Raw genomic sequence first — 57,671 nt, 5'->3', positions numbered from 1 at the left:
CGGCTGGTCCGGGTCGCCCTCAAGGAACGTCACCAGCACTTCCATGCCCACCCGCGGGATCATCGTTGCGCCAAACCCGTCTCCGGCCCAACCAGATGCCACCCGCACCCAACAACTGCTTTTGTCATCGCTCTTGTCCAGTCGGTCCCAGTGAAACCGTACCTTCACCCGGCCGTATGCATCGCAATGCACCTCCTCACCGGCAGGCCCGGTCACCGTTGCGGTCTGGGTGCCGTGGATGGTCGCCTTGGGGTGCTTGAGAGGGGGTCGATACGGTGCACTCCAGGGTGTCGCAGTGAAACGGTTGCGATACCCCTGGAATCCATCCACCTCACCTGCCGCGTCCTCCAGCACCTGCGGTTGATAACCCTCGTGACGGACCGAAGTGATCAACCATAAATCATTGCAGGCCGGATCCGGATGGTCGTGCAGCTCAAGAAAATACCCACTGCGCAGCACCGCCTGGTCGCTCTTGCCCAACGCTCGATATCGGCCGATCTGAAGGCGCTCCAACCCCCTGCGAGCCAGGCGCGCACCCCGTGCATGGCCGGTAAACCCAGCCGGGTAGTGGTAGTCCTCAAGAGGTTGCGCTGAGGCAGAACCCGCGGTGTCTTGCAGGCATAAGGACGGATGCTCGAAGTCATGATCACGACGCACCGTTTGCTGGCTGCGGGTAGCCAGGCGTACGTCGAAACGCTGGATAACTCGCGTTTCGGCCAGCGGCCCGCCGGCAGGCGAATAACGCTGCGCAGGCAGGCGGCGAAATACGGTCTGGTCGTCGCCAAACACAAGCACATGCTGGTTCTCGCTGTGACGGAAGTGGTAATGAATGCCCTCCTCTTCACACAGCCGCTGGATGAAATGCAGGTCGGTTTCCGCGTATTGCACGCAGAACGTACGCGGTGGGTAGACCACCGGCCCCAGTTCAAAGGCATAGCGGTCGGCCAGGATGCCGTGGTGTTCGAGGACTGCCGCGATGATCTGCGGAACGCTGCGCTGCTGGAAAATCCGCTGGTCGCGTCGATGGGCAAGGTAGGCGAGATGCGGCGCCAACGTCAGGTGATAACGGGTGAGCCGCCGCCCGGGGTCATCGCGGCCAATTGCGTAAATCTGCCCGTTCAGGCCTTCATTGGCGTCGCCAAAAGCCAGGTAGGCGGGCTGGTGGAGCAGTGACTCCAGATCCAGTGAAGGGTTTTCGCTGACCACCTGCACCTGGATGAAAAACGGCTGATCAAGCACCTCCTGGCCTTTGAACGCCAGTACTTGAAAGTCAGTCTTTATGCCTGGAAGGATTAATTTGAAACGTGACGAAACAAACGCGTTAACCATCCGTTGTTACCCGCCAATATCGATATTTATTACCGGACTGAAATACTTCCCCCGCCAAACATTGAATAAGTTGCCGAGAAAAAGCGCCTGAACACCTTGAAGCGTAGCGATCTCAGAAAAAAACCGGTCCCCAAAAAAATAAAAAAGAAGTTTCGTACAACTGAGATTGAAGTGTCTTTTACGAAATAACAACCCAAGCCAATGTGCCACTTCTTAAAGTATAAGAAATGCCCTACACCAACTTTTATCTAATCAATTAATTAATAGCGAAACAGCTGACACCCACTCAGGGCGTCAACTGTTCAAAAGACTTCATGTCTGAGGCCGTGCAGTCCCGAACAGACTGACGCTCAGCAGCGTATCAACCTGGGTATGCAAGCGTACTGGCGCAGTGCCGCCCGGCATCACCACCGCGACATCATCGCCCTCAACCCAACCCGCTCGCCACGCCGCACATGCCACGGCACTGGCGCTGGTGCCGGAGGACGCCGTGGGGCCCTCTCCCCGCTCGAACACCCGGGCAACAACACGGTTGCCGGATTGCCTGGCGACCCATTGCAAATTGACTCCGGCCAAACATGGCTCGCCGCTTCCTGCCGGGGGGGCGAAGGCAATCGCCTGCAACGGTTCGAACAGCGCCGGCTGTTGCATCAGCAGATTGTTCGGCAAGGCTGACACGTGTTCGACCAAGGTCACACAATGAGGATTGCCCACACGCACAAACTGACTGTATGCCCACTGTGGGTTGATCACCGCCAACGCCTTCACATGGCTCAGTTCAATGCCGCCTAGGAACACCTGCTCCACCCCTTGCGCACCCACGGCAGATGGCCCGAATCCGGGCAAACCCAATGCCAGCCAGAATCCAGAGCGGTGTTCATAGACAGCAGGCTCGACCCGAGTCACCACCGGCGACACCACGTCAGGCTTGTCATGGTGCACGCGCAAATCACAGGCCTCGGTCATCAAGCCCTGGTCAGTAAGCGCCTGGGCGAAAATCGTCAACCCATTGCCACTGCGCTCGGCCAGGGAGCCGTCGGTGTTCACGATCAACAGGTCAAACGGCGGCTCGGCCTGGAACGGGCCAACCAGCAAGCCATCACAGCGGTGGGCCTTGGCATTGGCCGGGCGCGGCGTCGAACCCCACTCGCATTCGGAGCTTACGGCCGACGCAGTCCAAGCCTCGCGAGTCCTCGCGGCATGCGCCGCGCTGTTGGGCACCTCGATGCCCTGCTGTCGTAAAAACGCCGGGCTGGCGACCCCGTAAATGTTGCCCCGTGCGTCATAGAACTGGGTCATGGCGCCACTTGCCTTGCAATCTTCATCGATGCGTCCGCTCGGTTGTCTACAGGATTGGGCGAGCAGCGTATTACACAACGCAGGGTGTGTGGGAGGCGGTCCGGAAGGTGGTAATCCACCGTGAGAAACCCGGGGTTCACCAGTTCCCACAGGAATTACACACCTTCCGGAACGCCAACCCATGCGTGGTTGCCAACGCCTATAACGTTCCCGAATTGTAAAAAAAATCATCGGCGCTTATCTCGAGGGGAACCCGGCTCGCCCCCCAAGGCCTGATGTGCAAGGATGTCGCGCCGGACATCGTTCGTTGAACGCTAAACCAAGGATTTTTCATGACTGCCATCCCCACCTCTGCGCCCGTGGTTCCCGGGCGTCTGGAGCAAATGTCGACCCGCATCGCTTTCTTCATCGCCGGCTTCGGTATCGCCGCCTGGGCTCCCTTGGTGCCCTATGCCAAGGCGCGCGCAGACCTGAGTGAAGGCACGCTGGGTCTGTTGCTGTTGTGCCTGGGGGTGGGCTCGATCATCGCCATGCCGGCGGCGGGCGCATTGGCGTCGCGCTTTGGCTGCCGACGGGTGCTGACGGCCGGTACGATCATGATCTGCCTGGCCTTGCCGATGCTGGCCACGGTCAGTTCGATTCCGTTGCTGATGGCCGGTTTGTTCCTGTTCGGTGCCGGCCTGGGCACAGTAGATTCCACGGTCAACTTGCAGGCGGTGATTGTCGAACGAGCCAGCGGAAAAACCATGATGTCGGGGTTTCACGGATTGTTCAGCCTGGGGGGGATTGTCGGCGCGGCGGGTGTCGCCGGGCTCCTGGGGCTGGGCCTGTCGCCACTGCAGGCGACCTTGGTGGTGATCGCTGTCATGGTGGTGGCGCTGCTCAAGGCCGGCCCACACCTGTTGCCTTATGGCAGTGAAAGCTCAGGGCCTGCCTTTGCGGTGCCCCATGGCGTGGTGCTGTTTATCGGCTGCCTGTGTTTTATTGTGTTTTTGGCCGAAGGCGCGGTGCTCGATTGGAGCGCGGTGTTCCTCAGCGCCGAGCGCGACCTGGATGAAGCCTACGCCGGGCTGGGCTACGCGGCGTTCGCCTTGACCATGACGGCGGGGCGATTGACCGGTGATGCCATCGTACGGCGCCTGGGCGCTACCTGGGTAATCGTGGCCGGTGGCTCGCTGGCTGCGGCCGGTATCTTCCTCGCCACGCTATCACCCGCCTGGGAAATGGCGCTGTTGGGCTACGCCCTCGTAGGGGCCGGCTGCTCAAATATTGTTCCGGTGCTTTACACCGCCGTCGGCAAGCAAAACGTCATGCCGGAACACATTGCCGTCCCGGCCATTACTACCCTCGGGTATGCCGGCATTCTGACCGGGCCTGCCGTAATCGGGTTCATTGCCCATGGCAGCAGCCTGGCAACCGCCTTCCTGTTGATCGGGGTACTGCTGGTAGCGGTGGCGGTCAGCGGAAAAATACTGCGGGTATGAACGAAGAAAAACATGAGCCTCTTGAGTCTTTCAAGAAGCTCATGCACGCCTGAGCGATTTATCTCCCCTTCTCTTCCTTATCGTTTTTCAACCAGCGATCAATGCTGTAGTTCTTCAACCAGCCATCATCGTTGTGGCTGCCGAAAATGTTGGTTCCGTTAGCCTTCGTGCTGTCCAGCGAAGCCAACAGCCCGGGTCGTTCGACCAGATTCTTGGCCATGTATACCTGCTGCTCGCTGTATTTCTTCTTGGGGAACCCAGTGGCCATATCCCGCACAACCTGACCATTTTTGTCTGTTTCGTCAGGATCCTTGCTCATCTCGATAATCGTCTCTTTCTTCACATACCGGTGCTTCTCGAAAAAAAAGGTGCGGTCTTCCGACGTGTCCCGCAAGTCATCAAACATGCCCCTGAACGCCTGGACGACCTGTGCGTCGGTTTTCGCATGGTAGGGGTCGGCGCTCTGAGTGTTGGGATTGGTATTGCCAATCATCAAACTGGCGGCTTTTTCGAGGCTGTCCGGGGTGATTTCATTGCCCTTGCCAACAATCGACTCGCCCAGTCGTGGGCGATTGAGTATCTCCCGGGCAAGCATGATCGTACGTTCGGGGACCTTGCTCTCGCCAGGTTTCGCGTTGGCTATGTTCGTCAATGATTTCAGGGTCAGGCGGCCACCTTCCTTGAAATCACCCAGCATAGGAAAGACGTTGTTCAGTTGAGTCGCCAGCAGGTGGTCGTCCGAACTGACATAGGGGTTCCCCACATTCGACATGCCCCCGTAGAGGTTTTGACCGTCGAAATGCCGCTGGGCACCGTTCGCGAACTTACTATCGAATGAAGGCTGCTGCGTGGGGAGCGATTTGCCAAGCGCGCGTGCATCTACCCCGTATCGGGCATGGCCGTTCCCCGTCGCTGTATTCAACCCAGGCGGGACACCCCCTGGATTATTGATCATGAAAGACATAGTTCATCTCCAGCATAGTTAGATTCCGTGGACCGGCCCCTGGTTGTTCGATCGTCAAAAACGCCTCGAAATCAACAACCAGCGATTAAGTGGTTCTCGGAAAACAGTGGTTCCGGAGAGAGGCCAAATGGACTCCAGTAAAATTTGAGTGTTTGTAACCGCAGGGCAGCATCAACCTAGTTTCTGCTTGCGCCACCAAGCGGTCAGGCCATTGAGCAGGCCGGCGTTTTTCGGCGCAGTAGTATCGTCATGGGCGCTTTTTTCCTCCACCCGCATGCCCCGGAAAAAGTCACCCGCAACAGGTGCCTGGAATTTGTGCTGGCCGACAAAAGCCTTCATCCGCTGGGCTTCGGCCGCATGTACATTCGAAGGGGCAAAGGTATCGCGCGATGCGGCATCCCTCTCCAACAGCGTGGTGTCCTCTGCATGGGGGTTGCGAAAAAGCTCTTGGCAGCTGGGCTGGGATGAACGAAACGAGGTTGAAGTCATTGGTTAGCCCTCACTCAGAATCTGAAAACCGCCGGAGTTGATTGGTGCCGGTGGATAAAGTCTGTGTGGCGAATTGGCGTAAACAGTTCCTGAAAGGATGGATGCAGGCGCCGCATCCGATTCGCGGCGCCTGGGTGTCGCTCAGCGAGCCAGAAAGTAAAGCCCAGCCCAACTGATCTTATGGTCACCCGGCCTGCTGAGCAGGTCATCCATCTGCCTCAGCACATCACTGCGCTTTAGAATTTCCTGGGACAACTGGATCAGGTGATCCCTGGGAGAGTCACCCGTCAGGTTTTCGGCAGCCAGCTTTCTCAGATCGTTGACGTTCAGTTCTCGGTTCCAGGGGCTGCCTTTCAACTCGTTGAAATGCTCGAGCATCTCACCGGCCAGTTCCTTGTCAGTCTTGTATTTGAAGTAGTTTTGTCCGTAGATAACTGCGTTCACATTATTCCGGTCGATCAGACCATCGAGCGCACCGGTAGAGGTGTGCCGGTCAAGCGCACTCATCAGTTCCGGACGTCGCAGCAGTTCTTTGGCCAGGCGAATGTTCTCGTTGACGCTGGGAAACGGAGACCAACCTTTATTCGCCATCGCTCGAATGCTGTCGGCACTGATATACCCAGGGTTCCTGGGGTCCCTGAAGGCATTGAAGTTGTCACGCAGCTGCATTGCCAAGTCTTCATTGTTCTTGAGGGAGTACTGCGGGTCAGGCATGCCTGGCAAGGTAGGGAATGGGCGTGGCGGTGGGTTGCTGATGACAGGCATGGGTCGGGGTGGAGGGTTGCTCCAACCTGGATGGTGCGGTGGTCGCCCCCAACCCAACCATGGGTTCACCCAATGCCTGATCTGATCCAGTAAACCCGACTGCGCAGAAGCGCTTTTTTGATGGGCCGCGGGATCTGCAACACTATTACGCGCTGTCGCCTGCGATTGACCGCCGAACACTGGCCCGGCCGCGCTTTCCCGGGACTGGAAGCTGACGTTTGCAGCGTTTTGACCGCTGAAGGATGGTGCGGCCGGTGCCGCACGGCTGTTGTTTGCCGCAGGGCTGGATTTGACCTGCGAAGAATCAGGGTTTGATGAGGTGGGTACGGGTGTATCGAGCATCGATACCGACATAAGTTTCTCCAATACGGTGAGCGCAATCTTCAGCCGGGCGCTCCAACCATGAAGTCGAAGCTTGTCAGCTAGCCCATGTGTGGCTTTTTGTCGGAATCGGTTCCTGATCAAGCAGCAAGATGCGCCGAAACAGTGTAGGAAAGGAGCAGAAGAATCGCAGCCCGGCCAAGGACTGCGATATTTCCAAACCGGGACGGATCAGAACCCGACGCTGGCCTGAACGAAGAACGTACGCGGTTCGCCCAGGTACAAGCCGGCATTGTTATCACTGGAACGGGTGTAGTGCTGCTGGTCGAAGATGTTTTTCACGCCGACGCCCAACTTCAGGTTCGACAACTGTTCGCCGAAGTCATAACCGCTGCGCACATTGACTGAAACATAACCTGGGATATCGCCGAACCGCCCGTCCGCCGTGCCTTGGGTGATGTAAGTGCTGGTGGTACCCGGTGCGCGTTGGCCGGACTGGGCGTACACATCCAGGTTGTGGGTCCAGTGATTGATGTCGTAACGCAGGCCCAGGGTGGCCACCTCACGGGAGTAAAGCGGCAGGTCACGGCCCTTGAACGGTACGTCGCCTTCGGAGGTGGCTTTGGTGTAGGTGAAGCCGGCATTCGCCGTGAGGCCGTCGAGGCGCGAGTCCAGGTTCGACAGGTCGTAGTGGGCCGAGGCTTCGATACCCGTGTGTTGGGTAGCGCCGAGGTTGGTCCAGCCCACATCGTTGCTGACGTATTGCAGCTCATCCGAGAAGTCGATGTAGAAGAATGTCAGCTCGCCCCCCCACACGCTGTCGTTGTAGCGTGTCCCCACCTCGTAGGTCTTGGCTTTTTCCGGGTTCAGGCCGTTGGCGGTCTGGTCGCCGGTGCCGCCCTGCCCGAGTTGGAAGTATTGCAGGCTGCCAAACGAAGTCTCGTAGTTGGCGAACAGTTTCCAGGCATCGGACACGTGGTACATCACGCTCAGTGCCGGCAGCGGTTCAGTGTTGTGGATTTCGCGGCGTTTTTCCTGAGTGCGAGTGCCGTTCAGCGCAACCACCGGGCGGTCGTGCCATTCGGTACGGATGTCTTCGAAGCGAATACCCGGGGTGATGGTCCACTTGCCGATATCGACTTTGTTATCGATATAAAAGGCGCTGGCCTCGGTGCCACCGGTGCGGTCCTGGTAGACATGACCATCACTCTGCCCGCCCGGTGTCGGTACGTTATTGACCAGGTTGAGGCTGGTGGCCTGCTCGTGCATGCCTTCTTTGAGGTAGCGATAGCCGACGCTGACTTCCTGGGTGCTGGGGCCCACGTCGAACACATGGGACACCCGTGGTTCGATGCCGAAGGTGTAGTAGGTGCGCGGGTAGGAGCCAAGGGTTTTCAGGTCGCGGTTGGCGATGTTGCTGCCACGGAAGCTGTCGGAATAGTAGGTCAGCACTTCAGCCTGGGTGCGGTCGTCGATCTGCCGGATGTACTTGAAGGACACGTCCTTGCGGCGGCCGCTGAAGTTGTCCCAGTCACGCACCGATTGGTAGGGGTTGGCGTCGAACTGCTTCTGGGTCAGTTTTCGGTCAGCGGCAACATATCTCGATCAGATCGCCATCCTGAACACCCGAAGGATCACCTTGACGGAGGCCTTAGCAAAAACGGCGTCTGGAGCATTCTCGCACGCGCAGATCTCGCAAGCTCGCTCACCCCACGCCTCGCAAGTGTAGGAGACCCTCACAGGGGACGCCCGGCCACAGCATCAAGGAGTCCTGGCCGTGGCTATCTCCGCGTGACCTACCACACTCTCGTAATCGAGCTAATCCGAAACTCTCACCGCTTAAATATTAACGCCGGCGCCGCCTGTGCCAACCGTCCGGCCCTTTCGGAATTTGATCGACGACGAGCCTCGCGAGTATCAGAGGTTCTCGGTGTTTCCCTCCCTCCGCGCGAGCGAGAATATTTGTAGCCCAATCCCCTGTCCACAAACCGATAACATCTTCCACGAACCAGGTCCCTATACCCTTACCCAAATCTGATGCTCGCTGAGGAGCTAGCTGTGTAGCTCGCTCACCCCGCGCAATGAGATCGAGCATCAGCCGTGCTGGAATAATCGGAATACTCACTCCATTGCATTCAGGCCCTAGCAGCATCAGAAAGCTAGCCATAGTCTGTGCTGATAGATCTTGGAGCTGCTTCAGCTTAATAGGGTAGTGGGGGCGCTTAGCGGGGGAGAACATCCGTTTCGCTTGAATGAGCGAAGCACGGCGGGAAAATTGCGTTCCTGCATTACGGAGCTCTATGAGCAAACACACATCTGTTGAGAAAGTTTTACTGCCTACCCCTTTGCCCCCCTCCTCTTTTTTTCCAACGACGCGATAATCAACATCCAGTTCAAAGCTAAGTCGGTGTTGCGCATCAGCATCAGCAGCTAGATCTTCCAGCAACTCAGTGATGGAGCAAAAGGCCGTTTTAAGCTCGCCCAATAGCACCATCACATGAGTTTCCTCACCGCTGTCGAGGTTTTTAAGAATCTGTTTGCCCGCGGTCTTAGCGGCATCCTCCAGAGTATCCTCGATCAGTGTCTCAATACGCGCATCGGCAATCCAGGTTCGTGGCTTGCGCAGGCTACGCACGACGCCTGAATTCCTACTTCCTATCTGCAAAGCGCCTGTCTGGGAAAACATCGAGATATCTGGCTCGAGACGAACCATATCAATCGCAGCCCGCGATCGACGTCTCACCAATTCATTTGGATGGGTCAAAAAGGAAGAAACCTTACTCTCAAGATCATCGTCATACAGTTCCAAAACCGTGAACAGAACCGCCCGGTCATCCGCAGGGCTACCTAGGCCAAGAAGAGTTTCTGCTGTTGCCTCAAGAAGGTCCTCATCACCCTCTACCGCGGCCTTCAGTTCACGCCGCCAAGAAGCTCTAGACTCGGCCGAAAGATCAGAAAGTCTATAGTTGTTCGGTGACGACAAAACCCCAAACTCCTTGAGTAAGCGGGCAACCCTTTCTACGTCAGTCACAGGCACTAACTGACTGTCACTTTTCTGCGAAGTACTCCAAAGCAGCACTTGTAGCATTCCCCAGCAGCTATCCCCCGCCCATTGCTTGACGACCTCGGCTAATTCATCTCTATTCCGAACCGAATAGGGGGCGTCCATGACTACCGCCATCACACGCTGAGCCGCCGTTTTACCGTGTTGCAGGTCCACTAGCCGCGTCACGGACGTATTAAGTTCAACTAGGTTGTTTCTCATGAATTCAATCACGCGATCTAGCAGTTCTGTGTCCGCTTTCAGAAGCGGCCATGCAGTAACAAAGGGGGAAAATTCAGTACCATGTCCTTTAGCAAAGAGCCTCATCGCCTCTTGAGCAAAGACATCTCTCACGGAATCCCAGTTTTTGCTCCCCCAACGGTCCAAAAACTCGTAAAAACACCGTGCGCTATAGGGAGTTGCTTTCTTTACCAGCGCTAAAAAAGTCTCTGCGTCAAAAGAAATTCCTTGAGCCGACTTGATAGCGATCGTAGCCGCATCCCAATTCACATGTGATGAAGAATAATAATTATGCGGATCTTTTCTAAGGATCTCGTTGATTGCTTCATCAACAGAGTTATAGGCTGCTGGTATATTTTCTTCGTCCTGCCCCATCGTCAATTCATCCTTGTTAATATGTAGCTTGGACATTGTAAAACTATCTGAATATCTTTGTTAGACAGACGGCATCATACCAATATCTAACCGTCTGTAGATGACATGGCGCATGGACGTACTAATTTACAATGGGATGGCGAAATATCCGCGGGCCTCAAAGAGAACTCCAGTCAACCCGTTCGTGATGAGCAATAACAGAGACAAGAAAGCCGAACGCAAAAGGTCTGCTGGATCGAAGGGCCGGGAGATCAACGTTTCCAACCTCTTCTTCGTCAATTGCGGCCCTGCAGAGAGCTGCGAACTCAAAGCAAAACGAACCAGGCGATAATTTCGAAAGAAGGTGCATTGATAGACCAATGTCGATTGAAGCACCGTCGTCCCTATCGGAGGGACCAGGTCCATCACAGGCCGAAATGTTTGCTGCCCTAGCGTGTTTGAGTTTTTTGCAGCCACAAAAAAACCCACCAGATGATGGGCTTTTCTTTCAAGTGTCTCCGAGAGGAGGTTTTCACCCACGAACCTCAGAGCAAGCCACGCAAGGATATAACCTCGGGAGGTTCCAGTCAATTTTTGGCTGAATCAACCATTCACTCCTAGGCGCTTCCGACTGAGTCTTTTTGGCCGAAATAGTTTCTGTAAAGCAGTACTGGCCCTGGCTATCAAGAAGTATGAGCGCCTAGCAGTATGTCAGTCCAAGCCAACCCATCTTCTGGAGCGGGATGACGCGGTTCGTCGTTGGGGCGGACAGTTTCTCGGCGCATGCATTCCAGTGAAGCAAGTAGACGCTTGCAGGTATCGGCAATCTGCCCAGTACCTTTTGCCCGAGCGTAAAGTTCCATCCTCAGCTCGTTACTTGCTTTCGGCATGATTTCGTACTGCGTGTTGTTCATCGGCTCTTTGAGCGTGAATGCGTCTCCCAACATCCTGTACACCGGCATGTTCGAATTAACAGCCCTTCCAGCATCAAGCACCTCTAAGAGAAAGAGACGGCGAGTAGCCTCGCTTCCTTTGATGTGTGAGAGAACTGCGACGGCAAGTACATCAGCGAGCGGCGTCTTTGGCTTCCGGCATGCATCCAGCAAGGCCTCGATCTGTATAGCCCCCTCGCCCACCGTGGTCGCAATGCTTGCAGCAAGTTGTTCCAACGTCCAAGCACTTCTACACCATTCAAACAGTTTCCCATTGGCTACAAGGGCAAGAAATTCGGCAAGATGCCTGGGCGCCAGAGAGGAAATCAAAGCGCGTGCGAGCTCCTCGCTTTCATCAAGCTCACTGCCAAGCTCCAGTAGTACGGGCCAGGCAGACTCCGAGCACGTGGCACCTAAACGACGGATGATTTCAGCGGGGTGCGAGAATCGACGCCATAGCTGAAGATAGTGCACCACCGTTTTACTCAAAAGCGTTGGGGAGACTGCGATTAGCAGTAGCTCACTCAGGTCGGACATAACATAGCTCGATTGTTCGTCGAGCCACGTTGAATCGACTGCTTGCTCGTACAGCGCCTCGAGCGGTTCCACAATTGCCGTATCGGAGATGTAAAAACCCTGGCGCACGAGGCCACGTAACGCTTCAACCGTACCGTGAATATCCATCAGAGCACTAGCCAAGGCGCAATGCATTGGCTCGATAACGCTAGAACTTGGAAATCTCGCCACGATTCCCGCGAGGTATCCTACGCGATACTGTGCCTCACGTACGTTCCACTTCTCGTCAGTGGATTTCTTCTCCTTGTAGCGCGTCACAAGCTCTCTCAGCTCCTGCCCAAGAATATTGGCGGCCTCATCTGTCCAGTATTGAAAAGTATCGTCAGGCTGCCGGTGCACTCTCCCAAGCTTCCTACGCCGCGCACCTTCCTTGATATCAGCACTAACACTGCTGAATGGCCGCTCCTTCTCGCGGGCCCAAGGTGAGCTGGCGATGCGAGCAAGCACGTCCGGAATGAATTCCATTGCACTAGAATGGGCCATTAGTTCCAGCAGGCTCGGCATCGCCTCAGGCCCCCACTTAACCATGGCCGCCAGCAGGTAGTTGCCAAACTGGGGGTTATGCGGTCGTGGTGATGAGGGCCTCTCCGACCACTGATCGATTCTCTTCCTGAAAGTACTCCAAGCATCTAGATGGCGGCGACAGGTCTCTAATAAAAGAGGCCCGAACTCCGCCGGTGCTACATGACTTGCGATGCAAGAGAGGTATATCCAAATCCTGTCCTGTGGAATCTCTGCTATCTCTTCCTTCTGACAAAACTGGGCTACCAGCTGTCGGACTTCATCAACTGTTGGCAGCCATCGATTGGCGGCACTAGAGCTGCCCTCGTCACGCCAAACTCTCCGCCACACCAGCTCAATCAATTGAGCAGCCTCATAGTAGGAGGATGTCTGTGCTCGCCTCATTACAACACTCAGCAGATCACATCCAGGTGCATGTGCAAGCAAGTTGGTCAGCGTCCTATTTTTTTCGCGGTCTAATTCAGTCACTGACCCACGATTAACTTCAGGGGAACGCAAAAAGTAGGCTACGCTGCGCTCGGTTTGAACACGGCCAGCAAGGGGGCCTAGGATCTCGCCGCTCAGACTATTGAAATCTTGCCCCTGGAGAACGAGCCATGCTTGCTCGAAGGTCCTAGTTTGTACCTCAGTTGAGGCACGGTGCAGAAATTCACCAACCCATTCAGGCACGACTCGCGCGTGCAGGGCGAGCTCCGAAGCAAGGTCCAATAAGCGTTCGGGTGCATTGGTCAGTGCAATCTCGACCAGGGGGTCATCGTCTCCGAGGTGTTTACTGCTACGCAAGTGCTCGAAGATCACATCCATCGCACCCGCCCCAACTACGCGAGGAAAGCCCTTCGCAAGCTTAAGCCATGTGCTCCCGGATATATCGTTTTCATAGATGCTATGTAGACGCTCTCGTACAGCGTCGCCAACGAACCCTTCCTCCAAAGCGTACTGGATGTAATTCAGAACGTTGTGTTCAGTTTGAACCTCAGCTGGAGCATCCAGCCAGGCTAAAAAGGGCACGTCCGAAGCGGGAAAATGCCAGAATAAAGCGCAAATCGCTGCTGCCCTTACAGCAGGTTCAGGCTCACTTCGAGCCAGCTTCACGAGATACTCGTAGTTGTCTGCACTATCAGCGATCTCATGTACAAACTCGACTCGGCGGTCTGATGTCCATGAGGCAACTCTAACCTCAGCCCCGGCTCCGAGCTGAACTAAGGATATACCGTGACCTTTCAATCGATACGTTTGCAAGCGGGTCTGTTGATCTTCACTTTCCAGGAGTGGCCACAACCTCTCAGCGAAAGCCGGTAAACCAGACGCAATTTGATAGGCGATCCCAAGATCGCGAACTTCGCCCAAGGAGGATGAGGCTAGCTCATTGACACTAGCGACCACGTGGCGATGAAGCTCAGAGTCGTCTGCATAACCAAAACCACAGATTCCTATCAAATCGCAAGCCCGCCCCAGATCTATCGCTGAGCCAACCTTGACTATCCGAACTCGAGCGGCAGCCGAGCCCTCGTCACCTTTGAGCTTTTCCGCGATAAGTGCGAGCGCTTCGTCCCAGGCCGGTTGGTTGATCGCTGTATACAGAGTCTCGGCCGAGGCACCATCATCGCTGCATATCCGTAGCAGCCGCGTGGCTGCGAAATACTCCTGGAAGCGCTGGTGCGCGAAGCGAACCACGCCTTCGTCGAGGTGCAATAAATGATGAGTGACCAGCAGATCTAAGATCGAAGCCAGTTGTGGGGGAGCCCCTATTAGCCTGCGTTCGGCCAGTTGAGTGGCAGCGGAGTGAATAGCTTGAAGCGCGACGTTTCTGGAGCAATCGATAGTTCGCCTCTGCGTAAGTCGGTAGGCAAGCTCTTCGAGATATTCGCGAGAATGGCCATTTACAGGAGCGTCAGACAGTAAAAGAGTGCGAAGGTCATCTTCCTCAAAGGCCTGGACGCTGGAACCGAGGAGGTCGAACACACTCAAATACGATGCAGCACCTTTCCCAGCTTGTGCAATAAAGCCTCGAAGTATGAGCGGGCTCCTCGTAACTTGGCGAAGGCGCGTGTTTTTGGCAAGTAGGTTGAGTAGTGGTTCCGATCCGGCATCACCAAGCTCAGCGCGGAGCACCGCCGTCTGGCCATCCCATGTAAGGCCTCGAACCTCCACTCGCCTCGTGTTTAATAACCTGGGCGCATCACTTGAACTCCGAGATACGACCACAATGACGAGTGATTCTGCAGCGGCTGACAACTGGTTAAGCTCCTCCAGACAGGCCAGCTTCAACGAGACGGGCACCTCGTTCCAGCCATTAAGCATGACGACCAGGCGATCAGCTTCGGCCAATCTGGTTAGCTCATCGATAGTTACACGATTTGCTATTGCTGAGGGGCGTTTGGAGAGGTATTCCAGAAGGCTCAAACCGGTTCGCCCCCAAAGTGCTGCGTCCACGAACAGCGGTATACGACCACCCGCTCCAAAACAAGACGAACAGAGCTCTAGCAAAAACGTAGTCTTGCCTATACCGCCCTCACCGAACAAAACTAGACTGAATCCCCTCTCGATGACTGTCACAAGCTCAGAGGTGCTAATTGACCGCGAACTCAAGTCGGATTCACCTTGTATCTCGTGAGCCTCTAGAATGAGCGGCGCAATGAATTGAGGCATCTTCCAACTGCGCTTGCCTGCCTCGAGCAATTTTGCTGCCATGGTTCGTACACGCTCTAAATCGGCGTGACTTGGAAATTGGAGTTCCTCAGGATGAAGCAGCGTTTGCAGCTGTGCAGATGACCGAAACGCAATAGCCGACTGCAATTCCTGCTGGCCCTTTTCTGTTGCTTGGAGTTGCCCCAATACATACGAAACGACTTGTGTCACCAAGTTGTCAGGTAGCGAATCTGTATTCCGAGCGAAAACCTCGTAATTTGCAGCGAGCTCTTTCTCTGCCCGTTCTGACGTTTCTGGATCACCACCTGCCCGGGCTATCAGCGCTTCGATAAATAGCTTGACGTTAGCTTCTTGCTGCAACCAGTTTCGGAAGGCGTAAGGCCGAATTCCTGAAAATGACTTGCCACTGGCTACAAGTTTTTTAAGTTCTTCCCCTGTGAGGTGATGAAGGCTGGTTTGGCTGGCTAAGTCTTCACCTTGCACGGCTCTCTCGCTTGCTTTATGTCGAGCGTACGCGTCACCCGAAACCGTCAGGATTTTTTTAAAGACCCACGCAGCTGGAGTCTTGAGTGCCGTAAGCCAATCTAAAGGCATTCCTATTTCTCACTCATAGCCCGTACTTCGGACTGTATCGATTATGTGACACAGGCAGAATCTGAGCACGTTCCTCGCGATTTTCCTAGCACTGAGCCAGTTGAGCGTTCCGAAATATGGATTAAATGAACCAGCCGAAGCTGGCTCATTTATTTCGAAGATCACATAGGCTTTTATCTGTAATTCTGACAAATCTACAGTGCAGCGTTGTCAAAAAAGATGCGCAACCTATTGATTTTATAGATGACTAATATTCAACTTTTTTAGAGGCCTTCACACTGCCTGGAGACTAAAGCGCCTGTTTAAGGCGACTCAATTTCTCCCGGCTGCCGCACACGCTCATCTGGCACCATTTGCGCAGTTTGTTCTTGGAGATATCCAGGAATAGCCAATCACAGTCGGTGGCCGTGCAGCACTTCAAGGCGCGAAGATCACCGGACACCAGCAATTGCGTGGCCTCGATTGCCAGCCGTCCGATCAACATTGCACTCAGTTCCTGGGCAGAGGTGCAGGTTTTCCACGCCCAGGCCGGCGTCCCGTCAACCGTGCGCAGTACACGCCAGGCGGTGCCTTGCTGGAAATTCAGGTTGATCTGCTGCAAGGCGTCATCAGGCGCAGCCTGACGCAAGGACAACGGATAAAACACGGCATACAGGCATTCGCGGAACGCAATGATGGCGTCCAGATCCGGTTGGTAGGAAATAGGCGACTCAAACACCATGGCCTTGTATTCAGCGAACTCCTGGGCGGAGATCAACGAGGCGTGCAGCGCCCATTCAATGAAGAACTGAAAACTGGTGAGCCGCTCTTCCATTACCTTGAGCGGCGACCCAGGGCGGCGGCCGTTGGTTGTATTGATGAAGTCCAAGACCTGGACCCCGCCAATCAGACGGATGGATTTTGCAGTGCCGGTGAAATGCGTCATGCCTGCTCCTGAAAAAACGCGGTATGGCTGCGATGGCGCAGATTACCTTGTTTTCTGAACGTGCAGGCACCGCCACCTCGGCGCGAAGACCAGCGGCTATGTGCGCTCGTTGTTGCGGGCCATCCAATCGAGAATAGTCGCGACAGACTGTTCGACAGACAGCGCCTGGGTGTCCACGTGCACTTCTGGAAAGATCGGCACGTCGTAGTTCGAATCAATACCGGTGAAGTGTTGGATCAGCCCCAGGCGGGCTTTTTTATACAAGCCTTTAGGGTCACGTTGTTCGGCTGTTTCCAGCGGCGCGTCCACATACACCTCGACAAAATGCTCATTGCCGACAATGGCGCGCGCGTAATGCCGGCTGGCCGCCGACGGAGAGATCAGCGCCACGATCACCACCAGCCCAGCGTCCAGCATCAAGCGCGCCACTTCGGCGACCCGCCGGATATTCTCAGTGCGGTCGCTGTCGGTAAAACCCAGGTCCCGGCACAAGCCGCCGCGCACCGAGTCGCCGTCAATGATGCAGGTCAAGCGCCCCTGTGCCTGCAAGGCCCCGTCCAACGCATCGGCAATCGTCGACTTGCCGGCAGCCGAGATGCCCGTCATCCAGATGACCAAAGGCTTTTGCGGTATACGCGAGCGTTCGGCGCCGAGATGGCTGAACGCAAACGCATGCAGATTCCGGTCTGGACGTTCCGCAAAATGACTCATGGCCGCTCACCCTCCGTCACCGCCACAGGCGGTTTACCCAACAGGAACACCATCACGCATTGCACGAACAGCAACAGCGCAACCACCCAGTAGACGGTCGAGAACGAGCCGGTCAGGTCCTTGGAAAAACCGCCCAGGAAGTTGCCGCACACACCACCCAGGCCGATCAGCACATTGGCAATACCAAATGCCTGGGTCAGTCGGCTGACCGGCACGATTTGCCCGATGTAGCTGGGGACAAGCCCGAATATGGGGTAGAACGCCAGCGCAAACAAAAATGCCGCCAGGTAAAACAGCGGGAGGCTGTTGAAGCTGAACACCAGGGTGGCGGCCAGCCCCGCACTCAGAAAGCACATGGCCAGCGACGCCCTGACGCCCACCTTGTCGGCAATCCATCCCACCAGAAAGCCCGAGGCCATGCCCACCGCGCCGATGGTGGTCCAGACAAACCCGGCATCCTGCACCGACACCCCCAACTCATCCCGCAGGAACGGAGCCAGGTAAGTCTGGAACGGCAACAGCGCCATCCCATTCAAAAAGGCAATGGCCCAGGTCAGGTACAGCGAGCGACTCAACCAAGGTGCGTGGCTGTCGAAGGCCGTCGAACGCTGCCCGGAAAAGCCGGCGTCCTTGTCCGCCTCCATGTTGCGCAGCAGAAACCAGGCCACCACGCACAGGGCCACCGAGATCATGCCCGCAGTGAGCCAGATCGAGCGCCAACCACCCTGCAGGGTGAGGAACGACACCAGCAAGCCATTGATGAACACGCCGTAGCTGGTGCCACTGGAAATCAGCCCCATGACCCGCGAGCGATTACCCGGGCTGAAGCCCTTAGTGACAATCTCCGCCAGCGGGATGTACACCGAGGCCGAGCAGCCGCCGAGCAAAATCAACAGCGCCCCGGATAACCAGACACTGTTGCTGACACTCAGCCCCAACAACGCCAGGGATGTCATCACCGTCGACACCAGGCTGATTTTCCAGCCTTCGAAAAAACGGCTGATATAACTGGTGACCGATGAAAACAGCAGGAAGCCGATCTGCGCGCCGCCGGTGATCAGGCCCACCGTGGTGTAGTCGAAACCGATGTCGCGGCGCATGTCCACCACCAGGTTGGCGAACAGGTAAACGCCAAACCCGTAGGTACTGGCCACGAACCCGGTCAACACCACCGCCAGCACGACGCTGTCCAACGGGCGCGCGCTACTTTGTACCCATGTGCTCATCAGGCTCTCCTTAAACGGCGCGCGCCGTGTGGATGACAAAATCACAATTCATCATGTCGTAGTCACGCTGGAAATCCCCGTAACTCTCATGGGCGGAAAATCCGGACTTGAGCACCTCCCCCTTCAACTCGCCCGGCAACAGCGGATAGACCTGCAACCGGTACTGCTCGGCGTTATCGAACGAGTAGATGAACTCACACACGTGTTCATCGACCTGCCCCAAGCCAACGGATGCGTGTGTACCGCAGTAATAGTAATTACCACTGGATTTGAACTTGCCTGCGCGAATGGCAAAGAAATTACGTTGATCCACAATCAGCAAGCCGCCCGGATTGAGCAATGCCCTGAACTTCTCCAGCACCTCCAACCGTTCATGGGCTGCAAACACATGGCACAGCGAACTGCCCAGGCACACCACGGCATCGAAGCGCCCGAGCTCAGCAGGATCGAGGGACTGCCAGTCCCGGTAGTGCGATTCGATCGCCAACCCGCGTTGCCGAAAATTCTCCCGGGCCTTGGTCAACATCGTGCTGCTGCCGTCCGTAGCGACGACATCAAACCCCGCCTGTTTAAGCTGTACCGCATGAAAACCACTGCCCGTGGACACGTCGATCACCGACTTCACGCCGTGCTGCCTCAGCAGGTTTTCAAAGAACCCGTTCTCCCCCGCCTTTCTTTTCTCCCAATCGATCAAATCATCCCAGCGTTCGACGAATTTTTTCGAGTATTGCGTTGCGTAACTGGCGACTTCGCTGCGCTTGTGCACCGACATCTGATTCATCACACACCTACCAGGTTGAATGTTTGAAAGACAGGTATTTGCTCGACAATTCGTGGGCAAACTCGGCGGACTGTTCGATGGACATGGTTTTCTTCGAGTACCCCAGCATCGCCTGCATCACCGCCATGCATTGCGGGTTATAGGTGACAGAGCCATCGCAATGAATTTCATCGATGCCATCCTGGCTCTGGCAGATGGTATTGATGCGCACCGCTTCGTCCTGGGGGCATTCGGCGCTGAACTGCACGTTGATCTGCCCCTCCTGCAACCACACCGGATAGCCGCCCGGCAACCCCAGCGGGCCGGGCGCGTGCACACGCACCGGCGTGGGCGAAAACAGCCCTTCGATCACGGTGACGGCCGAGCACGCCGTGAGGAACTGCCCATCGATACCGCCCAGGCGGCGGAACTCGGATTTAACCGTGGAAAAAATCGCTTCGGCCGGCAGGTGCGTCACGGCCGGGCGGTCGCGAACCTCATACAGCAAGCGGTAACTGGCACGCGGGGGCAAGCCGCCGCGCGGCACGTAGTGGCTGAAATAGTGCTGGGCATACAGGCACACCTGCACATCGGCAGGCTCACACTCGAGCAGCCGCGCGATGGAAAATCGCACTGCCGGGATCAGGTTGGCCACGTTGCCCACCCCGATATCCGGCGCCAGACCGACCCTGGCCAGGATCGGGTTGACCGCATCGGGAAAGGCCGCGTTGACTGTCCTGGTCACGATGCCGGAGGCTTTTACCGCCTGCATCAAGTGATGCATCAGCGTCAGGTGCATGGGAAGCCAGGGGCCGAACTGCGCCTGGTCGAGTTGCTCGAACGAGAGCTTGGGCAACCCGGTGATTACCCGCCACGATTGCAACGACGCGCAGTTCACCACCAGGTCCGGCGCCTCTTCACGCAGCACCCGCGTCACCCGGTCGATATCGGTGAGGTCGGCGATCACTGGCTTGATTGCGATGCAGTGCCCCAACTGCGCACACGACAATGCGACCAGGTTGCACAGCCGCAAGGTCGTGTCTTCATTACGCCCCAGCACCACGAATTCAAAGGCATTTTTCGGCCCGAGAATCTTCAGGATCTGCAGGCACAGGTTGCCTGCGCCCACCAGCAGCAGTTTCTTCTTGGGGGTTGACGGGCTCATCGTGGGTAGGCTCCGTTGTCCACCGCAATGACCTTGCCGGTGACATGACGCATGGCATCGCTGATCACCAGCAAAATGACCTCGGCAACGCCGCCGGGCAGGATCGGCTCCTTGAGGATTTCCTGGCGCGCGTACTCGGCGCGGCGGTATTCGGGGATGGTGCCGTAGATGGCGGTGTCGTGGATCAGCGCCGGCGACACCGCGTTAACCCGCACGAACGGCGCGAAATTCCAGGCGTTGGCTTTGGTCAGGCCGATCACTGCCGCCTTGGTGGCGCCGTACAAGGCATCGCAACTGCCCACTTCGCCGGCCACAGAGGCGATATTGACGATGCTGCGCGGCGCTTCGTGTTTCATTTCCCGTTCGGCGAAGTCTTTGGAGAGATAAACCAGTGCCTTGAGGTTCACCGTCAGGATTTCGTCCACTTCAGCATCGGAATAGGCGTAGACGCTTTTGCCGTGGTAAATACCAGCGTTATTAACTAAGGCATGAATCGTTGCGTGGCGCTCGTACAGTGCAGGTATAAAACCCTTGATCAGCGCATTATCAGAAAAGTCCGCGACATGGGTTTCCAATACATCCGCCGTGTAAGTGCGCTGTAACGCACACAGGCCTTCGGCGTCCTTGTCGGCACCGATGACGAAATAACCTGCCTGGATAGCCTTTTCCACAGTTGCCCGGCCAATCCCATTGGCCGCACCGGTGACAATCAACTTTTTCATACAACAATCCTTATTGGCAAAATTCATTCATGCGTGCGTAGAAGGGTCGGTGGTATTCGTAAAGGGCTTTTAATTTTGGCGACTGATCGAAAGCGTCCATATCGATAGGTGGTGTGTGCGGCAACGCAATGCGCTCACTGTTCTCCGCCGCCACATGCCAACTTCTCCAGGTTTTCCACTGTCGCGGGCATTCGCGTTTCCATGTCATGGCGTGGGGCAGAAATTCAATCTGCAAGTAGTCACACAGTTTACGAATGACACGCTCCGGCTCCGCGGCAAGGTCATCGGCATTAATCACATAAGGCACTTTTCCGATGAGTTTGGTCACCACGCAGAAAATCTCGTACAAGGCTTTATGCCCGATGGCCTGCACGGGCATATCGGGGTGTACCCGGTAATGGGAAATAATGCTGCTGGCGGGCTCGCGAATAATAAAAATATTGTGTTGTTGCGCCAGAAAATCCCGGTCAACTTTCAAGTCATCCAGGCAGTGGTAACACATGTCTTTGTGAAACACATTGGCACTTTCCCGGGCCTTGAGCAGTTGCTCTTTTATGCCTTGATACGTGGTGGGCAAACTGTGATCCCACTCATCCGAAGGAATCACTGAATCTGCGGAAAATGCCATATGCGCAAACGGCTCGTGGAAGACCTCAAAATCCCCCCGCTCGATAAACACACGCTCCAGCACCGTGGAACGGGAACGCGGGTGCGCCCACAACCCGACCATCTTGTTCATGCCAGCACCCCATATTCAGCAGCCAGGATGGCGTTGAGCGAGCGTGCGAAAGGCTTCGCTACCGGACACAGGCGCACGCAGTAATCGGTCAGGCGCCGATGCGCACTGTTGGCCTCGTTGCAGGCGTTGATAAACGCCTCATGATTGCCAAAGTCGTAGGGTTCGATGCTGTCGATGAAATAGGCTTCGCAGAAGTACGGAATGCGGATGAGCCTGGCGAACGTCTCCGCCGGCACCTGTTGAGGTTCGCGGGCGGGTGCCACCGGCTTGCCGTGGCTTTCACGCTCGATCAGAAACTCCACCACATCCGGCGTCAGCGTGTAGCACGTGGTCGTCAGCCCGGTCTTTTCCAGGTGCCAGCAGTGCTTGTGGCCACGCTCGTCAACGTCGACCTTGATACTGGAAAGCAGGGTTTTGACCGGCACTTTCGAGCCCGCGACCAAGGCATGTATCTGCTGGTAAATCATTAGCTCGGCCCAGCGCATGTCCTCCGGCCCCAGCGCCAGGCCACGCTCGGCGGCCTGCAAGGCGAACTCGGGCTGGCAGGAAAAACGCCCGATCATAAAGGTGATCACATACTTGCAACGGCCGGTGTCGACACCATTGCGGCGGGCACTGGCGATGCCCCGCTCTATTGCCTGGATTCCGGCCTGGAACTGCGAAACAGTGAAGCAGAACGTGATGTTGACCGAAACGCCTTGGGCCACCAGGTGTTCGATCGTCGCGAAACCCTCCTGGCTGCCCGGCACTTTCACCATCACATTCGCGGCCAGGCGATGCAGCTCCAGGCCTCGTGCGGTCATGCGTTCGGTGCACCGCACATCCGAAGGATCGACCTGGGCGCATATCCAGCCGTCGGCCTGAGCCGATTGAACCCACAGTGGCTTGAGCGTCGAGGCACCTTCAGCAATCACTTCGTTGTACAGCTGCTTGCGCAATTCCCCGGGAGACAGGCTGGCCAGGTTAAAACGCGACGACCAATACTCTTTCTTGTCGAGGATCGCCGCCGTCACCAGCCGGGGGTTGGTGGTCACACTGCTGAAGCCCCAAGGCTGGGAGAGATCCTGCGGCATCAACTGTTCGATATGGGCGGCCGCCGCCGGGTACTTGTCCAACAAATGTTTTTTATACGGTGCGTACACCACGGGCGACGAATCCCACCACACTTCCGAACAGGGATCATTACGTTTAAGTCGCTCTATATAACCCAGTGTGCCCACAACACTTGCTCCTTGAGTAACTTGATCAATGAGGGTCGGTAACTCACGCATATCGGCAAAAGGTAACGCGCCGGCTTCGGCCAATATTCGATGTCGAGACACCGGACCAAAACCCAGGACTTGTATAGTGGCTGCAACGGCGGCTTGAATCCCTGTGACACTGTCTTCAATCACCAGCGCATGACAGGGCTCAACGTTGTAAGTTTCACACGCCGTTAAAAATACCAGCGGATCAGGCTTCCAACGCCCCAATTCATAACAACTGAATATTCGCCCCTCGAAATAAGGCAACAACCCCACAAGGCGTAAACACTGTTCAATCTTATTGCGCGGCGCACTCGAGGCCACGCAATAGGGAATCTCCAGCACGTTCAATACGTCAAGTATCCCATCGGTCGCTTTTACATTAAGCGTCAATGCTTCCAGCGCTCGAACTCGGAAGTCCTCTTCAAACTGAGGGGTCAAATAAATACCCAATAACTGTTCTGCCTCGCGCAGACAATCGGCAATCTTTCTTCCACGAAAGTGCTCAATGAAATACGCACTATCAAGTGTTGTGCCGTCCTGTACCTGAGCATTAAGCATGGCGATCAATACAGACAGGGTGATCTCTTCGCTTTGGACGAGTACACCGTCGCAATCGAAAATAACTAACTTAGGCAACGTCGTAGCTCCCTGCTCTGGTAGTTCCCCTATAGCTGCCGATAAACACATAGGCATCTCTTATAGGTGACTCCGCATGACTTCCGAACTACCAGCGGAACGGGTTGAGGTGTGCTTATAAGACACGGGGCTAAAAATCCTGTCAAACGCTTTTTAGCGGTTTTTTAGTATCTTATGGTTATTTTTTATTCTTCTGTTATTCCATTTCTCACCATGGTTGTAGTCGCTAATTTCACACGGCTGAACTTCCGTTACGCGCCGTCAGTCAGCTACTTGAACTCACGAATTTAAGGCCGGGTGGGCAATGCGTATCTCGTTGGAACAACAAGTAGCACTGGTCACGGGCGCCAGTTCCGGTATCGGCGCCGGTGCGGCCAAGGCTCTGGCGCAAGCCGGCGCTGCGGTGGTGCTGAATTACAACAGCCAGGCCGCGCCCGCAGAAGCCTTGGCAGAGCAGATCAATGCCGAGGGTGGCCGGGCGATTGCCATCGGCGCCGACGTGTCTAAAGAGGCCGATGTAGAACGCCTGTTCGCAAAGACCCTCGAAGCGTTCGGCCATCTGGACATCCTGGTGGCCAACTCCGGTATGCAGAAGGACGCAGCCGTGGTCGACATGACCCTCGACGACTGGAACGCCGTGATCGGCGTCAACCTCACCGGCCAGTTCCTCTGTGCCCGTGCGGCGGTGCGCCTCTTCAAGCGCCAGGGCATCCGTGAAGGCGTATCCCGTGCCGCCGGCAAAATCATCCACATGAGCTCGGTGCACCAGTTGATCCCCTGGGCCGGCCATGTGAATTACGCGGCGTCCAAGGGCGGCGTGGACATGCTGATGCGCACCCTCGCCCAGGAAGTCAGTGAACAGCGCATTCGCATCAACGGCATTGCGCCGGGGGCGATTCGTACGGCGATCAACCGTGCTGCCACCGAAGGTGCGGCGGAAAAAGAGCTGCTCAAGTTGATCCCGTATGGCCGGGTCGGCGACGTAGAGGACGTGGCCAACGCCGTGGTATGGCTGGCCAGTGACGCCTCCGATTACGTGGTCGGCAGCACCCTGTTCATTGATGGCGGCATGAGCCTTTACCCGGAGTTTCGTGACAATGGTTGATTTGAAAAACGAACCACAAAGCGCCATCGATGCCCACGGCATCATCGGCGATATGCGCAGCGCGGCGCTGGTGAACGATAAAGGCAGCATCGATTTCTTCTGCTGGCCGGAATTCGACAGCCCATCGATCTTCTGCTCACTGCTGGACACCCCCGATGCCGGCATTTTCCAACTCACCCCGGACCTGCCCAACGCCCGCCGCGAACAGATCTACCTGCCCGACACCAATGTGCTGCAAACCCGTTGGCTCAGCGATGAAGCCGTGGTGGAAATCACCGACCTGCTGGTCATCAGCGAAGAGATCGACGACTTGCCCCTGCTGATTCGCCGTGTGCGTGTGGTCAGCGGCACGGCCACCCTCCACCTGCGCTGCGCCGTGCGCCATGACTATGCGCGCGCACCCACCGAGGCGAGCCTGGATAACGCCAGCATCTGTTTCAACGCCGATGGCCAGCCGGGCATGCGCCTGTGCGGCAGCCATCCGTTGCAGATCGAAGATAACGCCGCCGTGGCCCGCTTCACCCTGGATCAGGAAGAATGCGCCGAGTTCGTACTCGGCGGCCAGGACGATGAACGTGTGGACAGTGGCTGTACCGACTTGGCGCTGGACCACACCTTGAAGTTCTGGCGCGGCTGGATCGCGCAGTCGAACTACCGCGGGCGCTGGCGCGAAATGGTCAACCGCTCGGCCCTGGCCCTCAAGCTGCTGACCTCGCGCAAACACGGCGCAATCATCGCCGCCGCCACCTTCGGCTTGCCGGAAACCCCCGCTGGCGAACGCAACTGGGACTACCGCTACACCTGGATCCGCGACGCCTCGTTCACCGTCTACGCCTTTATGCGCCTGGGCTTTGTCGACGAGGCCAACGCCTATATGCGCTGGCTCAAGGGCCGGGTCAGCGACTGCTGTGGGCAGCCGACCAAGATCAATATCCTATACGGCATCGACGGCCGCCAGGAGCTGCCCGAAACCGAGCTGAAGCACCTCAGCGGCCACGGCGGCGCCAAGCCGGTGCGCGTCGGCAACGGCGCGGTCGACCAGGTCCAGCTGGATATCTATGGCGAGTTGATGGACGCGGTGTACCTGGTCAACAAGTACGGCGAAGCCATCTCCCACGAGGGCTGGAAACACACGGTGGAAGTCGCTGACCAGGTCTGCGAAATCTGGAACCAGAAAGACGTGGGCATCTGGGAGATGCGCGGCGAGCAGCATCACTTCCTGCATTCGCGGCTGATGTGCTGGGTGGCCCTGGACCGTGCGATCCGCCTGGCCTCCAAGCGCTCGTTGCCGGCGCCGTTTGCGCGTTGGGACCAGACGCGCCAGGCCATCTACGCCGATATCTGGAGCAACTTCTGGAACGAAGAGCGCGGGCATTTTGTGCAGCACATCGGCAGCACCGCACTGGACGGTTCGATGCTGCTGATGCCGCTGGTACGCTTTGTCGCCGCCACCGATCCGCGCTGGCTGAGCACGCTGGAGGCGATCCAGAAAAGCCTGGTGCGCGACGGCATGGTCTACCGCTACCGTAACGACGACAACGCGATCGACGGCCTGCAAGGCACCGAAGGCGCGTTTGCCGCCTGCTCGTTCTGGTACGTCGAGTGCCTGGCCCGCGCCGGGCAAGTGGAGAAGGCCCACCTGGAATTCGAACAACTGCTGCGCTACGCCAATCCGCTGGGTCTGTATGCCGAAGAGTTCGACAGCCAGGCCCGCCACCTGGGCAATACGCCCCAGGCGCTGAGCCATCTGGCCTTGATCAGCGCGGCGACGTTCCTGGATCGCAAGCTCAGTGGCGAGAAGACTACCTGGCAGCCCTGAGATCCAGTCAGCGCCCTGTCTTCACAGGCAGGGCATCCCGTCATGTCTTTCGACTAGAGTTTCAACACCTGACAGGAGCCCATCATGACCACCGTCCCCCCAATGCTCTACGTGCGCACCTCCATGCTCGATGTGGCGTATGAAGCCCACGGCCCTACCGACGGCGAGCCTGTAATCCTGCTGCATGGCTTCCCCTACGACCCTCGCGCTTATGACGAGATCGCGCCGGTGCTGGCCGAACGCGGCTACCGGGTGCTGGTGCCGTACCTGCGCGGTTACGGCCCTACGCGATTTATCAATGCGCAGGTGATGCGCTCCGGCCAACAGGCGGCGCTCGGCAAGGACTTGCTGGATTTCATGGATGCGCTGGCGATCCCGCGCGCCACCCTGGCGGGGTACGACTGGGGTGGGCGTGCCGCGTGTATCGTCGCGGCGCTGTGGCCCGAACGAGTGCGCGGGCTGGTGACCGGCGATGGCTATAACATCCAGGACATTGCCAGGTCGCTCACGCCACGGGCGCCGGCGACGGAGCATCGGTTGTGGTACCAGTTCTACTTTCACACCCAGCGCGGTGTGGACGGGCTGACGGCCAATCGCCGCGAACTCTGTGAGTTGCTGTGGTCGTTGTGGTCGCCGTCCTGGGCCAAGGGGCCGGGGCTGTATGGGCAGACGGCGCCGTCATTCGATAACCCGGATTTTGTCGAGGTGGTGATTCACTCCTATCGCCACCGCTTCATGTATGCGCCTGGCGATCCGGCGCTGGAAGCCATCGAGCAGGCCCTGGCGCGGCAACCGGCGATTGCGGTGCCGAGCATTTCGCTGTGCGGCGCCGATGATGGCGTGGGCCCACCGCCGGAAGAGGACGACGATGTGGAACACTTCAGCGCTTTTTACCGACGCCAGGTGTTGCTCGGTGTGGGCCACAATATTCCCCAGGAAGCGCCGCAGGCGACACTCGACGCCCTGCTTGAATTGCTCGCCTAGGCCACCGGCGAGAACCGCTCGCGGTAGGCCTGGGGCGTCACCGACAAGGCCCGCATAAAGCTGCGGCGCAAGGTTTCTTCGCAGCCGAAGCCACACTGCACGGCGATGCGTTTGATCGACGCCGTGCTATCGGCCAGTTGCCGGCGCGCGCTTTCGACACGGATCAGTTCCACCGCGCGCGCGGGCGTCTGGCCGGTTTCGGCGCGGTAGTGGCGCACGAAGCTGCGCTCGCTCATCCCAGCCTGGGCGGCCAGGGTCGGGATACTCAGGTCGAGGGTCAGATGTTCGGCTATCCAGGCATGCAGTTCGGTGAAACGGCTACCGCCCTTTTGCAGGGACAGGGTCACGCTGAATTGCGACTGGCCGCCGGGGCGCTTCAGGAACACCACCAGGTGCCGCGCCACTTCCAGGGCCACGGCGCGGCCCAGGTCTTCTTCGACCAGGGCCAGGCACAGGTCGATGCCGGCGGTCACACCGGCGGAGGTCCACACCGCACCCTGCTGGATAAAGATCGGATTGGACTCCACGTTCAACGCCGGAAACTTGCGCGCCAGTTCTTCGCAACGGGTCCAGTGGGTGGCGACGCGACAACCATCGAGCAAGCCACTGGCCGCGAGCAAAAACGCGCCTGTGCACACCGAGGCCATGCGCCGGGTGTGCCGGGCTTTTTCGCGCACCCAGTCCACCAGCGAAAGGTCTTCTGCGGCGCCGTACACCCCCCAGCCACCCGCGATTACCAGGGTGTCGCAGGGTTGGTCGACCGCGGGCAACGACTCGGCCAACAGCGCGAGGCCGGCGGAGGTCATGACCGGTCCGGCCTGGTCGGCGATCACCGTGACCGCGTAAGGCAACGGCACGCCACGCTGGCGCGCCAGGTCATTGGCTGAGGCAAATACCTGCAACGGCCCGGTGACGTCGAGCACCTGGGCATTATCGAAAGCGAGTACGTGAACTATTCTGGGCATGATTGGCGTGATTCGTGGGCTCAATGGCGTATTCGCCAAAGCCTAGGCCGCTAGAGTAAAGCCGTCTACCCCTTTCTCGGAGCTTCATTCATGACCTTGCAGATCGGCTTTCTGTTGTTCCCCGGCATTCAGCAACTGGACCTGACCGGCCCTTACGACGTATTGGGTTCGCTGCCGGACGTGAAGCTGCACCTGGTGTGGAAGGAGCTGGCGCCGGTCACGTCCAGCACGGGCCTGGTGTTCACCCCGACCATGACCTATGCCGACTGCCCGAAGCTGGATGTGATCTGCGTGCCCGGCGGTTCCGGCGTGGGCGCATTGATGGAAGACCCGCAGACCCTGGACTTCCTCAAGGCTCAGGCGCAGACCGCGCGCTACGTGACCTCGGTGTGCACCGGCTCGCTGGTGCTCGGCGCGGCGGGGTTGCTGCGCGGGCGCAAGGCGACGACGCACTGGGCCTACCACGACATGCTCGCCCCGCTCGGCGCCATCCCGGTACAGGAACGTGTGGTGCGTGACGGCAACCTGTTCACCGGGGGTGGCATTACCGCAGGTATCGACTTTGCGCTGGTGCTGGCGGCGGAGTTGTACAGCGAAGCAGCGGCGCAACTGGTGCAGTTGCAGATTGAATACGCGCCGGCGCCGCCGTTCGATTCAGGCAGCCCCGACACAGCGCCCACGCATGTGCGGGAAGAAGCCAACAAACGCACTGCCGAATCGCGCAGGGTGCGCGGTGAAATCGTCGCGCGGGCGGCTGCACGGTTGGGCTGAACCTGTATAAGTCAGGCGGGACGAGACATCACCGCCAGACGCACCGCCAGCACGGTCAGCACCGTCGCCAAGCCCCATTTCTGTAGCCAGGCGCCTTTTGGGCGCCTGGCGAAGAAGCGGCTCAGCGCCCCGCCGAAAATACCCAGCAGCACGTGAAACACCCCAGCGATCAAGGTCAGCACGCCGCCCAACAGCATCAATTGCACGGCGATGGAGCCGGCCTGCGGCCGTACGAACTGCGGCAAAAACACCACAAAAAACAGCAACGCCTTGGGGTTGAGCAGGCTGTTCAGCATCGCCTGCAGAAACACCCGGCCAAGGGGCACGCGGCGCAGGGAGGCAGGGTCCAGCCCAGGTTTTTTCTGCAGTGTTTTGAACACCAGCCACAGCAGGTAGACCACCCCCGCATAGCGGATCACGTCAAAGGATGGCGGCCAACTGGCGACCAACGCCGTTACCCCGGTGGCGGTCAATGCGGTCAGCAGCATGTCGGCCACACCGATGCCCAGGGCCGAGGCCACTCCCCCGCGCCAGCCGTGGGTGACGCCATGGCTGATCACAAAGGCCATGTTCGGCCCCGGGGATAACAGCAACAGCAGAACAGCACCTGAAAAAACCGCCAGGGTCGCAAGGTCGATCATGCTCAAGCCTTCCACCGGAAAAAGCCTGCAGATTAGTGCGTGCGCCCAGGGCGAACAAAAAATTGTGCTGGATACATTGTTCATCGGTAATTGCGAATGGCCACGGCCAGCGTCTAGAATGCGAAACATTATCAATTAAGACTGCTGCGCCAGGATGCCCATGTCGAGCGATCACCCACTGGACCATGCCGCCATCGGCCAGCTTTACCACAGCCATCACTCCTGGCTGCGCGGCTGGTTGAGCCGACGCACCGGTTGCCGTGAACGTGCCGCCGACCTGGCACAGGAAACCTTTGTGCGCCTGCTCAACGCACGCAAGCAGCAGGCCGTGCTGCAGCCGCGCGCGTACCTGAGCAGCATCGCCCGCAGCTTGATGATCGACCAATACAGGCGCCGTGAACTGGAGCGCGCCTACCTCGAAAGCCTTGCGCATTTCCCCCAGGCCGACGTGCCGTCGGAAGAAACCCGCCTGCTGATTCTCGACAGCCTGGAACGTATCGACCGCCTGCTCGACCAGCTCAAGCCGCGGGTGCGTGAAGCGTTCCTGCTGGCGCAACTGGACGGCCTGACCTGTGCCCAGATCGCCCTGCGCCTCGGGGTGTCCAAGGCCACGGTGGAGCGTGACCTGTCCAAGGCGCTGCACGCCTGCTATCGGTTGCGCTATGCCGACCTCTGACCCGCGCCTGGTCGACCAGGCCATCCAGTGGATGATCAAGCTGCGCTTCAACGTCGCCGACGACGCCAGCACCGCTGCGTTCGAGCGCTGGCTGCACACCAGCGCCGAACACCAGCAGGTCTGGCAGCGGGTGGCGACGATGAATGATGAGTTCAGCCAACTGCCCGCGCAGGTCGGCCGCCACGCCCTACGCGGTGCGCGGCAACGTATCAGCCGTCGCGAAGGGTTGAAATTGCTCGGCCTGGTGGCCGGTGCTGCCGGCCTGACCTGGCTCGGCCGCGACTACACCCCGCTACCCGCCTTGATGGCCGACTACCGCACGGCTACCGGCGAACGGCGTTGGGTGGCGTTGAACGACGGCAGCCGCATCCAACTTAACAGCGCCAGTGCATTCGACACGGCGTTCAATCAGGAGCGGCGCCTGGTGCAGTTGCGCCAGGGTGAAATACTGGTCAATACCGGTGCCGACAAGCGGCCCTTCTGGGTACAGACCCGTGACGGTTACCTGCGCGCCCTCGGCACGCGCTTCCTGGTGCGCGAAGACGCCCAAGGCACAATGCTCGCCGTGCAACAGGGCACGGTGGCGGTGTTTGCCGACAACCACGCCGCCAGCGTGCGCCAAGTGATTGACCCCGGCGAACAGGTGCTGTTCGACCGCAGAGGCATTCGTTCTCTTGTCGCCAATGGCCTGGACCCTTGGGCCTGGAGCGATGGTGTGATCAGCGCCCGGAACATGCGCCTGGATGCTTTCCTCGCCGAGCTGGGCCGCTACCGCAACGGCCTGCTGAGCTGCAGCGAAGCGGTGGCCGGGCTGCGGGTGTCGGGCACTTATCAGTTGGACGATACCGATCAAGTGCTGGGCCTGGTAGCGCAATCACTCAAGCTCGATGTCACTTACCGCAGCCGCTACTGGGTGACGGTCACACCGCGCGTCTAACTTTCTCGAAAATAAATGAGGTGAATTCTCATTGCCGCTCGACCTGTAAGGAAAGGCCGATCAACAGGCCGGTTCTGTTCACTTCCTTCAGGAGCATCCCGCGGTCATGCAAGCGTTCCCCTCCCCACGTTCACCCCTCAAGCACGCGATGCACGCCGCTTTGCTCGGCGCGTGCCTGAGCTGCGCAACCGCGCCGCCGTTCGCATGGGCCGAAACGCCGGCCAGCGACACCCAGGCCCGCGACTGGAACATCGCCGCCGGCTCCCTGGCCACGGCACTGGACCAGTTCGCGCGCCAGGCCGCCATTAGCCTGTCGTACGACGCCACCAGCGTCGCCGGCAAGACCAGCCCGGGCCTGAGTGGTCGCCTGGACCGCGAGCAGGCGCTCGGCCAGTTGCTGCGTGGTCAGGGCCTGCAGGCCCAGCGCCAGGGCAGCAGTACCTGGCTGCTGTTGCCGCAAGTGGCCGACAGCGGCACGCTGAACCTGGGCGCCACTACGGTCACCGGTGAGCGGTTGGGCGCCACCACCGATGGCACCGGAGCCTACACCACGGGCGCGGTGACGATCGGCAAGGGCGAACACAGCCTGCGGGAAACGCCGCAATCGGTGAGTGTGATGACCCGCCAATTGATGGATGACCAGAACCTCACCACCATCGATGACGTGATGGAACGCACGCCCGGGATCACCACCTACGAATCGCCCATGGGCGGCAAGTATTTTTATTCCCGTGGTTTCAAGATGCTCGGCCAGTACCAGTACGATGGCGTGCCCCTGGACATGGGCAAGGACTACGTGCAGGCCGACAGCTTCAGCGCGAACATGGCGATCTATGACCGCGTGGAAGTGCTCAAGGGTGCCGCCGGCATGCTCAAGGGCGCCGGCACCGCCAGCGGCGCGGTGAACTTCGTGCGCAAGCGGCCCCAGGCCAAGCCCACCACCAGCCTGTCGCTGTCCGCCGGCACATGGGACAACTACCGCGCCGACGTCGACACCGGCGGCCCGCTGAATGAAAGCGGTACAGTGCGCGGCCGCGCGGCGATCAGCCAACAGAATCGCGGTTCCTACATGGACATTTCCAAGCGCCAGGACCAGGCGTTCTACGGCGCCCTGGATGTCGATCTCAGCGCCGACACCACCCTGGGCTTCGGCGCCAGCTATGAGGACGTCGACGCCACACCGTGCTGGGGCGGCCTGCCGCGCTATGCCGACGGCAAAAGCGCCAACCTCAGTCGCTCCACCTGCCTGGGCCAATCCTGGAACGACTGGCAAAGCCGGCGCACCACCTTCTTCGCCGACCTCACCCACCACTTCAACGACGACTGGAAACTCAAGGTTGCGGCCGTGCACAGCCGCAACCTGCAAGACACCAAATACGCCGCCAGCGAAGGCACCATTGCCTATGACAACCCAACGCCTACGGCCAACTCCTATGCGGCGCTGATGGACTACGACCACAAGGACTTCGGCCTCGACGCCTATGTGGACGGCAAGTTCGAAGCCTTCGGCCTGGAACACGAACTGATCCTCGGTGCCAATGGCAGCCGTGGTACCCAGGACGATGTGTACGCGATCCAGAACCTGCCCAGGCGCCAGAGCATCTACCAACCCGACCACCACTTCCCGGAACCGGCCAACAGCACCTTCTGGCCGAATATGTATCGCGGCGGCACAGTGAAGGAAACCGCCACCCAGTACGGCGCCTACACCACCTTGCGCCTGCGCCTGGCCGAGCCGTTGATGTTTATCGTAGGCAGCCGCGTGAGCTGGTACGAAAACCGTCGCCAGTCCAACAACCTGGCCTGGGGCGAATGGGCCTTGCAGGATGCACGCACCCGGGAAACCGGTGAAGTGACGCCGTTTGCCGCACTGATCTACGACCTCAACGAACATCTGTCGGTGTACGCCAGCTACGCGGATATCTTCCAGCCGCAAAGTTCCTATGCCACGCTCGATGGCGCCGCGCTCAAGCCGAAGATCGGTGACAACTACGAGCTGGGTATCAAGGGCGAATGGTTCGACGGGCGCCTCAACAGCTCCCTGGCGCTATTCCGCGCCGTCGAGAAAAACGCGGCCGAATCCGACTATATCGCCCAGTGCCCGACCTCTGCCGACGGTTATTGCTACACCGACAGCGGTAAGGTGCGCGCTCAGGGCGTGGAGGCGGAAATCAGCGGTGAAGTCCTCGAGCGCCTGCAGGTATCCGGCGGCTACACCTACACCCAGACCAAGTCCCTGAAGAATATCGATACCGCCCTGGAGGGCGGCACGTCCAACACCTACGTACCTCGACACATGCTGCGCATGTGGGGCGACTACCAGCTCGACGGTGCACTGTCGAAATGGAGCGTGGGCACCGGCGTCAACGCCCAGAGCAGCAATTACCGCGTGCAGACCATCAAGCTCGAGCAGGCGGGTTACGCGATATGGAGTGCACGCCTGGCCTACCGCGTAGATGACACTTGGACGGTGGCACTCAATGGCAACAATCTGTTTGATAAAACCTACTACAACACCGTCGGAACAGCCTCCTGGGGTAACTTTTATGGCGAGCCGCGTAATTTTACGGTGAGCTTGAAAGGCAACTTCTAATCCGGAGAAAGTCCCGCTGGCAGGGCACTTAGTACGCCCTGCCAGCCTTTCCTTGTGCCCTTTTCCTACTGCCTTCCAAAAAGGTTTTTCCATTAAACAGGAAAAATCCCACATTTGTTTCTACACTCAAAAACACACCCCCATCACCGAATGCCCGACAAGGAATGTCAATAAAATGCCGACAAGATGACTTACAAACCCGTCTGCCATGCCACTTCCGCAGCACAGTCAATTAATTGACTAACACATAAAGGGAACACGCCTTTAGTCGCCACCCCCGCAAAACAATTCAAATGGATAGCTCGTTTTGGATTATGCATTTGGATTGATAGTTGCGTATTACCCAGAGTTGCCGTAGTTCGAAGCGCCCTTTAAAGCGGCCGGTGCTTTATTGAATCACTCAACGGACAACTGCCTCTGGTGTGCAATGAGGGATGTTTTATGCAAGAAAAGTCGTCCGTCGACAGCCTGTTTTTAACGCGCGCCGGTTTTGTTGAATTCTTTGTTGTTTTCGTCAAGTTCATACATGGCCTGAGTGCCATTTTGCCCCCGCTGATCCTGGTGATGTTCATCGACCCGATGGCCCCTGAAATGCGCGGGCACTTTCTCGGCCTGCTGGTATTTTTTGCGGTCCTGACGATCATTCTGTTCCAGGCCCTGGGTATCTATTCCGAAGAACTGTTCAGCAACCGCCTGCGCCTGAAAACCAAGGTCAAGGCCTGGTCGGCGGCGTTTTGCATCCTGTTGTTCATGTACCAGATCCTGCAGTTTTTCCCGCAGTTAACCCCGCGTAACCTGGTGGCGTGGTACGTCGCCAGCCTGGGGTTGTTCTGCCTTGAGCGCCTGCTGATGCTGCGCCTGTACCGCAGCCTGATGCGCAAGGGCAAATACCTGCAACGTACGGTGATCCTGGGCTTTACCGACACCGCCGTGCACGTCGCCGAGCACCTGCAACGCAACGGTGATATCCGCTCCGGCCTGGTCGGTTTTATCGACGATCGCACCGAGCGGATCCCCAAGGAATTGAGCAACCTGCCCCTGCTCGGCAACACCCGCGAGCTGGAGAAACTCATCCGCGCCGAGCAGGTTAACCAAGTGATGATCTGCCTGCCCTGGGCCGCCGAGCAGCGCATCCACGGGCTGGTCAATCGCCTGCGGCAAATGTCGGTGAATGTGATGCTGGTGCCTGACATGGCCGCCCTGCGCTACGGCCATAGCCGCATCACCGACGTGGGCGGCATCCTGATGTTCAACACCTCGCAATTGCCGTTGCGTGGCTGGTCGCCGGTGATCAAGCGCCTGGAGGATGTGCTGCTGGCCAGCCTGGCGCTGCTGGCGCTGTCCCCCGTGATGGTGGCGACGGCGCTTGCGATCAAGCTCGACTCCAAAGGGCCGATCCTGTTTCGCCAGAACCGCTTTGGCTACAACGACAACGAGATCCGCGTGTTCAAGTTCCGCTCGATGTACACCGACCAGAGCGACTTCACCGCCGAGCGCCAGACCACCCGCGCCGATCCGCGCATCACCCGGGTGGGGCGCATCATCCGCAAGACCAGCATCGACGAGCTGCCGCAGTTGTTCAACGTGCTGCTGGGCAACATGTCCATGGTCGGCCCGCGCCCCCATGCCACGGCGACTAAAGCCGCCGGCATCCCCTTCGAAGTGGCGGTGAGCGAGTACAGCTCGCGCCACCGCGTGAAACCGGGGATTACCGGCTGGGCGCAGATCAACGGTTACCGGGGTGAGACCGACACCCTGTTCAAGATCCAGAAACGTGTCGAGTACGACCTGGAGTACATCTCCAAGTGGTCGGTGTGGTTTGACCTGTACATCGTTTTCATGACGGTCCCGGCCGTCCTTTCCACCAAGGAAGTCTATTGATGAATACCCTCAACGGATTAATTCCCTGCATCGTTTCCGGTGGTTCGGGCACCCGACTGTGGCCGGTGTCGCGGCAGAACATGCCCAAGCCCTTCATGCGCATGCGCGATGGCCAGAGCCTGCTGCAAAAAACCTTCCTGCGCGCGGCCAGACTGCCCGGCGTGGAAAGCGTGCTGACGGTAACCAATCGCGACCTGTTGTTTCGTACCCTCGACGACTACCGTGGGGTGAACAACGCCCGCCTGCCCCTGGACCTGCTGCTGGAACCGTTCGGTCGCAATACGGCGGCCGCTATCGCCGTGGCGGCCCTGCATGTGCAGGAGCATTTCGGCGGCGATGCTCAGTTGCTGGTGATGCCCGCCGACCATCTGATCCTCAATGAAGTCGCGTTCGCCGAGGCCGTGACCCAGGCCCGCGACCTGGCCGAAGCCGGCTACCTGGTGACGTTCGGCATCCAACCCGATCACCCGGAAACCGGCTTTGGCTATATCGAACAAGGCGAGCCGCTGAGCCACGGCTACCGGGTCAAACGCTTTGTCGAGAAACCCGACCGGGCCACCGCGCAGGCCTACCTGGACGGCGGCAAACACCTGTGGAACGCCGGCATGTTCTGCTTCAAGGCCAGCACCCTGGTGGAAGAACTCGCCGCCCATTCGCCCGACGTGCTGGAGGCCTCCCGCGCCGCGCTTGAACACAGCCAGAGCCTGCAAAACAAGACTTCGCGCCAGCGTGAACTGGAGGCGGATGCGTTCGGCAGTGCGCCGGATATTTCCATCGACGTGGCGCTGATGGAAAAGTCCAGGCAAGTCGCCGTAGTGCCCTGTGACATTGGCTGGAGCGACATCGGTTCCTGGGAAGCCCTGCGCCAGCTCACCCCCAGCGACGCCCATGGCAACCAGATCAATGGCGAGGCGATCCTGCATGACGTGCACAACTGCTACATCGACTCGCCCAAGCGCGTGTTGGGCGCCGTGGGGGTGCGCGACCTGATCATCGTCGACACCCCCGACGCGCTGCTCATCGCCGACGCCCACCGCAGCCAGGATGTGCGCTACATCGTCGCCGAGCTCAAGCGCCAGAACCATCCGGCGTACAGCCTGCACCGCACCGTCACCCGGCCGTGGGGCACCTACACCGTGCTGGAGGAAAGCAGCCGCTTCAAGATCAAGCGCATCGTGGTCAAGCCCCTGGCCTCGCTGTCGTTGCAGATGCACCACCACCGCAGCGAACACTGGGTGGTGGTGAGCGGCGCGGCACAGATCACCAATGGCGACCGCGAGTTCCTGATCAACGCCAACGAGTCCACCTACATTCCGGCCGGGCACAAACACCGGCTGACCAACCCCGGCATCATCGACCTGGTGATGATCGAGGTGCAAAGCGGCGAGTACCTGGGCGAAGACGACATCGTGCGCTTCGACGACATCTACGGCCGCGCGCCGGGCGAGGTGAAAAAATGACATGCGCACTTCACTGATCATCCCCACCCGTAACGCCTCCAGCCACCTGGCACGCCTGCTGCCGGCGCTGAAGATGCAAACCCTGCAACCTGACGAAATGCTGGTGGTGGACAGCGCCTCCAGCGATGACACCGTGGCACGCTTTCGCGCGTTCGGTGCACGGGTCGAGGTGATCGACGCCCGTGACTTCAACCACGGCGGCACCCGGCGCTGGGCCAGCGAACAGGTGGGTGGCGACGCATTGATCGTGATGACCCAGGACGCCATCCCGGCGACGCCCGAGACCTTTGCCAACCTGCTCGATGAATTGCAGCAGGACCCGCTCAACGGCGTCGCCTACGGACGGCAATTGCCCCACCCCGACGCGGGCGTGCTGGGCGCGCAATCGCGGCACTTCAACTACCCGGAACACAGCCGCAGCAAAAGCCTGGCCGATGCACCGGAGCTTGGGATCAAGACCTGCTTCAGCTCCGACTCGTTTTCCGTGTACCGACGCAGCGTGCTGCAAGCAGTGGGTGGTTTCCCTGCCGACGTGATCGGCAGCGAAGACGCCTTTGTGGCCGCGCGCATGCTGCTCGAGGGCTACAAGGTGCGTTACGCCGCCACCGCGCTGGTGCATCACTCCCACGATTACAAACTCATGGACGAGTTTCACCGCTACTTCGACATTGGCGTGTTCTACGGCCGCGAGCCGTGGATCAAGCAAGCCTTTGGCGACGCGGGTGGCGAAGGCAAACGCTATGTGCTGGCCGAACTCGCGGCCCTGCGCAAAGCCGGCGCCTTGCACCGCGTGCCCGAAGTGCTGGTGCGCAGTGCGTTCAAATGGCTCGGTTACCGCCTGGGCCATCTTGAGCGCCGCCTGCCCCTGGCCATCAAGCGGCGCATCAGCATGTTTCCCGGTTATTGGAGGTGAGCAGCATGACCCACAGGAAGTCCCCCTTGATGAAGCGAAGCGTGCTCGTCCTGGCCATGCTGGCCCTGGCCGCCTGCAATACCCCGGCGCGCATCGAGCCACCGGACAGCAAGACCGTCGAGGACGGCAAGCGCGCCCTCGACCAATTGGCCCAACTGCCCCCGGCAGTGGAACGCATCCGTATCGGCGACCAGTTGCGCATCGTCCGCGATGCTGGCGAGATGCCGACACTGTCGGCGTTCAACGTCAGCACTATCTACGAGCTGACGCTGTACACGGTGCAGACCGACGGCAAGATCAACTACCCGTTCCTGGGGCCGATCCAGGTTGCCGGACGCCAGCCATCGGAGCTGGCCACCCAACTGACCCACGAGCTCGCGGCGACTTACCGCGAACCCCGGGTGACGGTGAACATCAACCAGGCGCCGGGCAACTCGGTGATCGTCGGCGGCGCGGTGAATAACCCGACGGCGGTGCAGATTGCCACGGCCAACACCCTGGAACAGGCGATTGTCGGCGCCGGCGGGGTCAGCCCGGCAGGCAACGCGAGCATGGTCGCGCTGCTGCGCGAAGATGCCCAGGGCGCCTATCGCGCCTACTTCCTGGACTTCAGCCAGCTCCTCAAGACCGGCGCCAACGGGCGCAAACCGGTGCACCTGCAACGCGGCGATGTGGTGTTCGTGCCCAAATCCAACGTGGGCGAGCGCATCCAGGGCGTGGATACCTACATGAACCAACTGATCCCGTTCACCAAGTCCATCGGGGTCGGCTACAACTACACGCGCACCAGCGGCGGCGGCAACTAAAGGAGCGACATCCCATGATCGAGATCCGTTCTTTTCGTGATCTGCTGCGCCTGTTCTTTATCTTCCGACACGAGTTCAAACTGGCCGCCATGGCGGCGCTGGTGATCATCCTGCTGGGGGCCTTCCTGCTGCCGGCCAAGTACGAATCCACGGCACGCCTGCTGGTCAAGCCGGGGCGCGATTCGACGCTGCCCATCGAAATCAGCAACCGCCAGGCGCTGGTCATGCCCAGCACCCAGCGCGACCCAATTGTCGATGAGGAGCGCCTGCTGACCGGGCGCCCGATTGTGCGCGCAGTGGCCGAGCACTACCTGGAAGTGATCAACAACGCGCCACCGCCGGAAGGCTTCTGGAAGCGCACCAAGTTCGCCATCAAGCGTGGCGTGGGCGCGGTGTTCGATGGTATTCGCGTGGTGCTGGAAACCGTCGGCGTGATTGAAAAAACCACCCCGGTGGAACGCCTGGCCGCCGGCCTTGAAAAAAGCTTCGAGGTGAGTCATGCCCCCGGCTCCACGGTGATGGACATCACCTTCACCTGGGGCAACCCGCAGATTGCCCAGGCGGTGGTCAAGGATTGGGTCGAGACCTATATCAACGAACGCACCCAGGCCCTGGGGCGCAAAAGCCTGTATGCCTTCTATGAAGGGCAGGTATCGAACAGCGCCACTGAGATCAAGCGCTACAAGGAACAGATCCTCACGCACCTGAACCAGATCGGCGCGGCGAGCATCACTGATCGCCTGGAAGACTTGTCCGAGCGCATCAACGTACTGCGTGGCGAAACGTTCAATACCACACGCCTGATCGCCTCCTCCGACAGCGCCATCCAGAGCACCCGCACCCAGCTCAAGAGCCAGCCCAAGGAAGTCACCACGGTGCGCCAGATCGCACTGAACCCTCAGCAGCAGGACTTGCGTCGCCTGCTGAACCAGAAGCTGCTGGAAAAGGCCGACATGATGCGCACCTACACGGACAACGCGCCGCCGGTCAAAGCCTTGGATGCGTCGATCCGTGCGATGCAGGCCCAGGTCGCCAATGAAAGCAACACCGTGCAAAGCTCGGAAAACCGTGCCCCCAACACCCTGGAAATCCACTTGCAGCGAGTGCTGCTGGATGAATCGAGCAACAACCTGGCGCTGCGTACCCAGCTGACTCAACAGCAAAAACAACTGGCCAACCTTGAAGCCCAGCGCAAGCAGGCCCTGGAGATTGAACCGGAGCTGACCCGCCTTGCCCGCGAGCTGAGCGCCACCGAACGCAACTACGCGCTGTACGTGGACAACCTGGAAAAATCGCGCATCGACCGTGAACTGGATAACAGCCAGATCAGCAACATCGCGGTGATCGAAGAAGCCACCCTGAACCCCGGCCGCATCTTCCCTAAAACCCTGGTGATGCTGGTGCTGGCGCTCCCGTTTGCGCTCGTCGTCGGCCTGCTGGTGATCTACCTGTGCTACCTGCTCGACCAGCGCATCCACGATGGCGGCCTGGCAGAACGCAAGTTCGGCTTGCCGCTGTGGACCACCCTGCCGGAGCTGGACACCAGCACCGCCCAAGGCACCAACGCGTTCAATGCGAGCATCTACCGCCTGTACGGTTTGCTGCAGTTGGACCGCATCGCCGAACAGGGCCTGACCCTTGGCCTGACCTCGGCGCGCCATGGTGAGGGCGTGACCTTCGTGGTGGAACAACTGCGCCAGTTGCTGCAGGAAAACGGCATCACGGTTCGCGTCGGCGGGGTTGCACCTGCGGCGCCGGGTGAAGTGGTGCTGCTGGACGCATCGGCGCTGCTGGATAACCGCGATGCGTTTATCAACCTGCGTCGCGCCGACCTGATCGGGCTGGTGGTGGAAGCGCAGAAGAGCACGGTGCCGGTGGTGGAGCACGCGCTGTCGATCCTCAACACGGCGTTCGGCAAGGTGGACGGCATCATCATCAACCGGCGCAAATTCGAAGTGCCGGCCAAGGTGCTTAAAACCATCGCCAAGTACCGGGGGGCGTTCTGATGCGTGTCGCCCTGCTCGCCCCGCTGCCACCGGAGAAAAATGGCATCGCCGACTACGCGAATCATTTCCGCACGGCCCTGGAACAACTGGGGGTGACGGTGCTGACGCCGTTGGCCGGTGTGGCGGGCAATAGCGAGGCGATCAAGCAGGCCGTCGGTGGGTTCGACTGGCACAGCGTGGACCTGGTCCACGCCGAGTTGGGCGGCGGACGGCTGGGGGAGTTCCTGGCACTGCGCGAGTTGCGCAAGGCCTACCCGGCGCTGCCCTTGACCGCCACGGTGCATGATCCCGAACGCATCGTCTGGCGGCGTGAGCGCTTGCCGTTCCCGTTGAACCTGATGGAGCGCTTGCCCAGCCCGTTGCCACAGGCGGCGGTGGTGCTGGCCGATCCGCTGACCTTGCGTGAAGAGCGCCAGGTCGCCGCCGGTTTGACGCGCTTGATCACCCTCACCCGCCTGGGCGCCGAGTGCCTGAGCCAACGCATGCAACTGCCGGCGGGTAAAGTGGCGGTGATCCACCATGCCAACCTGGCGATTCCATCGGCGCCGTTACCGCGCCTGGATACGCTGCACCTGCTGTACTTCGGTTTTATCTACCGGGGCAAAGGCATCGAAGACCTGTTGCAGGCCCTGGCCGGCGTGTTCAAGCAAGCCCCCGAATTGCGTGGCCGTGTGCGCCTGACCCTGGCCGGTGGCACCGCCGCCGAAATGGCGTTTGGCGCGGGCGGCAATTACCTGGAACAGTTGAACACGCAGATCGCCGAACTCGGCCTGGCCGATGCCATCGACTGGCGGCTGAACCTGCCGGCTGAAGAGATTGCCCAAACCATCCAGGCCCACCATGTGATGGTGCTGCCCTATCGCGAATCGAAAAAGCTCGGCCTGCTCGGGCGCCAGCGCGGGACCAGTGGCGCGCTGTCCTGGGCTGCCGCCTGCGGGCGCGGGGCGATCACGTCTGACGCTCGCGCGTTTGCCGAGGAAGTCGCCAGCGGCAATGGCGCCATCTACCCCGAAGGCGATGTGGCCGCGCTCAGCGCGCAACTGCTGCGCCTGGCACGCACGCCGCTGCTGGCCCGGGACTGGGCCGAACGCGCCGGCGAAATCGGCCGCGAGCGTTTGTGGCCGTTGACCGCGCAGACGTTCAAGACGCTGTTTGAACACGCCATCGAGGGCAGCCGCCATGGCGCGTAAACGCACTTACGTCGCCACCCTGGCCGTGGTCGCCGCCCTGGGCCTCACCGCGTTTTTGTGGGGGCGCCAGGCCGATGCCGAAAGCCATGTGCTCAAGGGCAACAAAACGCTGGTGTGGAAGGATTTCCTCGGGGTGAACGCGCAGTTCCTGTGGTTCGCCCCTGAGCGCTATCAAAAGCAGATCGACCGTCTCAAGGCGCTGGGCCTGGAGTGGGTACGCCTGGATTTGCATTGGGACCAGCTGGAACCGGTCGAAGGGCAGTACCAGGTTGCGACGCTGGATCAGTTGGTGGGCAAACTGCAGGACAACCAGCTCAAGTCCGTGTTCTACCTGGTCGGGTCGGCGCCGTTCGCCACCACTGCGCCGGTGGGCGCGCCCTATCAGGACCAGTACCCGCCGAAAGACCCGAACGTGTTCGCCAACCGCATGGCGCTGTTGGCCCAGCGCTACCCCAGTGTCGACGCCTGGCAGGTGTGGAACGAACCGAACCTGCTGGGCTTCTGGCGCCCGGTGGCCGACCCTGCCGGCTACGCCACGCTGCTGACCACCAGCGCCGCCGCGTTGCGCGCAATACACCCAAGCAAACCGGTGGTGGCCGCCGGCATGGCGTTCTTCAGCGAAATGCCCAACGGCCAGAACATGTTCGATGCCCTCGGCGCCTTGGGCGTGGCCAGCCTGAATACCGTCGTCTCGTACCACCCCTACACCCAATTGCCCGAAGGCAACGACCCGGCCAACCTGGACTTTATCGCCAGGACCACCGCCCTCAACCACGCCCTGCGCAGCGGCGGTGTGCAGGCCCTGTGGAGCACCGAATGGGGCTGGTCGACCTACACCGGTCCCAAAGACGCCCAGGACATCATCACCCCACAGGCCCAGGCCGATTACGTGGTGCGCCGCCTGGCGCTGATGAGTGCGCTGGATTACGACCGGATTTTCCTGTTTACCCTCAGCGACCTGGACCAGCGCGCCAGTGTGCGGGACCAGTCTTACGGTTTGCTCGACATCGACGCCAACCCCAAGCCGGTCTACACCGCGCTGAAAAATTTCCTCGACGTCAGTGGCCCGACGCTCATCCCCGGCGACCCGCCCGGCGCCGACCAGTTGCCCGACGGCCTGTTCAGCATCGGCTGGACCCGCGCCGACGGGCGCAAGCTATGGTTCTTCTGGTCGGCCGAGGGCGGCAAGGCACACTTGCCCGGCCTGGCCGGCGCCACGCTGTACGACCCGTTGCGCGGCACACAAACCCCGGTAACCGGTACCGACGGCCTGACCGTGCCGGTCAAAACGAACTTGCAAATCCTGTTATGGGACTGAGGCCTGCCATGCGCATTTTATGGATCCTGCCCTACTCGCCCTGGCCCGCCACCAGCGGCGGCAAGACGCGCCAGTTTCACCTGCTGCGCAGCCTGGCCGCGCGTGGGCATCGGATCACCTTGCTGTTGCATGACAAGCACCCGGTATCCCTCGCCGACCGCCAGGTACTGGAAGCAATTGTCGAACAGTTGATCATCCTGCCGCGCCGCCCGTTGCGCAGCCTCAAGACCCTGGTGGCGGGGCTGTTTGCCCCCTACCCGCTGCTGGCCAGTGTGAACGGCCTGTCGGGCGAGTTGCGGGACACCTTCAATGGCTTGCTGGGTGAACAGTGGGACGTGGTGCAGATCGAACACAGCTACAGTTTCCAGCCTTACGAAGAGGCACTGGCGCGTAAGTCCCAGCCCTTTGTGCTGACCGAACACAATGTGGAGTCGGCCCTGGGCGCGGCCACCTACGACCGTTTGCCGCGTTGGTCGCTGCCGTTCATTCGCTACGATCAATGGCGCTATACCCGCTGGGAACGCCGGGTGATGCGCCAAGCCACGCAGGTGGTGGCGGTCACTCAAAGCGATGCGCACATCCTGGAAAAGATCGCCGGCAAACCCGTGCCAGTGGTGGTCAATGGCGTGGACTGCGATCACTTCGCTGCGGCCCATCCCGACCCCTCGACATACCGTGTGCTGTTCCTCGGTAACTATGAATACGCGCCGAACGTGGACGCCATCGAATGGGCACTGGATGAAATCCTGCCCAAGGTCTGGGCGCGCTGTGCGGAGGCGCGCATGAGCGTATGCGGCTTCGGCATGCCCGGCAGTTGGCGCGAGCGTTGGAAAGACCCGCGTATTGAGTGGCAAGGCTTCGTGCCCAACCTGCTGGACCTGCAATCGAGCTGTTCGGTGTTCCTGGCGCCGTTGCGCCATGGCGGCGGCTCCAAGCTCAAGGTGCTCGAAGCCTTGGCCGCCGGCCTGCCACTGGCCAGCACCGAACAAGGCGTGTCGGGGCTGGACCTGGTGGAAGGCCTGGACTACCTCGGCGGGCAAAGCGCCGACGACTTGGCCGATGCCGTGGTGCGCCTGCTGCAATGTCCTGAGGCCGCTGCGGCCATGGGTGAGGCCGGCCGCGCCTATGTGCGCCGCGCCCATGACTGGAGCGTCGCCGCCAGCCAATTGGAGCAGGTGTACGCCACCCTCGTGCCGCTGAGTCAAAGGGAGCCCGCATGCGTATAGGCCTGGACTACCGCACCGTCGGCACCTCGCCGCAATCGGGCATCAGTCGCCAGGTGTATGCGCTGGAAAGCGCCCTGCGCGTCTTGCCGGGCATCGAGCTTGAGCGGTTTACCGTGGCGCCCCTGGGGGATGAGACCCGCTTGCAGGCCCATTGCCCGGCGTGGGGCTGTGCCAAGACCGCCATGCACCAGCCGCACCATCGCCTGCGTTTCGAGGCCGGTTTCCTGCCACGCGCCTTGCGTGAGCAGCACATCGACCTGTACATCAGCACCTTCAATATGGGCCTGCCGTTACCGCCCAAGCCGAAGGGTTTGCGCACGGTGGTGCTGCTGCATGACCTGTTCCAGATCACCCTGAACAACTACCACGCCAACCGCTTGAAGGCACTGATCTACAAGACCAGTGATCGCCTGTCGATTGCCTACGCGGTGCACAGCGCCGACCGTGTGTGGACGCCGTCGCAGTACAGCGCCGATGAAACCGCGCGGCTGTTTCCCAAAGCGGCGGGCAAGATTCGCGTGCTGCCCAACCAGGTCGACGGATTTGCCGAACTGGCGGCGGACCTGTCCGCACGCCAACTGCCGCAGCACTACTGGCTGCTGGTCGGCACCCGAGAGCTGCGCAAGAACGTGCCGTTTCTGGTGGACGCCTGGCAGCAGGCGCGGCGCCAATCCCCCAGCGTGCCGGAGTTGGTGCTGGTCGGTAGCCTTGATCATTTGCCTGAAGCCCAGCGCACGCTGCCGGGGATTCGTGCCTTGAGCGGTGTGTCGGATGCCGAGTTGCACGCCCTCTATCGTCAGGCTTCACGCCTGTGGCAACCGTCCTATGCCGAAGGCTTTGGTTTACCGGTGATTGAGGCCCTGAGCGTGGGCACGCCTGTGGCGGTGGCCAGCGGCACTTCGCTGGATGAAATCACCCCGCCGTCGGCCCCGCGCTTTTCGCCCACCGATGGCCCCGCACTGGTGCAATTGATGCTCAGCCTCGGCACGCAACCGGATGAAGAATCCGCCGAGCAACGGCAACTGTGGGCGCAACGTTTCAACCATCACGCTTATCGCCAGCGCCTGGCTGAACTGATCGAGGAAGTCAAGTGAGAGTGAACCTGGCAAGCCTCGTCGCGATCCTCTTCGGCCTGCTGTTTGGCGCGCTCGCCCTGCTGCTGTCGCCGGCCAAGGCGTTCCTCGCCGTGATCGGCCTGGCGGGGGCGGTGACCATCCTGCGCTTCCCGTTGTGGGGCCTGTTGCTGTTCGCCCTGATCGCCACATTCATGCCCTACTCGACCATCAACCTGGGGATCCGCAGTACGGTAAGCGAGGCGATCCTGGCCCTGACCTGGGGCGCGGTGCTGTGGCACCACTTCCTGGCCCGCCTGCCCGATACGCCAAGCCTGACCCGCCGTCCCACCGACCAGATGCTGCTGTGGCTGATGCTGTTCAGCGTGTTCCCGTTCATCGTCGGCCAAGTCACCATCCACGCCGACAGCAGCGGCGTGGCCAACTGGCTGCGCTGGTTGCTGAGCCTGTCGGCGGTGTTCCTCTGCGCCAGATTACTGGTGGACCGCAAGCAGCGCGAATCCTTGGTGATCGCCCTGTTGCTGGGCAGCCTGGCGATGCTGGTGATCTCGATTGCGGTGTTCGTGCGCACGCGCTCCGGGGCCGGCATTGCGCCGATTCTGGCGTTGTTCAACTACGGCAACTTCGACATGTTGAAATTCGGCCTGGAGGCCATGTCTTCGCGCATGGGTTCGCCGTGGATGCACCCGAATGCCATCGGCGGGATCATGGCATTGCTGCTGCCCCTGGCCTTCTGCTTCGGCATAACCGAGCAAGGCTGGAAGCGCGCACTGGGCCTGGGCGTCGCCTGCCTGGGCGCGGCCGCGTTGCTGTTGGCCAGCAGCCGCGGCGCGATGGTCAGCCTGGCGTTGGTGCTGCTGTGGATGGCCACGCGCCGCGTGCCCTACACCGGGCGCCTGCTGATGATCGGCGCGGCGTTGACGGTGGCGCTGGTGATGGCCTACCCACCGTTGCAGGAACGCCTGGCGACGATTTTCTCGTCGGACAACGCCAGTACCGAAGTACGGTTCGACGAGTACCGCATGTTCCCGCAGGCGGTGGTGTCTTATCCATTTGGCATCGGCTTCAAGGTTGACCCGCCGGTGCCCGGCACCGACCTGCTGGGTATCTCCAACCTGTGGCTGAACTTCATCTACAAGACCGGCATCGTCGGCATGCTGTTCTTTGTGGCGGTGACTGTGCGCTGGTGGCGTGAAGCGCGTCCGGAAAAAGGCCCGATCCGCCTGACCAAGGATAATGCCCTGTGGCTGGGCACCACCGGCGGGATTCTGTCGGCGCTGGTCAGCGGCCTGTTCGACCACTACTTCAGCTTTGCGGTGGTGATGGTGGCGTTGTTCTGGCTGATGGTGGGCATCAATGTGCTGGAGGCGCGGCGGTTGTTTCCGACGCGGCTGCCGCAGGTGAAGTCCGTGGCCTACCGCAAACCCCTGCTTGATGGGGCACGTCCCTGATGCTCGGCTCTGCCGCCTGGCTGACCCTGGCGACCCTGTTGGGCCTGTGCCTGGGGTTTGCCCGCGAGTGGTTGCTGGTGGCGGCCTGGGGCGCCGGAGAGCGCAGTGACGCCTTCCTGATCGCGCTGTTTTTGCCGGAAGCACTGCGCATGTCATTGGCTGGCGGTGTGCTGAGCGCCGCCGCGCTGCCGCTGTACCTGCAGCGCAAGGACGGCGAGCGCCTGAACTGGCTGGCGGTGTTGTTCCCGGCGTTGCTGCTGATCGCGCTGGTCACCAGCCTGCTGCTGACGCTGTTGGCACCGTGGCTGGTGCAAGTGCTCGGCCCGGGGTTGGCCGACACCGCCACGGCATTGGCCAGCCGTAACCTGCAGATCGTCGCCTGGTGTGTGCCGGGCTTGATGCTGCATGCACTGTTCAGCATTCCCTTGCAGGCCAGCGAACGTTTTGTCCTCGCGGGGCTGGGCTCGTTGCTGTTCAACCTGCCGCCGGTGGCTTACCTCGCCCTCGCGGGCACCGCCAGCCAACCGCACTCGCTGGCCCTGGCCTGCCTGGCCGGGAGCCTGTTGATGCCGCTGGCGCTGTTGCCCTCGGTGTGGCGCCAAGGCTGGCGGCCATGGCGCTGGCAACTGACCTTCGCGCCCTTGCGTGAGCTGGGCCAACGCATCGGCCCACTGTTATTGAGCAATGGCGCCAGCCAAGGGTTGGCGCTGATCGAGCGGCTGGTGGCGTCGCTGCTGGGCGAAGGCGCGGTGACCTGGGTCAACCTGGCGCGCAAGCTGATGAACCTGCCGCTGATTGCGCTGATGAGCCTCAACCAGGTGCTGCTGGGCATGATGAGCCGCCGCCAGGGAGATGAGCGCCTGGCCCTGCTCAAGCGCGGCGTGGAAACCGCCAGCGTGCTGACCTTGCCCGCCGGCGTCGGCCTGGTGGCTGCAGCCCCGAGCCTGGTGGCATTGCTGCTGCCCAAGCAATCGATGGATTCGCCGTTGCCGCTGCTGCTGGCCTGGTTTGCCGTGCCGTTGGTATTCGGCGCCTGGAACGCCTTGCTCGCACGCTATGCCTACGCCGCCGGCGATACGCGCCAGCCGCTGCGCTGCGAGTTGCTCGGCAGCCTGGTCAACGTGTTGCTGTTGGCCGCCCTGCCCTTTGTGTTCGGCCTGGCCGGTATCCCCTTGGCCGCACTGGCCGGCGTGATCTGCACCGCACTGTTGCTGATGCAGCGCCAGGCTTTGCTCGGCGCCCTGCCCTGGGCCCGGCATTGGCTGCTCAGTGCGCTGCTGATGGGGCTGGCGGCTCTGGTGCTGTTTGGTATTGAGGGCGTGTGGCGGCAACTGGGGCTGAGCACCCTGGCGGGCACCATGGTGTTGCTCGGGATGGGGCTGTGGCTCAAGCCGTGGCGCAAGGCATGACGCTTATTGTAGGCGCTGGCTTGCCAGCGCCTATAGGGGCGGTGGAGTTTATGGATCGGGAGCACTCAGGTGAAAAATCGCTGGATTCAAATGGATATCGCCAAAGGCATCGGCATCCTGGTGATCGTGTATGCCCACAGTTGGTTTGTCGCCACGTCCCTGGACCTGATGTACCCGATCCTGGCGTCGTTCGTGCTGCCGTTGTTCTTCTTTTTGTCGGGGGTGTTTTTCAAGCCTGAACAGCCGTTTGTCGAGATGGCGGTGCGCAAGGCGGATGGCCTGCTCAAGCCGTTTTTCTTCACCCTGCTGGTGTATGTGATCGTGCGCGATGTGCTGCGCGGCCAACCGCTGCTGCCGGACATTGGCGGCGTGCTGTACGCCTCGGTGGACACCATCCCGTGGCAGGCGCTGTGGTTTTTGCCGCACTTCTGGGTGGCGATCCTGTTCAGTTGGGCGGTACTGCGGCTGATCCAACGCCTGCCGCTGGCGGTGAGTTGCGCGGTGATGCTGGTGCCGCTGCTGATCGGCATCTGGATGCTGCCATTCTTCTGGCAATTGCCGATGACCTTCGGCGGGCAAACCTGGGTGCTGCCCGGCTTGCCGTTCAGCCTGGACATCACCCTGATCAGCAGCGCGTGTTTCGTCTACGGCTACCTGCTGCGGGACTGGTTGCGTACCCATGCGGGGTCACTGCTGACGCTGTTGGTTTCGGTGGTGCTGTTCGCGGCAGTGTTCATTTACAGCCACGACACCATGGACCTGGCACAACGTCGCTACGACCACTGGCTGTGGACCAGCCTGCTGGCGGTGATTGGGGTGTACCTGTGCTGGGCGTTGGCGCGGGTGCTGATGGCCTCGACGTTGATCACCCGGGCCATGACCTACATCGGCCAGTCGACGCTGATCCTGCTGATCTTCCATGGTGAGATCCAGCACAAGACGTTTGATTTGATGGAGCGTCTTGGGCTGCATGCGTTTGTCGCGGCATGTATTGGGTTTGTGGTGGCGGTGGTGGTGCCGTTGTTTATCGGGGAAGTGATCAAGCGAGTGGCGTTCCTGCGTTTTTTCTACTTTCCGTTTCCGGTGCGCAAGGCTGCCAAATAACGGTAGGAGCGAGGTTGCTCCTACCGTTATTTGGGTTCAGTCATCCAGTTGTTGTGCAGCGGGCTTGCCGGCATGTTTCGCAGGCTTGGCGCCCTTGGCCGGAGCCGGTGCAACGGGTTCTGGTTCCGGGGCGGCGACGGTTTCTTTCTCGGCCATCGGCATCTGGTCGATGGCACTGAAAAACTCCTTCAAATCGAGGGTATCCGGCGGTACGGTTTTCTCGACTTTCTTCTCGCCATCCTTGCCCACCAGGATCACTTTGGTGCCGCTGCCGGCACCCAGTTTGAGGGCGCGAATCAGCGCGTTGGTTTCAGGCGGCGTGAGCTTCTTGTTGTCTTTGGGGTCTTTGGCGAACTTCTCACCTTCGGCACCGATGCTGCCGAACTTCACGGTGTAGAACACCATGCTGCGCTCTTCAAAGGACTGCTTGGTGGCAGGCTCGTCCAGTTGTTTCTTGAGGGTCGCCAGTGTGTCGTTGCCGGAATCAAGCTCCACCACCACCAGTGGCCGGGCTTTGCCCAGGTCCTGCTTAAGCGGGTTGATATCATCAGCAGCCAACAGCGGCCCCGTAAAAGCCATCAAGGTAGCCAGGGTCAGCGACCGGATGAGCATGCGCACCTCCTTTGAATTCCATGCAGGGTTCTTGAGTTTCATGTCTGCGACAGTCAAATTCAAGGATGATTCCTACACCGCGTTCAGAAAGCGTAGGTCAGGACGCCCGCTACGCAAGGGGTTGGAGGAGACATCCGGCATTGTTTCCTTTGATTGCGGAAACATTACGAGACCTTCCAGTCCGGCCAATGCCGGGCAAACACAGGCGCCACGATAGGGTCGACATCCACTTGCGCGAGAGTCTGGGCAAAGCCAGGCGCCAGGGCGCTCAACGCTTCCCGTGCCTGATCCCAGCGCGACACCGCCGCCGCCATGATGCCCAGCGCATTCGGCTCGCCGTTGGGCGCAAACAACTGGCCGGCAAACTGTTCGGCAAACACCACCCAGGCCTGATGCAAATAGCGGCGCGTGCCCGCGACCAATTGCGCCTGCACCGCTTCATCGGCGTTGCCCAGCCAGCGTTGCGGGTAGTCGATGATGCCGATGGCCGAATAACAATTGGCCGCGATGTACACCAGGCCCCGGATGATCTGGGCACGGTCGCCGCCCAGCAGATGAGCGCCGGGAAACGCCAGGCCGAGGTGGATCAGGATGGCCGCGCTTTCGGTCAGCACCTGGCCATCAGGGGTGACCAGGGTGGGCACCTGTTTGAGCGGGTTGATACGGGCGAGCTCGTCGCTGCCCTCGCCGTCGGCCCAGGAGGCAGCGTCCACCCGTCGCCACGGCACCGCGCACCGCTGCAGGGCGATTTCGATCATGCAGGAGCCGGATTCGTCGATGCCAAAGAGCGTGTACATTGCCTTTCCTCCATTGGATGAATCAAGGATTTTAGAACAGGCCCATTTGCCCGCCGACCAGGGTGCTGAAATCGTCATTCACGAACGGCAGGATGGCATCCGCGACCGGTTGCAATTGCCGGGTGACGTAGTGGTCGTAATCAATCGGCGCCTGGCGTACTTCCAGCGGTTCGGGGCCGTTGACGCTGATCACGTAGCGGATCCAGCCGCCGCGCTGGTATTGGCGCGGGCGCCCCAGGCGGTCGTTGTATTCATCAGCGAGGCGCGCCGCGCGTACATGGGGCGGCACGTTGCGCTCGTAGTCGTCCAGCTGGCGGCGCAGGCGCTTGCGGTAGATCAGCAGCTCATCGAATTCGCCGCTCAAGGTCCGGCGCACGTAGTCGCGTATATAGTCCTGATGGGGCTGGCGGTGGAAGATGCGCTGATAGAGTTCCTGCTGGAATCGGCGGGCCAGGGGCGACCAGTCGCTGCGTACGGTCTCCAGGCCTTTGTAGATCATCTCTTCGCTGCCGTCGGCACGGGTGACCAGGCCGGCGTAGCGTTTTTTGCTGCCCTCCTCCGCGCCGCGAATGGTCGGCATCAGGAAGCGGCTGAAGTGGGTTTCGTATTGCAGCTCCAGGGCGCTTTGCAGGCCGAACGTGCTGTGCAGGTGCTCACGCCACCATGCGTTGACGTGTTTGACCAGCGCCTGGCCGATACGGCTGGCGTCTTCCTGGGAATGTGCACTGCCGAGCCACACGAAGGTGGAGTCGGTGTCGCCGTAGATCACCTCATAACCCTGGGCTTCAACCAGTTCGCGGGTCTGGCGCATGATCTGGTGGCCGCGCATCGTGATCGAGGAAGCCAGCCGTGTATCGAAGAAGCGGCAACCGCTGGAACCGAGCACGCCGTAGAAGGCGTTCATGATGATTTTCAGCGCCTGGGACAGTGGCGCGTTGTGCTCCCGCTTGGCCTCTTCACGGCCTTCGGAGACGCGCGCGACGATGGAGGGCAGGCAGTGCCGGGTGCGAGAAAAACGTGCGCCGCGAAAGCCTTCTACTGAGTCGCTGTCGTCGGGGTGCTTGAGGCCTTCGATCAGGCCCACCGGGTCGATCAGGAAGCTGCGGATGATCGACGGGTAGAGGCTTTTGTAATCGAGTACCAGCACCGACTCGTAGAGGCCGGGGCGCGAGTCCATGACAAACCCGCCGGGGCTGGCCTGGGGCGGTTTGTCGCCCAGGTTTGGCGCAACGAAGCCCTGGCGGTGCATAAGCGGCATGTACAGGTGGGTAAACGCCGCCACCGAGCCGCCGTTGCGGTCGGCTGGCAACCCGGTGACGCTGGCGCGTTCGAGCAGGAACTTGAGCAGTTCGGTCTTCTCGAAAATCCGCGTGACCAGCTCGCAATCCTTGAGGTTGTAGCGCGCCAGGGCAGGCTTGTCCTCGGCGAACATGCGGTTGATTTCGTCCATGCGTTGATACGGGGTGGAGATGTCCTTGCCCTCACCGAGCAGGGTTTGCGCGACGTTTTCCAGGCTGAAGGATTCGAAGCTCCAGGTGGCCGAACGCAAGGCCTCGATACCGTCGATAATCAGGCGCCCCGCGGCCGCGGCGAAGTAATGGTTGCGGCTGCCGTGCTCGCGCCAGGCCATGGGCTCATCGCCGCGGCCGAGCATCAGCGGCACATTGAGGCGCTGGGCATGTTCATGCAGGACGCGCAGGTCGAACTGCACCACATTCCAGCCGATGATTGCATCGGGGTCATGGGTGGCGAGCCATTGGTTAAGGCATTCGAGGAGTTGGGCGCGGGTGTCGCAGTAGTCGAGCTTGAAATCTACCGCGCCAGTCTTGTTCGGCGGGCCGAGCATGTACACCTGGCGTTCGCCGCAGCCTTCGAGGGCGATGGAATAGAGGTCGCCCTGGGCGGTGGTCTCGATATCCAGGGACACCAGCTTGAGCGGCGGGCGGTAGTCGGGCGCGGGCTTCATCTGCGCATCGCACAGGGCACCACTGGCATCGGGTGTACCGCCGAACCAGACCGGAGCGGTGATGAAACGCTCCATCATGTAGCGTTCGGGCGGGCGCACATCGGCTTCGTAGACGTCGACACCGGCGGCGCGCAGGCGTTTTTCTACGTCCATCAACTGGCGATGCTGGCGAGTGTAGAGGCCCAGAACCGGACGGTGATGGAAATCGCAGAGTTGCAGCGGGCGCAATTCGATATCGCGCTCGCCCTTGAGCAACCAATCCAGCGGCTTGCGATGGGCCTCGGGAATGAACATCACCGAGGTCTGCACGGGTAGGCGGATAAACCGTGGGCCGTGGTCTGTGGCCAACCAGAAACTGACCTCCGTGCCCGCCAGGGTATCGCGCCAATGCCGGGTCAGGACAAAACCCTGCTGTAAATCCACCGTACCGCACCTCAGGAATAGCTTTCAGGCGTTGATTCTACTCGGCATCCGCGCCATCGGTGTACGTTCCTTCCAGCTCAACGCCAGCGTGGACTGGGATGTACCCGTCCTGCAAGGGCGTGCCCCTCAACGGGCGCATGCTGCGCACCGGTGGCCAGTACGCGGTGCGGCCAACAACCTGAGCCTGCCGGCCTGGAGCCGCTTCGATAGAGGCGCGCGCGATACGTTCACGCTGGACCAGCGTGATGTGACACTCGGGGCCACTGTGGAAAACGTCGCCAACGAAAAATACTGGGAATCGGCTCAGGGCGGGGTCCTGAGCCAAGGCGATCCTCGCGCAGCCAAGTTGTCGGCGACGGTGGACTTCTAACGGCGGCGAAAGCGGGCAACAGTGGATGATGCCCGCTAACCGGCTCACGCCCTACGTGCTTTGCTCAAATAGTTTTCGATATTGCCCATCTGCTCGTCCCAGCCACGGGAATTCATCTTGAAGGCCTTTTGCCGACGAGCCTCCGGTACCGCGTCGAAACCGGATTCCACCACCCGTAGCAAAATGCCCGGCGCCCGATCCTCAATGGTGAATTCCACCAGTGTCGGTGTTTCCTTGTCGTAGTCGACGCCCTCCTCCACTGCGAAGGGGTGCCACCAGAAAGAGAACAGCGTCTGCGGCAGGATGCGTTCGATTCTGGCTTTCCAGATCACATGTTCGTAACCTGGGTAGGTAATCGGCGCCTCTATGGTTTCCCCTGCCACAAAGGCTTTGCCCTTAAGGGCGATGCCAAACCAATTACCAAATTGCTCGGCATTGGTGAGCGCTTCCCAGACCTGTTTACGTGAAGCGTTCAGCAGAACTTTTCGCTCGATGCGATCTAATACGTGCATAAGTCACCTCCTCCGTTGACAGTAGGCGACATCAAACAATGCGCAACCTCAGGTTGTAAGCAATCATGATGACCCCGTCCTTGAACCGGCAATACGTTTATGACTGACCCATTGAATGGAAGTTGCTTCTGCACAGGTGTTCGCTATCAAGTGGACCAGCTGGACATGCCGATCAGCCACTGCCACTGCTCGAGCTGCCGCAAAATACATGCGGCGCCGTTTGTCGCCACCGCTGGAGTAATGCGCGAACATTTTCGCTGGACGCGGGGGGAGGAACTATTGGCGTCCTTTGAATCTTCGCCGGGCAAGCTCAGGCATTTCTGCTCGCGCTGTGGCTCACATCTGATAGCGGAACGTGGGCATCAACCCCATGTGATCGTGCGGGTGGCGACGCTGGACGATGATCCGGGCGTCAGGCCCACCTCGCACATCTGGACGGCCCATGATGTGCCCTGGCTTGCTCATGAAGGCATAGAGCAATGGGACGAGTGGAAGACATGACTTAGACGTGCGGTTCACCTGGCGCTTTTGCCGGCGTCGCATATTGCGGCTTCAGGTGACCTTCCTTGTCAAGTAACCAGGCATCCATGATTTGCCGCACCACCGGACCCGCGACGCGGCCACCGGCCTCACCGTTTTCGATCATCACCGAAATAACGATTTTCGGGTGTTCGGCCGGGGCGAAGCCAACGAACAACGCGTTGTCACGGTGGCGCTCCAGGGTCTTCTCGCGGTTATAACGCTCGCCTTGCTTGATCGCAACCACTTGCGCGGTACCGCTCTTGCCGGCAATGCGATATTGCGCCCCTTGTGCGGCGGCCCGGGCGATACCTCGTGGGTCGTGCATCACCAGTTGCATGCCGTGGTTGACCTGCTCCCAATCACGCGGATCCTTGAGGACGACGTTGGGCATCGGGTTCTCGTCCACCGGCGGCTCGCCATTGATAGTCTTGGCCAGGTGCGGTCGATTCCACACGCCCTTGTTGGCGATCAACGCCGTGGCCTGGGCCAATTGCAGCGGTGTGACTTGCATGTAACCCTGGCCAATGCCGAGGATCACGGTTTCTCCTGGGAACCAGGGTTGGCGCCGTGTGGCGCGCTTCCAAGCCTGGGATGGCATCAAGCCAGCTGACTCTTCGAACATGTCCAGGGAGACTTTCTGGCCCAGGCCGAACTCGGCCAAGTAGTCGTGCAGGCGGTCAATGCCGAGCTTGTGAGCAAGGTCGTAAAAGTAAGTGTCATTGGAACGCATAATGGCAGCGTCCATGTCTACCCAGCCGTCGCCGCTGTGGTTCCAATTGCGGTATTTGTGGTCAAAGTCAGGGAGCTGGTAGTAACCAGGGTCGAACACACGTGTCTGTGCGGTGACGACTCCGCTGTCGAGGCCGGCGATAGCCACTTCCGGCTTGATGGTCGAACCCGGCGCGTAGAGCCCCCGCAATACGCGGTTGAACAGCGGCCGGTCGATGGAGTCGTGCAACGCGGCATATTCCTTAAAACTGATGCCGGTGACGAACAGGTTCGGGTCAAAACTCGGCTTGCTGACCATGGCCAGCACTTCGCCGGTTTGCGGATCAAGGGCAACCACCGAACCACGGCGATCGCCCAAGGCCTCTTCCGCAGCTTCCTGGAGCTTCACGTCGAGGCTCAGGACGATATTTTTGCCGGGGATAGGGTCGGTGTGCTTGAGCACACGCAGTACGCGGCCCTGGGCATTGGTCTCGACCTCTTCGTAGCCGACATGACCATGCAGTTCGGATTCGTAGAAACGCTCGATACCGGTTTTGCCGATGGACTGTGTGCCACGGTATTCCACCGAATCAAGGGCTTTGGATTCTTTCTCATTGATCCGTCCCACATAGCCGATGGAGTGGGCAAAGTGCGCACCCAGCGGGTAGTGACGGACGAATTGCGGTTCTACGTCTACCCCTGGCAGGCGGAACTCATTCACCGCCAGCAATGCAATTTGCTCTTCGGTCAACTCGTAAAACAACGTCACAGGAACGAACGGGTGGCGTGCCTGCTTCAGGGCCTTGTCGAACAGCGCACGGTCTTCGACAGGCAGGTGCAGCAAGTTGACGATAGCGTCGAGTTCACCCTTGAGGTCGGTGGTGCGCTCGCGAGTGATGGTCAGATTGTAGCTGGGTCGGTTATCAGCCAGCACCACGCCATTACGGTCATAGATAAGGCCGCGCGTCGGAGTGATGGGCAGCACGTGGACGCGGTTGTTCTCAGAAATCGTGGAATGGTAATCGAACTGTACGACTTGAAGGAAATACATACGCCCCACCAGGGCACACGTAATGCCTATCACCAACAACGCACAAGCGAGCAGGCGCTTGTTGACTAGGCGGTTCTCTTTTTCGTGATCTTTAATCGGTATCGGTGCGGGCATTTCTACAGCATCTCGTTGAAGAAGGTCGACGCCGCGTCCTGCGATGAAAGATCAGTCCTTGAGAAATGTGCTGCACCATACCAAAAATGCAGAAACACTTTGCATTGAATTCCCCAACGGCACTCTGAAGTGAGTTCCATCTCGACGGGTACGGTGATACGGCAGCCGCCCTTGAGGATATTCAACAGCTCACTCGGCTAGGCGTGCGCACTTTTCGACCGCCCAAAACAAAACCCCATCTGCTTTCGCAAATGGGGTTTCGGAATTTAATCTTGACGATGACCTACTCTCACATGGGGAAACCCCACACTACCATCGGCGATGCATCGTTTCACTGCTGAGTTCGGGATGGGATCAGGTGGTTCCAATGCTCTATGGTCGTCAAGAAATTCGGGTACTGAGCCGTGACCAGTTGGCCTCGCTTCAGCAAATTGGGTATGTGACAGCTTTCGGTGTTTTGTGAGCATCGAACTTTCGGTTCATTGCGTCTTCACACACCGCAATCTGATGCTCTTTCGAGTAGTCAAATTGCTTGGGTGTTATATGGTCAAGCCTCACGGGCAATTAGTATTGGTT

General features: G+C 59.8%; 43 protein-coding genes, 1 rRNA gene and 3 pseudogenes (1 of these 47 running past the window's edge). 22 read left to right on the top strand and 25 right to left on the bottom strand.

Features of this window, described 5'->3' with window-relative positions; genetic code table 11:
* On the bottom strand, window positions 1–1,329 hold the 5' portion of the coding sequence (locus HCF10_RS25135; RefSeq protein WP_167656639.1) for a type VI secretion system Vgr family protein. The gene continues 690 nt to the left of window position 1, outside the view; only the first 1,329 of its 2,019 coding nucleotides appear in the window; the start codon lies at window positions 1,327–1,329; its stop codon lies off the left edge, out of view.
* A gap of 312 nt (window positions 1,330–1,641) precedes the next feature.
* Window positions 1,642–2,628: a diaminopimelate epimerase gene (locus HCF10_RS25130; protein ID WP_167656638.1), complete on the bottom strand. Its 987-nt coding sequence runs from the start codon at window positions 2,626–2,628 to the stop codon at window positions 1,642–1,644.
* Between the two features lie 332 nt (window positions 2,629–2,960).
* On the opposite strand from HCF10_RS25130, the gene HCF10_RS25125 reads away from it, so the two are divergent.
* Complete coding sequence (locus HCF10_RS25125; protein WP_131700028.1) at window positions 2,961–4,112, top strand: MFS transporter; 1,152 nt, start codon at window positions 2,961–2,963, stop codon at window positions 4,110–4,112.
* Between the two features lie 58 nt (window positions 4,113–4,170).
* Here HCF10_RS25125 and HCF10_RS25120 read toward each other — a convergent pair whose 3' ends face one another.
* The 15 genes and pseudogenes from HCF10_RS25120 to HCF10_RS31805 form a co-directional block, all read right to left on the bottom strand.
* Window positions 4,171–5,076, bottom strand: coding sequence for a hypothetical protein (locus HCF10_RS25120; protein ID WP_237683179.1), 906 nt, complete (start codon window positions 5,074–5,076; stop codon window positions 4,171–4,173).
* Window positions 5,077–5,247: 171 nt separating this feature from the next.
* Window positions 5,248–5,415, bottom strand: coding sequence for a type III secretion effector protein (locus tag HCF10_RS25115; RefSeq protein WP_131700069.1), 168 nt, complete (start codon window positions 5,413–5,415; stop codon window positions 5,248–5,250).
* A 291-nt stretch (window positions 5,416–5,706) separates the two neighbouring features.
* Window positions 5,707–6,684 (bottom strand): type III secretion effector protein, encoded by a 978-nt coding sequence (locus HCF10_RS31110; RefSeq protein WP_184746696.1) that lies wholly within the window; start codon window positions 6,682–6,684, stop codon window positions 5,707–5,709.
* A 198-nt stretch (window positions 6,685–6,882) separates the two neighbouring features.
* A pseudogene (locus tag HCF10_RS25105) lies at window positions 6,883–8,229 on the bottom strand (TonB-dependent receptor family protein); the annotation flags it as partial.
* Between the two features lie 268 nt (window positions 8,230–8,497).
* The gene (locus HCF10_RS25100) at window positions 8,498–10,345 is read right to left on the bottom strand and encodes a hypothetical protein (protein ID WP_167656637.1); all 1,848 of its coding nucleotides are present in this window, start codon (window positions 10,343–10,345) and stop codon (window positions 8,498–8,500) included.
* A gap of 626 nt (window positions 10,346–10,971) precedes the next feature.
* Window positions 10,972–15,450: an NACHT domain-containing protein gene (locus HCF10_RS25095; RefSeq protein WP_167656636.1), complete on the bottom strand. Its 4,479-nt coding sequence runs from the start codon at window positions 15,448–15,450 to the stop codon at window positions 10,972–10,974.
* A gap of 400 nt (window positions 15,451–15,850) precedes the next feature.
* A complete protein-coding gene (locus HCF10_RS25090) occupies window positions 15,851–16,486 on the bottom strand; it encodes a CGNR zinc finger domain-containing protein (RefSeq protein WP_145337073.1) in 636 nt (211 codons plus the stop codon).
* Between the two features lie 96 nt (window positions 16,487–16,582).
* Complete coding sequence (gene cysC / locus HCF10_RS25085) at window positions 16,583–17,197, bottom strand: adenylyl-sulfate kinase (RefSeq protein WP_167656635.1); 615 nt, start codon at window positions 17,195–17,197, stop codon at window positions 16,583–16,585.
* Complete coding sequence (locus tag HCF10_RS25080; RefSeq protein WP_167656634.1) at window positions 17,194–18,423, bottom strand: MFS transporter; 1,230 nt, start codon at window positions 18,421–18,423, stop codon at window positions 17,194–17,196. Before HCF10_RS25080 ends, cysC begins: the two co-directional genes overlap by 4 nt.
* 10 nt (window positions 18,424–18,433) lie before the next feature.
* Complete coding sequence (locus tag HCF10_RS25075; RefSeq protein WP_131700034.1) at window positions 18,434–19,204, bottom strand: class I SAM-dependent methyltransferase; 771 nt, start codon at window positions 19,202–19,204, stop codon at window positions 18,434–18,436.
* 7 nt (window positions 19,205–19,211) lie between these two features.
* Entirely contained in the window at window positions 19,212–20,348 is a 1,137-nt protein-coding gene (locus HCF10_RS25070) for a hypothetical protein (RefSeq protein ID WP_131700035.1), read from the bottom strand.
* On the bottom strand, window positions 20,345–21,070 hold the full coding sequence (locus HCF10_RS25065) for an SDR family oxidoreductase (RefSeq protein ID WP_167656633.1): 726 nt from the start codon (window positions 21,068–21,070) through the stop codon (window positions 20,345–20,347). Before HCF10_RS25065 ends, HCF10_RS25070 begins: the two co-directional genes overlap by 4 nt.
* A 10-nt stretch (window positions 21,071–21,080) precedes the next feature.
* Entirely contained in the window at window positions 21,081–21,809 is a 729-nt protein-coding gene (locus tag HCF10_RS25060) for a sulfotransferase family protein (RefSeq protein ID WP_131700037.1), read from the bottom strand.
* Window positions 21,806–23,029: a transaldolase family protein gene (locus tag HCF10_RS31810; protein ID WP_167656659.1), complete on the bottom strand. Its 1,224-nt coding sequence runs from the start codon at window positions 23,027–23,029 to the stop codon at window positions 21,806–21,808. The genes HCF10_RS25060 and HCF10_RS31810 overlap by 4 nt, the downstream gene beginning before the upstream one ends.
* 123 nt (window positions 23,030–23,152) lie before the next feature.
* Window positions 23,153–23,743 (bottom strand): annotated as a pseudogene (locus tag HCF10_RS31805) (HAD family hydrolase); the annotation flags it as partial.
* A 253-nt stretch (window positions 23,744–23,996) separates the two neighbouring features.
* On the opposite strand from HCF10_RS31805, the gene HCF10_RS25045 reads away from it, so the two are divergent.
* The 3 genes from HCF10_RS25045 (at window position 23,997) to HCF10_RS25035 (ending at window position 27,600) form a co-directional block, all read left to right on the top strand.
* Window positions 23,997–24,797, top strand: coding sequence for a glucose 1-dehydrogenase (locus HCF10_RS25045; RefSeq protein ID WP_131700038.1), 801 nt, complete (start codon window positions 23,997–23,999; stop codon window positions 24,795–24,797).
* Window positions 24,790–26,616 (top strand): glycoside hydrolase family 15 protein, encoded by a 1,827-nt coding sequence (locus tag HCF10_RS25040; protein ID WP_167656632.1) that lies wholly within the window; start codon window positions 24,790–24,792, stop codon window positions 26,614–26,616. Before HCF10_RS25045 ends, HCF10_RS25040 begins: the two co-directional genes overlap by 8 nt.
* An 84-nt stretch (window positions 26,617–26,700) precedes the next feature.
* Complete coding sequence (locus HCF10_RS25035; RefSeq protein WP_145337069.1) at window positions 26,701–27,600, top strand: alpha/beta fold hydrolase; 900 nt, start codon at window positions 26,701–26,703, stop codon at window positions 27,598–27,600.
* Here the strand turns inward: HCF10_RS25035 and HCF10_RS25030 are convergent.
* Window positions 27,597–28,565, bottom strand: coding sequence for a GlxA family transcriptional regulator (locus HCF10_RS25030; RefSeq protein ID WP_145337068.1), 969 nt, complete (start codon window positions 28,563–28,565; stop codon window positions 27,597–27,599). The genes HCF10_RS25035 and HCF10_RS25030 overlap by 4 nt on opposite strands.
* 90 nt (window positions 28,566–28,655) lie before the next feature.
* Here HCF10_RS25030 and inhA point away from each other — a divergent pair, with 90 nt between their 5' ends.
* Entirely contained in the window at window positions 28,656–29,336 is a 681-nt protein-coding gene (inhA, locus tag HCF10_RS25025) for an isonitrile hydratase (RefSeq protein ID WP_167656631.1), read from the top strand.
* An 11-nt stretch (window positions 29,337–29,347) separates the two neighbouring features.
* On the opposite strand, the gene HCF10_RS25020 is transcribed toward inhA, so the two are convergent.
* On the bottom strand, window positions 29,348–29,977 hold the full coding sequence (locus HCF10_RS25020; protein WP_167656630.1) for a LysE family translocator: 630 nt from the start codon (window positions 29,975–29,977) through the stop codon (window positions 29,348–29,350).
* 160 nt (window positions 29,978–30,137) lie between these two features.
* On the opposite strand from HCF10_RS25020, the gene HCF10_RS25015 reads away from it, so the two are divergent.
* The 15 genes from HCF10_RS25015 to HCF10_RS24945 all read left to right on the top strand — a co-directional run bounded on the left by HCF10_RS25015 (window position 30,138) and on the right by HCF10_RS24945 (window position 50,020).
* On the top strand, window positions 30,138–30,653 hold the full coding sequence (locus tag HCF10_RS25015; RefSeq protein ID WP_131700044.1) for a sigma-70 family RNA polymerase sigma factor: 516 nt from the start codon (window positions 30,138–30,140) through the stop codon (window positions 30,651–30,653).
* Window positions 30,640–31,590 carry a FecR domain-containing protein gene (locus HCF10_RS25010; protein ID WP_167656629.1) on the top strand — a complete coding sequence of 317 codons (951 nt, stop codon included), beginning with the start codon at window positions 30,640–30,642 and terminating at the stop codon, window positions 31,588–31,590. Before HCF10_RS25015 ends, HCF10_RS25010 begins: the two co-directional genes overlap by 14 nt.
* 106 nt (window positions 31,591–31,696) lie before the next feature.
* Entirely contained in the window at window positions 31,697–34,183 is a 2,487-nt protein-coding gene (locus HCF10_RS25005; RefSeq protein WP_167656628.1) for a TonB-dependent siderophore receptor, read from the top strand.
* Window positions 34,184–34,624: 441 nt separating this feature from the next.
* The gene (locus HCF10_RS25000) at window positions 34,625–36,064 is read left to right on the top strand and encodes an undecaprenyl-phosphate glucose phosphotransferase (protein WP_167656627.1); all 1,440 of its coding nucleotides are present in this window, start codon (window positions 34,625–34,627) and stop codon (window positions 36,062–36,064) included.
* Window positions 36,064–37,524 carry a mannose-1-phosphate guanylyltransferase/mannose-6-phosphate isomerase gene (locus HCF10_RS24995; protein ID WP_167656626.1) on the top strand — a complete coding sequence of 487 codons (1,461 nt, stop codon included), beginning with the start codon at window positions 36,064–36,066 and terminating at the stop codon, window positions 37,522–37,524. The genes HCF10_RS25000 and HCF10_RS24995 overlap by 1 nt, the downstream gene beginning before the upstream one ends.
* 1 nt (window position 37,525) lies before the next feature.
* Window positions 37,526–38,437, top strand: a complete 912-nt coding sequence (locus tag HCF10_RS24990) for a glycosyltransferase family 2 protein (protein WP_145337062.1) — start codon at window positions 37,526–37,528, stop codon at window positions 38,435–38,437.
* 29 nt (window positions 38,438–38,466) lie between these two features.
* Complete coding sequence (locus HCF10_RS24985; RefSeq protein ID WP_167656625.1) at window positions 38,467–39,243, top strand: polysaccharide biosynthesis/export family protein; 777 nt, start codon at window positions 38,467–38,469, stop codon at window positions 39,241–39,243.
* 14 nt (window positions 39,244–39,257) lie between these two features.
* Window positions 39,258–41,249, top strand: a complete 1,992-nt coding sequence (locus HCF10_RS24980; protein ID WP_131700051.1) for a GumC family protein — start codon at window positions 39,258–39,260, stop codon at window positions 41,247–41,249.
* Window positions 41,249–42,439: a glycosyltransferase gene (locus tag HCF10_RS24975; protein ID WP_167656624.1), complete on the top strand. Its 1,191-nt coding sequence runs from the start codon at window positions 41,249–41,251 to the stop codon at window positions 42,437–42,439. Before HCF10_RS24980 ends, HCF10_RS24975 begins: the two co-directional genes overlap by 1 nt.
* Entirely contained in the window at window positions 42,429–43,757 is a 1,329-nt protein-coding gene (locus HCF10_RS24970) for a beta-galactosidase (protein ID WP_167656623.1), read from the top strand. The genes HCF10_RS24975 and HCF10_RS24970 overlap by 11 nt, the downstream gene beginning before the upstream one ends.
* Window positions 43,758–43,765: 8 nt before the next feature.
* Window positions 43,766–44,983 (top strand): glycosyltransferase family 4 protein, encoded by a 1,218-nt coding sequence (locus tag HCF10_RS24965; protein ID WP_167656622.1) that lies wholly within the window; start codon window positions 43,766–43,768, stop codon window positions 44,981–44,983.
* Complete coding sequence (locus HCF10_RS24960; RefSeq protein ID WP_167656621.1) at window positions 44,974–46,077, top strand: glycosyltransferase family 4 protein; 1,104 nt, start codon at window positions 44,974–44,976, stop codon at window positions 46,075–46,077. Before HCF10_RS24965 ends, HCF10_RS24960 begins: the two co-directional genes overlap by 10 nt.
* A gap of 2 nt (window positions 46,078–46,079) precedes the next feature.
* Window positions 46,080–47,507, top strand: a complete 1,428-nt coding sequence (locus HCF10_RS24955) for an O-antigen ligase family protein (RefSeq protein WP_167656620.1) — start codon at window positions 46,080–46,082, stop codon at window positions 47,505–47,507.
* Entirely contained in the window at window positions 47,507–48,916 is a 1,410-nt protein-coding gene (locus tag HCF10_RS24950; RefSeq protein WP_131700057.1) for a lipid II flippase MurJ, read from the top strand. The genes HCF10_RS24955 and HCF10_RS24950 overlap by 1 nt, the downstream gene beginning before the upstream one ends.
* A 69-nt stretch (window positions 48,917–48,985) precedes the next feature.
* Window positions 48,986–50,020: an acyltransferase family protein gene (locus HCF10_RS24945; RefSeq protein WP_167656619.1), complete on the top strand. Its 1,035-nt coding sequence runs from the start codon at window positions 48,986–48,988 to the stop codon at window positions 50,018–50,020.
* 36 nt (window positions 50,021–50,056) lie between these two features.
* Here HCF10_RS24945 and HCF10_RS24940 read toward each other — a convergent pair whose 3' ends face one another.
* The 3 genes from HCF10_RS24940 to HCF10_RS24930 form a co-directional block, all read right to left on the bottom strand.
* Window positions 50,057–50,632, bottom strand: coding sequence for a DUF4174 domain-containing protein (locus HCF10_RS24940; protein ID WP_131700059.1), 576 nt, complete (start codon window positions 50,630–50,632; stop codon window positions 50,057–50,059).
* Window positions 50,633–50,796: 164 nt separating this feature from the next.
* Window positions 50,797–51,429 carry a glutathione S-transferase family protein gene (locus HCF10_RS24935; protein ID WP_145337054.1) on the bottom strand — a complete coding sequence of 211 codons (633 nt, stop codon included), beginning with the start codon at window positions 51,427–51,429 and terminating at the stop codon, window positions 50,797–50,799.
* Window positions 51,430–51,460: 31 nt separating this feature from the next.
* Window positions 51,461–53,818 (bottom strand): DNA polymerase II, encoded by a 2,358-nt coding sequence (locus HCF10_RS24930; protein WP_145337053.1) that lies wholly within the window; start codon window positions 53,816–53,818, stop codon window positions 51,461–51,463.
* 43 nt (window positions 53,819–53,861) lie between these two features.
* Between HCF10_RS24930 and HCF10_RS24925 the strand changes: the two are divergent.
* Window positions 53,862–54,188, top strand: a pseudogene (locus HCF10_RS24925) (TonB-dependent siderophore receptor); the annotation flags it as partial.
* 44 nt (window positions 54,189–54,232) lie between these two features.
* Here the strand turns inward: HCF10_RS24925 and HCF10_RS24920 are convergent.
* The gene (locus HCF10_RS24920; protein ID WP_131700062.1) at window positions 54,233–54,700 is read right to left on the bottom strand and encodes an SRPBCC family protein; all 468 of its coding nucleotides are present in this window, start codon (window positions 54,698–54,700) and stop codon (window positions 54,233–54,235) included.
* Between the two features lie 99 nt (window positions 54,701–54,799).
* On the opposite strand from HCF10_RS24920, the gene HCF10_RS24915 reads away from it, so the two are divergent.
* Window positions 54,800–55,201 carry a GFA family protein gene (locus tag HCF10_RS24915; RefSeq protein WP_131700063.1) on the top strand — a complete coding sequence of 134 codons (402 nt, stop codon included), beginning with the start codon at window positions 54,800–54,802 and terminating at the stop codon, window positions 55,199–55,201.
* 1 nt (window position 55,202) lies between these two features.
* On the opposite strand, the gene mrdA is transcribed toward HCF10_RS24915, so the two are convergent.
* Together mrdA and rrf are read right to left on the bottom strand one after the other, a co-directional pair.
* Window positions 55,203–57,095 (bottom strand): penicillin-binding protein 2, encoded by a 1,893-nt coding sequence (gene mrdA, locus HCF10_RS24910; protein WP_131700064.1) that lies wholly within the window; start codon window positions 57,093–57,095, stop codon window positions 55,203–55,205.
* A 270-nt stretch (window positions 57,096–57,365) separates the two neighbouring features.
* Window positions 57,366–57,481, bottom strand: a 5S ribosomal RNA gene (rrf, locus tag HCF10_RS24905).
* Window positions 57,482–57,671 lie beyond the last annotated feature (190 nt).

Origin of the sequence: Pseudomonas sp. B14(2022), from assembly GCF_012030485.1 — a bacterium.
Lineage (GTDB): Bacteria > Pseudomonadota > Gammaproteobacteria > Pseudomonadales > Pseudomonadaceae > Aquipseudomonas.
Note: the sequence above shows the minus strand (reverse complement) of the source record. Positions and strands in the feature narration are given on the sequence as shown.

Coding starts and splice junctions, on each gene's coding strand:
- HCF10_RS25130 (WP_167656638.1), bottom strand. CDS start 2,628: ATGACCCAGTTCTATGACGCACGGGGCAACATTTACGGGGTCGCCAGC.
- HCF10_RS25125 (WP_131700028.1), top strand. CDS start 2,961: ATGACTGCCATCCCCACCTCTGCGCCCGTGGTTCCCGGGCGTCTGGAG.
- HCF10_RS25120 (WP_237683179.1), bottom strand. CDS start 5,076: ATGTCTTTCATGATCAATAATCCAGGGGGTGTCCCGCCTGGGTTGAAT.
- HCF10_RS25115 (WP_131700069.1), bottom strand. CDS start 5,415: ATGAAGGCTTTTGTCGGCCAGCACAAATTCCAGGCACCTGTTGCGGGT.
- HCF10_RS31110 (WP_184746696.1), bottom strand. CDS start 6,684: ATGTCGGTATCGATGCTCGATACACCCGTACCCACCTCATCAAACCCT.
- HCF10_RS25100 (WP_167656637.1), bottom strand. CDS start 10,345: ATGTCCAAGCTACATATTAACAAGGATGAATTGACGATGGGGCAGGAC.
- HCF10_RS25090 (WP_145337073.1), bottom strand. CDS start 16,486: ATGACGCATTTCACCGGCACTGCAAAATCCATCCGTCTGATTGGCGGG.
- cysC (WP_167656635.1), bottom strand. CDS start 17,197: ATGAGTCATTTTGCGGAACGTCCAGACCGGAATCTGCATGCGTTTGCG.
- HCF10_RS25080 (WP_167656634.1), bottom strand. CDS start 18,423: ATGAGCACATGGGTACAAAGTAGCGCGCGCCCGTTGGACAGCGTCGTG.
- HCF10_RS25075 (WP_131700034.1), bottom strand. CDS start 19,204: ATGAATCAGATGTCGGTGCACAAGCGCAGCGAAGTCGCCAGTTACGCA.
- HCF10_RS25070 (WP_131700035.1), bottom strand. CDS start 20,348: ATGAGCCCGTCAACCCCCAAGAAGAAACTGCTGCTGGTGGGCGCAGGC.
- HCF10_RS25065 (WP_167656633.1), bottom strand. CDS start 21,070: ATGAAAAAGTTGATTGTCACCGGTGCGGCCAATGGGATTGGCCGGGCA.
- HCF10_RS25060 (WP_131700037.1), bottom strand. CDS start 21,809: ATGAACAAGATGGTCGGGTTGTGGGCGCACCCGCGTTCCCGTTCCACG.
- HCF10_RS25045 (WP_131700038.1), top strand. CDS start 23,997: ATGCGTATCTCGTTGGAACAACAAGTAGCACTGGTCACGGGCGCCAGT.
- HCF10_RS25040 (WP_167656632.1), top strand. CDS start 24,790: ATGGTTGATTTGAAAAACGAACCACAAAGCGCCATCGATGCCCACGGC.
- HCF10_RS25035 (WP_145337069.1), top strand. CDS start 26,701: ATGACCACCGTCCCCCCAATGCTCTACGTGCGCACCTCCATGCTCGAT.
- HCF10_RS25030 (WP_145337068.1), bottom strand. CDS start 28,565: ATGCCCAGAATAGTTCACGTACTCGCTTTCGATAATGCCCAGGTGCTC.
- inhA (WP_167656631.1), top strand. CDS start 28,656: ATGACCTTGCAGATCGGCTTTCTGTTGTTCCCCGGCATTCAGCAACTG.
- HCF10_RS25020 (WP_167656630.1), bottom strand. CDS start 29,977: ATGATCGACCTTGCGACCCTGGCGGTTTTTTCAGGTGCTGTTCTGCTG.
- HCF10_RS25015 (WP_131700044.1), top strand. CDS start 30,138: ATGTCGAGCGATCACCCACTGGACCATGCCGCCATCGGCCAGCTTTAC.
- HCF10_RS25010 (WP_167656629.1), top strand. CDS start 30,640: ATGCCGACCTCTGACCCGCGCCTGGTCGACCAGGCCATCCAGTGGATG.
- HCF10_RS25005 (WP_167656628.1), top strand. CDS start 31,697: ATGCAAGCGTTCCCCTCCCCACGTTCACCCCTCAAGCACGCGATGCAC.
- HCF10_RS25000 (WP_167656627.1), top strand. CDS start 34,625: ATGCAAGAAAAGTCGTCCGTCGACAGCCTGTTTTTAACGCGCGCCGGT.
- HCF10_RS24995 (WP_167656626.1), top strand. CDS start 36,064: ATGAATACCCTCAACGGATTAATTCCCTGCATCGTTTCCGGTGGTTCG.
- HCF10_RS24990 (WP_145337062.1), top strand. CDS start 37,526: ATGCGCACTTCACTGATCATCCCCACCCGTAACGCCTCCAGCCACCTG.
- HCF10_RS24985 (WP_167656625.1), top strand. CDS start 38,467: ATGAAGCGAAGCGTGCTCGTCCTGGCCATGCTGGCCCTGGCCGCCTGC.
- HCF10_RS24980 (WP_131700051.1), top strand. CDS start 39,258: ATGATCGAGATCCGTTCTTTTCGTGATCTGCTGCGCCTGTTCTTTATC.
- HCF10_RS24975 (WP_167656624.1), top strand. CDS start 41,249: ATGCGTGTCGCCCTGCTCGCCCCGCTGCCACCGGAGAAAAATGGCATC.
- HCF10_RS24970 (WP_167656623.1), top strand. CDS start 42,429: ATGGCGCGTAAACGCACTTACGTCGCCACCCTGGCCGTGGTCGCCGCC.
- HCF10_RS24965 (WP_167656622.1), top strand. CDS start 43,766: ATGCGCATTTTATGGATCCTGCCCTACTCGCCCTGGCCCGCCACCAGC.
- HCF10_RS24960 (WP_167656621.1), top strand. CDS start 44,974: ATGCGTATAGGCCTGGACTACCGCACCGTCGGCACCTCGCCGCAATCG.
- HCF10_RS24950 (WP_131700057.1), top strand. CDS start 47,507: ATGCTCGGCTCTGCCGCCTGGCTGACCCTGGCGACCCTGTTGGGCCTG.
- HCF10_RS24940 (WP_131700059.1), bottom strand. CDS start 50,632: ATGCTCATCCGGTCGCTGACCCTGGCTACCTTGATGGCTTTTACGGGG.
- HCF10_RS24935 (WP_145337054.1), bottom strand. CDS start 51,429: ATGTACACGCTCTTTGGCATCGACGAATCCGGCTCCTGCATGATCGAA.
- HCF10_RS24920 (WP_131700062.1), bottom strand. CDS start 54,700: ATGCACGTATTAGATCGCATCGAGCGAAAAGTTCTGCTGAACGCTTCA.
- HCF10_RS24915 (WP_131700063.1), top strand. CDS start 54,800: ATGACTGACCCATTGAATGGAAGTTGCTTCTGCACAGGTGTTCGCTAT.
- mrdA (WP_131700064.1), bottom strand. CDS start 57,095: ATGCCCGCACCGATACCGATTAAAGATCACGAAAAAGAGAACCGCCTA.